51 protein-coding genes, 1 pseudogene and 1 riboswitch (1 of these 53 cut by a window edge) are annotated in these 53,162 nt (G+C 71.5%); of the genes and pseudogenes, 37 read left to right on the forward strand and 15 right to left on the reverse strand.

From position 1 onward, the window contains the following. Positions 1–267: the beginning of an NAD(P)-dependent oxidoreductase gene (locus ABZ848_RS16680; protein ID WP_360831814.1), read on the reverse strand. The gene continues 678 nt to the left of window position 1, outside the view; 267 of the gene's 945 nt are visible here — the first part of the coding sequence; it begins with the start codon at positions 265–267; the stop codon falls past the left edge of the window. Beyond that, on the reverse strand, positions 264–968 hold the full coding sequence (locus tag ABZ848_RS16685) for an SDR family NAD(P)-dependent oxidoreductase (protein WP_360831817.1): 705 nt from the start codon (positions 966–968) through the stop codon (positions 264–266). The genes ABZ848_RS16680 and ABZ848_RS16685 overlap by 4 nt, the downstream gene beginning before the upstream one ends. Before the next feature lie 172 nt (positions 969–1,140). Here ABZ848_RS16685 and ABZ848_RS16690 point away from each other — a divergent pair, with 172 nt between their 5' ends. The 18 genes from ABZ848_RS16690 to ABZ848_RS16775 all read left to right on the forward strand — a co-directional run bounded on the left by ABZ848_RS16690 (position 1,141) and on the right by ABZ848_RS16775 (position 21,429). Next, a complete protein-coding gene (locus tag ABZ848_RS16690; protein ID WP_360831820.1) occupies positions 1,141–2,025 on the forward strand; it encodes a LysR family transcriptional regulator in 885 nt (294 codons plus the stop codon). 242 nt (positions 2,026–2,267) lie between these two features. Next, positions 2,268–3,521 (forward strand): cytochrome P450, encoded by a 1,254-nt coding sequence (locus tag ABZ848_RS16695; protein ID WP_360831823.1) that lies wholly within the window; start codon positions 2,268–2,270, stop codon positions 3,519–3,521. Positions 3,522–3,720: 199 nt separating this feature from the next. Further along, positions 3,721–4,494: an SDR family oxidoreductase gene (locus ABZ848_RS16700; protein ID WP_360831825.1), complete on the forward strand. Its 774-nt coding sequence runs from the start codon at positions 3,721–3,723 to the stop codon at positions 4,492–4,494. A 93-nt stretch (positions 4,495–4,587) separates the two neighbouring features. Next, positions 4,588–5,442, forward strand: a complete 855-nt coding sequence (locus ABZ848_RS16705) for a MerR family transcriptional regulator (RefSeq protein ID WP_360831828.1) — start codon at positions 4,588–4,590, stop codon at positions 5,440–5,442. 65 nt (positions 5,443–5,507) lie between these two features. After that, on the forward strand, positions 5,508–6,278 hold the full coding sequence (locus ABZ848_RS16710; RefSeq protein ID WP_360831831.1) for a TetR/AcrR family transcriptional regulator: 771 nt from the start codon (positions 5,508–5,510) through the stop codon (positions 6,276–6,278). A gap of 788 nt (positions 6,279–7,066) precedes the next feature. After that, positions 7,067–7,309, forward strand: a complete 243-nt coding sequence (locus ABZ848_RS16715; protein ID WP_360831834.1) for an ABC transporter permease subunit — start codon at positions 7,067–7,069, stop codon at positions 7,307–7,309. Between the two features lie 115 nt (positions 7,310–7,424). After that, complete coding sequence (locus ABZ848_RS16720) at positions 7,425–9,242, forward strand: sigma-70 family RNA polymerase sigma factor (RefSeq protein WP_360831837.1); 1,818 nt, start codon at positions 7,425–7,427, stop codon at positions 9,240–9,242. Positions 9,243–9,555: 313 nt separating this feature from the next. Further along, the gene (locus tag ABZ848_RS16725; protein WP_360831840.1) at positions 9,556–10,806 is read left to right on the forward strand and encodes a Rieske 2Fe-2S domain-containing protein; all 1,251 of its coding nucleotides are present in this window, start codon (positions 9,556–9,558) and stop codon (positions 10,804–10,806) included. Continuing rightward, on the forward strand, positions 10,806–11,768 hold the full coding sequence (locus ABZ848_RS16730) for a PDR/VanB family oxidoreductase (RefSeq protein WP_360831843.1): 963 nt from the start codon (positions 10,806–10,808) through the stop codon (positions 11,766–11,768). Before ABZ848_RS16725 ends, ABZ848_RS16730 begins: the two co-directional genes overlap by 1 nt. Next, a complete protein-coding gene (locus tag ABZ848_RS16735) occupies positions 11,765–12,259 on the forward strand; it encodes a hypothetical protein (protein WP_360831846.1) in 495 nt (164 codons plus the stop codon). Before ABZ848_RS16730 ends, ABZ848_RS16735 begins: the two co-directional genes overlap by 4 nt. Continuing rightward, entirely contained in the window at positions 12,250–13,050 is an 801-nt protein-coding gene (locus tag ABZ848_RS16740; protein WP_360831848.1) for an alpha/beta fold hydrolase, read from the forward strand. The genes ABZ848_RS16735 and ABZ848_RS16740 overlap by 10 nt, the downstream gene beginning before the upstream one ends. Next, a complete protein-coding gene (locus tag ABZ848_RS16745) occupies positions 13,047–14,489 on the forward strand; it encodes an aldehyde dehydrogenase (RefSeq protein ID WP_360831850.1) in 1,443 nt (480 codons plus the stop codon). The genes ABZ848_RS16740 and ABZ848_RS16745 overlap by 4 nt, the downstream gene beginning before the upstream one ends. Positions 14,490–14,534: 45 nt before the next feature. After that, positions 14,535–15,638: an NDMA-dependent alcohol dehydrogenase gene (locus tag ABZ848_RS16750; protein WP_360831852.1), complete on the forward strand. Its 1,104-nt coding sequence runs from the start codon at positions 14,535–14,537 to the stop codon at positions 15,636–15,638. Positions 15,639–15,671: 33 nt separating this feature from the next. Then, on the forward strand, positions 15,672–16,463 hold the full coding sequence (locus ABZ848_RS16755; RefSeq protein ID WP_360831854.1) for a crotonase/enoyl-CoA hydratase family protein: 792 nt from the start codon (positions 15,672–15,674) through the stop codon (positions 16,461–16,463). Continuing rightward, the gene (locus ABZ848_RS16760; protein WP_360831857.1) at positions 16,460–18,445 is read left to right on the forward strand and encodes an acetoacetate--CoA ligase; all 1,986 of its coding nucleotides are present in this window, start codon (positions 16,460–16,462) and stop codon (positions 18,443–18,445) included. The genes ABZ848_RS16755 and ABZ848_RS16760 overlap by 4 nt, the downstream gene beginning before the upstream one ends. Then, positions 18,442–19,374, forward strand: coding sequence for a 3-hydroxyacyl-CoA dehydrogenase NAD-binding domain-containing protein (locus ABZ848_RS16765; RefSeq protein ID WP_360831860.1), 933 nt, complete (start codon positions 18,442–18,444; stop codon positions 19,372–19,374). Before ABZ848_RS16760 ends, ABZ848_RS16765 begins: the two co-directional genes overlap by 4 nt. 16 nt (positions 19,375–19,390) lie before the next feature. Continuing rightward, the gene (locus tag ABZ848_RS16770) at positions 19,391–20,287 is read left to right on the forward strand and encodes an amidohydrolase family protein (RefSeq protein WP_360831863.1); all 897 of its coding nucleotides are present in this window, start codon (positions 19,391–19,393) and stop codon (positions 20,285–20,287) included. Next, entirely contained in the window at positions 20,284–21,429 is a 1,146-nt protein-coding gene (locus ABZ848_RS16775) for an acyl-CoA dehydrogenase family protein (RefSeq protein ID WP_360831866.1), read from the forward strand. The genes ABZ848_RS16770 and ABZ848_RS16775 overlap by 4 nt, the downstream gene beginning before the upstream one ends. A gap of 15 nt (positions 21,430–21,444) precedes the next feature. Here ABZ848_RS16775 and ABZ848_RS16780 read toward each other — a convergent pair whose 3' ends face one another. Further along, the gene (locus ABZ848_RS16780) at positions 21,445–22,239 is read right to left on the reverse strand and encodes an IclR family transcriptional regulator (protein WP_360831869.1); all 795 of its coding nucleotides are present in this window, start codon (positions 22,237–22,239) and stop codon (positions 21,445–21,447) included. A gap of 193 nt (positions 22,240–22,432) precedes the next feature. On the opposite strand from ABZ848_RS16780, the gene ABZ848_RS16785 reads away from it, so the two are divergent. Continuing rightward, a complete protein-coding gene (locus ABZ848_RS16785; protein ID WP_360831872.1) occupies positions 22,433–22,774 on the forward strand; it encodes a hypothetical protein in 342 nt (113 codons plus the stop codon). A gap of 93 nt (positions 22,775–22,867) precedes the next feature. Then, entirely contained in the window at positions 22,868–23,812 is a 945-nt protein-coding gene (locus ABZ848_RS16790; protein ID WP_360831875.1) for an RNA polymerase sigma-70 factor, read from the forward strand. Between the two features lie 90 nt (positions 23,813–23,902). Here ABZ848_RS16790 and ABZ848_RS16795 read toward each other — a convergent pair whose 3' ends face one another. The 3 genes from ABZ848_RS16795 to ABZ848_RS16805 all read right to left on the reverse strand — a co-directional run bounded on the left by ABZ848_RS16795 (position 23,903) and on the right by ABZ848_RS16805 (position 27,434). Next, positions 23,903–24,649: an SDR family oxidoreductase gene (locus ABZ848_RS16795; RefSeq protein WP_360831877.1), complete on the reverse strand. Its 747-nt coding sequence runs from the start codon at positions 24,647–24,649 to the stop codon at positions 23,903–23,905. A 75-nt stretch (positions 24,650–24,724) separates the two neighbouring features. Further along, positions 24,725–26,425, reverse strand: coding sequence for an FAD-dependent oxidoreductase (locus tag ABZ848_RS16800; protein ID WP_360831966.1), 1,701 nt, complete (start codon positions 26,423–26,425; stop codon positions 24,725–24,727). Between the two features lie 100 nt (positions 26,426–26,525). Further along, entirely contained in the window at positions 26,526–27,434 is a 909-nt protein-coding gene (locus tag ABZ848_RS16805; protein WP_360831880.1) for an RNA polymerase sigma-70 factor, read from the reverse strand. 222 nt (positions 27,435–27,656) lie between these two features. Between ABZ848_RS16805 and ABZ848_RS16810 the strand changes: the two genes are divergently transcribed. Then, on the forward strand, positions 27,657–28,028 hold the full coding sequence (locus ABZ848_RS16810; RefSeq protein ID WP_360831968.1) for a cupin domain-containing protein: 372 nt from the start codon (positions 27,657–27,659) through the stop codon (positions 28,026–28,028). Positions 28,029–28,032: 4 nt separating this feature from the next. On the opposite strand, the gene ABZ848_RS16815 is transcribed toward ABZ848_RS16810, so the two are convergent. Then, positions 28,033–29,019 carry a glycoside hydrolase family 43 protein gene (locus ABZ848_RS16815; protein WP_360831971.1) on the reverse strand — a complete coding sequence of 329 codons (987 nt, stop codon included), beginning with the start codon at positions 29,017–29,019 and terminating at the stop codon, positions 28,033–28,035. A 107-nt stretch (positions 29,020–29,126) separates the two neighbouring features. Beyond that, complete coding sequence (locus ABZ848_RS16820; protein ID WP_360831883.1) at positions 29,127–30,047, reverse strand: alpha/beta hydrolase; 921 nt, start codon at positions 30,045–30,047, stop codon at positions 29,127–29,129. A gap of 207 nt (positions 30,048–30,254) precedes the next feature. Between ABZ848_RS16820 and ABZ848_RS16825 the strand changes: the two genes are divergently transcribed. Further along, entirely contained in the window at positions 30,255–31,121 is an 867-nt protein-coding gene (locus ABZ848_RS16825; protein ID WP_360831973.1) for a helix-turn-helix domain-containing protein, read from the forward strand. A 202-nt stretch (positions 31,122–31,323) separates the two neighbouring features. After that, positions 31,324–32,763, forward strand: a complete 1,440-nt coding sequence (locus ABZ848_RS16830) for an NAD-dependent succinate-semialdehyde dehydrogenase (protein WP_360831976.1) — start codon at positions 31,324–31,326, stop codon at positions 32,761–32,763. Between the two features lie 125 nt (positions 32,764–32,888). Here the strand turns inward: ABZ848_RS16830 and ABZ848_RS16835 are convergent, their stop codons facing one another. Further along, the gene (locus tag ABZ848_RS16835) at positions 32,889–34,157 is read right to left on the reverse strand and encodes a hypothetical protein (RefSeq protein WP_360831885.1); all 1,269 of its coding nucleotides are present in this window, start codon (positions 34,155–34,157) and stop codon (positions 32,889–32,891) included. A gap of 237 nt (positions 34,158–34,394) precedes the next feature. Between ABZ848_RS16835 and ABZ848_RS16840 the strand changes: the two genes are divergently transcribed. The 12 genes from ABZ848_RS16840 (at position 34,395) to ABZ848_RS16895 (ending at position 45,950) form a co-directional block, all read left to right on the forward strand. Beyond that, the gene (locus tag ABZ848_RS16840) at positions 34,395–34,505 is read left to right on the forward strand and encodes a putative leader peptide (protein WP_360831888.1); all 111 of its coding nucleotides are present in this window, start codon (positions 34,395–34,397) and stop codon (positions 34,503–34,505) included. A 132-nt stretch (positions 34,506–34,637) separates the two neighbouring features. After that, positions 34,638–35,534 (forward strand): glutathione S-transferase C-terminal domain-containing protein, encoded by an 897-nt coding sequence (locus ABZ848_RS16845; RefSeq protein ID WP_360831890.1) that lies wholly within the window; start codon positions 34,638–34,640, stop codon positions 35,532–35,534. Between the two features lie 66 nt (positions 35,535–35,600). Further along, a riboswitch (SAM riboswitch) is annotated at positions 35,601–35,709 on the forward strand. A gap of 334 nt (positions 35,710–36,043) precedes the next feature. Continuing rightward, positions 36,044–37,027 carry an amino acid ABC transporter permease gene (locus ABZ848_RS16850; RefSeq protein WP_360831892.1) on the forward strand — a complete coding sequence of 328 codons (984 nt, stop codon included), beginning with the start codon at positions 36,044–36,046 and terminating at the stop codon, positions 37,025–37,027. Next, on the forward strand, positions 37,024–37,809 hold the full coding sequence (locus tag ABZ848_RS16855; RefSeq protein WP_360831894.1) for an amino acid ABC transporter ATP-binding protein: 786 nt from the start codon (positions 37,024–37,026) through the stop codon (positions 37,807–37,809). Before ABZ848_RS16850 ends, ABZ848_RS16855 begins: the two co-directional genes overlap by 4 nt. 58 nt (positions 37,810–37,867) lie before the next feature. Beyond that, on the forward strand, positions 37,868–38,890 hold the full coding sequence (locus ABZ848_RS16860; RefSeq protein WP_360831897.1) for a transporter substrate-binding domain-containing protein: 1,023 nt from the start codon (positions 37,868–37,870) through the stop codon (positions 38,888–38,890). A gap of 68 nt (positions 38,891–38,958) precedes the next feature. Further along, positions 38,959–39,684: a GNAT family N-acetyltransferase gene (locus ABZ848_RS16865; RefSeq protein ID WP_360831898.1), complete on the forward strand. Its 726-nt coding sequence runs from the start codon at positions 38,959–38,961 to the stop codon at positions 39,682–39,684. Positions 39,685–39,742: 58 nt separating this feature from the next. Continuing rightward, positions 39,743–39,832 (forward strand): putative leader peptide, encoded by a 90-nt coding sequence (locus ABZ848_RS16870; protein ID WP_360831901.1) that lies wholly within the window; start codon positions 39,743–39,745, stop codon positions 39,830–39,832. Between the two features lie 111 nt (positions 39,833–39,943). Then, positions 39,944–41,158 (forward strand): LLM class flavin-dependent oxidoreductase, encoded by a 1,215-nt coding sequence (locus ABZ848_RS16875; RefSeq protein ID WP_360831904.1) that lies wholly within the window; start codon positions 39,944–39,946, stop codon positions 41,156–41,158. Between the two features lie 20 nt (positions 41,159–41,178). Then, positions 41,179–42,552 carry an NtaA/DmoA family FMN-dependent monooxygenase gene (locus ABZ848_RS16880; RefSeq protein ID WP_360831906.1) on the forward strand — a complete coding sequence of 458 codons (1,374 nt, stop codon included), beginning with the start codon at positions 41,179–41,181 and terminating at the stop codon, positions 42,550–42,552. Continuing rightward, a complete protein-coding gene (locus tag ABZ848_RS16885; RefSeq protein WP_360831909.1) occupies positions 42,549–43,631 on the forward strand; it encodes an LLM class flavin-dependent oxidoreductase in 1,083 nt (360 codons plus the stop codon). The genes ABZ848_RS16880 and ABZ848_RS16885 overlap by 4 nt, the downstream gene beginning before the upstream one ends. After that, a complete protein-coding gene (locus ABZ848_RS16890) occupies positions 43,624–44,748 on the forward strand; it encodes an MsnO8 family LLM class oxidoreductase (protein WP_360831911.1) in 1,125 nt (374 codons plus the stop codon). Before ABZ848_RS16885 ends, ABZ848_RS16890 begins: the two co-directional genes overlap by 8 nt. A gap of 224 nt (positions 44,749–44,972) precedes the next feature. Continuing rightward, positions 44,973–45,950 carry a cytochrome c oxidase assembly protein gene (locus ABZ848_RS16895; protein ID WP_360831914.1) on the forward strand — a complete coding sequence of 326 codons (978 nt, stop codon included), beginning with the start codon at positions 44,973–44,975 and terminating at the stop codon, positions 45,948–45,950. A 19-nt stretch (positions 45,951–45,969) separates the two neighbouring features. Here ABZ848_RS16895 and ABZ848_RS16900 read toward each other — a convergent pair whose 3' ends face one another. Then, positions 45,970–46,347: a hypothetical protein gene (locus tag ABZ848_RS16900; RefSeq protein WP_360831916.1), complete on the reverse strand. Its 378-nt coding sequence runs from the start codon at positions 46,345–46,347 to the stop codon at positions 45,970–45,972. Between the two features lie 66 nt (positions 46,348–46,413). On the opposite strand from ABZ848_RS16900, the pseudogene ABZ848_RS16905 reads away from it, so the two are divergent. Further along, positions 46,414–46,593, forward strand: a pseudogene (locus ABZ848_RS16905) (HTH domain-containing protein); the annotation flags it as partial. On the opposite strand, the gene ABZ848_RS16910 reads toward ABZ848_RS16905, so the two are convergent. Continuing rightward, positions 46,518–46,760 carry a hypothetical protein gene (locus ABZ848_RS16910; protein WP_360831978.1) on the reverse strand — a complete coding sequence of 81 codons (243 nt, stop codon included), beginning with the start codon at positions 46,758–46,760 and terminating at the stop codon, positions 46,518–46,520. The pseudogene ABZ848_RS16905 and the gene ABZ848_RS16910 overlap by 76 nt on opposite strands. A 210-nt stretch (positions 46,761–46,970) precedes the next feature. After that, on the reverse strand, positions 46,971–48,056 hold the full coding sequence (locus ABZ848_RS16915; protein WP_360831918.1) for a M12 family metallopeptidase: 1,086 nt from the start codon (positions 48,054–48,056) through the stop codon (positions 46,971–46,973). 95 nt (positions 48,057–48,151) lie between these two features. Here ABZ848_RS16915 and ABZ848_RS16920 point away from each other — a divergent pair, with 95 nt between their 5' ends. Next, positions 48,152–50,047: a LuxR C-terminal-related transcriptional regulator gene (locus ABZ848_RS16920; RefSeq protein WP_360831920.1), complete on the forward strand. Its 1,896-nt coding sequence runs from the start codon at positions 48,152–48,154 to the stop codon at positions 50,045–50,047. Between the two features lie 86 nt (positions 50,048–50,133). Here the strand turns inward: ABZ848_RS16920 and ABZ848_RS16925 are convergent, their stop codons facing one another. From ABZ848_RS16925 to ABZ848_RS16935, 3 genes are all read right to left on the reverse strand, one after another. Beyond that, positions 50,134–50,439, reverse strand: a complete 306-nt coding sequence (locus tag ABZ848_RS16925) for a hypothetical protein (RefSeq protein ID WP_360831922.1) — start codon at positions 50,437–50,439, stop codon at positions 50,134–50,136. Positions 50,440–50,642: 203 nt separating this feature from the next. Further along, positions 50,643–51,671: a hypothetical protein gene (locus ABZ848_RS16930; protein ID WP_360831924.1), complete on the reverse strand. Its 1,029-nt coding sequence runs from the start codon at positions 51,669–51,671 to the stop codon at positions 50,643–50,645. Between the two features lie 19 nt (positions 51,672–51,690). Next, positions 51,691–53,162: CHAT domain-containing protein (locus ABZ848_RS16935; protein ID WP_360831926.1), on the reverse strand; the 1,472-nt coding region annotated here is incomplete at its 5' end.

The raw sequence follows: 53,162 nt of genomic DNA on the forward strand, positions 1-53,162 counted from the left end.
GCCGGCGAGGAGGCCGTCGGACGCCTCGTACACCTCCCGCACGGCCTGGTCGTCGGAGAGCGAGACGATCACGATGCCGGCCGAAGCAGCGGCCTCTCGGGGGGAGTTGACGACCTGCGCGCCCGTCTCCGCCGCGACGTCCAGGGCCCGCTCGCGGGTCCGGTTGCTGACCGTCACGCCGTGCCCCGCCCTGCGCAGGCGTACCACCATGGGGCGGCTGAGACGACCGACGCCCACCACGGCCACACAGGGCAGGGCGCCGCTCATGCGAGGCCGCCGTTGAGGCTGAGGTTCACGCCGTTCGCCGAGGGGTTCTCCAGCAGGAACACGGAGCCGTCGACCATGTCCCGCATGGTGGGCAGAACTCCGGTCAGCGTGCGCTTGCGAGCGGCGTCCAACACCGGTTCGTTGCCCGCCCAGTAGGGGCTGTCGCCGACGACACCGGGATGGATGGCGTTGACGCGGACGGGGGCGGCCTCCTTCGACAGGGTCGCCACCAGGCCCATCACACCGGCGTTCACCGTGGTGACCGTGGTGGAACCCGGGTAGGGCATGTCCTTGGCCAGGCCACCGAACAACAGCACCGAGCCGGTGGGGGAGATGCGCGACCGCAGAGTGTGGACGACGGTCGTGTAGCCGACCAGCTTCGACACGGCCAACTCCGTTGCCCCCGCGATGTCGTAGTCCGCGAGCGTGTTCAGGTCGCGCCGCATGCCCGCGAGGACGATCGCATCCACGCGTTCGATGTCCGCCAGCGCCTGCTGGATCTCCTCGGGCCGGGACAGGTCGACCGCGATGCCGCGCACCTGCCCGCCGCCTTCCGCGGGGGTGATCTCCGCGGCCGCCTTCTCCGCCCGCGCGGCGTCGCGTCCGGCGATGACCACGAAGGCCCCGCGGCTCGCGTAGGTCGCGGCGAGTTCGCGGCCGATGCCGGCCGTTCCGCCGACGACAAGAATCTGATTCATCATGACAATTCCATTCGTCGTGACATGGTCGAAGCGGCAGACCGGTGACGACGCCTTCGTGGCGGCCGGCTCTCCTGCCGCTGTCAACAGTGGTGCGTACGTCCTATCGAGTCCAACGAAATGTATTGACAGGTATTATCGATTCTGGCGATAATTAGGGGTGGAATTACGGCAATTGAGATATTTCGTCACCGTCGCGGAGGAGTTGAGTTTCACCCGCGCCGCCTCCCGGCTCTTCGCGGCCCAGTCGACCGTCTCGGCAGCCGTCCGTGCTCTGGAGGAGGAACTCCAGGTCTCCCTCTTCGACCGCTCGACCAGGGCGGTGGCCCTCTCCGCGGCGGGAGAGGTGTTCCTGCCGGAGGCCAAGGCGGTCGTCGCGGCGGCGGAACGGGCCGCGGAAGTCGCGGGCGCGGCGGCGCAGCGGCTTCAGGGCAGCCTGCGGATCGGCACCATGACCCGCATGACCGCGCTCGACCTGCCTCGCCTCGTGGGGGCCTTCCGGCGGCGCCATCCGCTGGTCGACATCCGGATCCAGGTCTCCGGCAGTGGCAGCGGCGGCATCGCCGAGGACGTGCGGCGAGGGCGGCTCGACGTCGGCGTGGTCGCCCTCGGGTCCCGCGAGGCCCATGATCTGGATCTACGGCATTTCGCCACCGTTCCCTATGTGGTGCTCCTGCCCGCCGGGCATCCGCTGGCCCGGCGGGAAAACATCACCCTCCGGGACCTCGCGCACGAGAATTTCGTCGAAGGGCCGATCGGATTCGGCACCCGTACCGCGATGGACCGCGCTTTCGGGGAACTCGGTATCAGTCGCCGTATATCGGTCGAAATCGCTGACATAGCGACGGCCGTCGCTTATGTGCGAGCCGTGGACGGTGCGGCCGTCATTCCGCGCTACGAGTTCGGGGACATGGCCGGAGTTGTCTCCAGGCCGCTGTCCGGGGCCGCGCCCGTCCTCGTGCTGTCCTTCGCCGTGCGGGCGGGACGCACGCCGAGCCCGGCTGTCGCCGCGCTGCTCGATCTCAGCGCCAACTACACACGCGACGACGGGTTGTTCTGATCCGGGTCCGGGACGGGACCGCTGACGGCCGGCAAGGGGCAGAACGGCAGCGGCGCGGCGATCGGCTCGACCGCCGCTACCTGTCCGAAGCCTCGATTCGACCGGCCAGGCCATCGGCACAGTTTCGGCACTCCATGGCATCTAACGTCATTCGGCACCAGGTCTGGGCCGCGCATCCCTAACGGGGTCGGCGCGACCAACCAGCGATGACATCGCCACGCCCAGAGAGGCAGGAGTACGACATGACCTCGGCCGCCGGCCACGGTGACGAAGACCCGCAGGACTACCCCTTCGTGGGCGCCACCGCCCTCGAACCGCCCGCCCAGTGGGCCGGGTTGCGCGAGAAGTGCCCCGTGACGTGGGTACGCACCCCCGGCGGTGACGAGACCGCGCTGCTGACCCGCTACGCAGACGTCCGCAAGCTGTTCGCCGACCGCAGATTCCGCCGGAACCTGGCCGCGGAGGACACCGCCCGGCTGGGCGATTCCGAGGACGGCGGACTGTTCTACGACCCCGATCCCGGCGGAGAGGGCATATCGGAGGCCGACCACGGCCACAACGACCGATCCGATCACACCCGCTGGCGTGCCGTCCTCACCCGGGCCCTGACCGGTCGGCGGCTCGACGTACTGCGCCCCCGTATCGCCGCGAAGGCCGACCAGCTCATCGACGCCATGACCGCGCGCCCGGGACCCGCCGATCTGGTCAGTGCCCTCGCGAGGCCGCTGCCCCTGTGGGTGATCTGCGAGGCCCTCGCCATCCCGCACCGGGACCAGGAACAGATCCTGCGGTGGTCGACGGTCCTGCTCAGCCTCACTCGCTACTCGCAGAGCGAGATGGACCGGGCCGGGGGCGAGTTCTACGAGTACATGATCGCGCACATCGAGAGCAGGCGCGCCGACCCCGGCGACGACGTCATCAGCGAACTCACCGCGATCGTCGACGCGGACGACGGACGCTTCAACGAGCCCGAACTCGCGAGCGCGGGAATCGGTCTGCTCGTCGCCGGACACGAGACCACCTCCCAGATGATCGGCAAGATGACCGCGATGCTGCTCGCCGACCGCGACCGCTGGCGCGAACTGCTGGCCGACCCCGGGCTCGTACCCACCGCGGTGGAGGAAGCACTGCGTTTCGATGCCAACCACGGCTTCGCACTGCCGAGATACCTCTCCGCCGACATGGAGTTCGGCGGCACCACGGTCACCCGCGGTTGCACCGTCCTGGCCGAGATCGCCGCCGCCAACCGTGACGGGACCGTCTTCCCGAACCCGGACCGGATGGATCTGCGGCGCGCCCCCAACCCCCATCTCACCTTCGGATACGGTCCCCAGATCTGCGTGGGCCGTGAATTCGCCCGCACCGGACTGAGGACCGTTCTGGCCACCCTGCTCAAGAGGCTTCCGACGCTCGAACTCGCGGTACCGGCCCAGCAGTTGAAGCGTCGGTCAGGGATTCTGGTCGGCGGTCTGGAGGAGCTTCCGGTCCGCTGGTGACGGCCGGGGCTGCCGGAGCGGCGGCCGGCGCGCTGAGCTGAGTTGCCGGTGGGTGATCAGGCAGCGGGCGACGCGGCGGACCGGGTGGTGATCGTGGACGGTTCGCTCCTGCCGCTGCTGCAGTCGTTGGCACCCGCACGCGCCGGTTCAGCCACCGCCGACTTGAACCTCTCCCCGGGAGAGGGTCCAGGGTCGGGGCATGAACAGCGATGATCTCGACGGACGAGTCGCCGTGGTGGCGGGCGGCAGCAAGGGACTTGGGCTGGCGACCGCACACCGGCTCCGGGAGGCCGGGGCGCGGGTGCTCACCGTCGCCCGTACGGCCCCGGACAGACCCGGCTCCCTCTTCGTGAGGGCCGATCTGAGCATCCCCGCGGGCGTCGCGACCGCGGCCTCCGCGGTGGCCGAGCTTGTCGGCGTACCGGACATTCTGGTGCATGTCGTGGGCGGTTCCCGCGCCCCGGCCGGTGGACATGCGGCGCTCGACGACCAACTCTGGTCGCGGGAACTGGCGTTCAACCTCTTCCCGGCGGTCCGGCTCGACCGGCAGCTGGTCCCCGGGATGGTGGCCCGCGGGTCGGGTGCGGTCGTGCACGTGACGTCGATCCAGCGCCGTATGCCCCTGCACGACTCGACACTCGCGTACGCTGCGGCGAAGAGCGCACTGGCCGCCTACAGCAAGGGACTTGCCAACGAGGTCGCTCCGGCGGGGGTCCGCGTCAACTCGGTCGCGCCCGGCTTCATCCGCACCGACGGCGCCGAGCACCTCCTCGCCCGCCGGATGCGCGAGGGCCGCATCTCCCGTGAGACCGCCCTGGAGGACCTGATACGGGTGCTCGGCGGCATCCCGCTCGGGCGGCCCGCCGAGCCGGAGGAAGTGGCCGAGGTGATCGGCTTCCTGGTCTCGGACCGGGCCGGCGCGGTCACCGCCGCCGAGTACGTCGTCGACGGCGGTACCGTCCGCACGCTGTGAACCGCCGTCTCGTCGCGCGCTCTTCGACGACGAGGGCATACACGACGACGCTACCGCCGCAGCCGTCACAGCCTGAAAGGTGAGGAGGACCGCATGGGAGCACGGCTGACGATCGGGGAGTTCTCCCGGATCACGCATCTGAGCATCCGCACCCTGCGCCGGTACCACGAGCAGGGGCTTCTCGTCCCCGCCGAGGTCGACCCCGCCACGAACTACCGCTACTACACGCCCGCGCAGATCCGATCCGCGCTGACCATCAAGCGGTTCCGTGAACTCGACCTCCCGCTGGCGGACCTCCGGCGCTTCCTGGAGGCAGGGTCCGCCGGCAGGGACGAGGAGGGGCACAGTGCGGCGCAGCAGATCGTCGTATCCCACCTGCGTCGGCTCGAAGACCGACTCGGCCGTACGCAGCGGGCGGTCGAGGCGCTGCGGGAGATCCTCGACCCGCAGGCCGAGCGAGCCGTGAGCCTCGAAGTCCTCCCGGCACAAAGCGTGTTCGCCGTGACCGTCGACGTTCCGCCCGGGGCGGGGCCGAGTTGGTACGACGCCGCGATGCGCGACCTGGACGCGGCCGCCGTCGGCCGCCCGGTGCTCCCGCCGGGCGGCCGCTACCAGCACACGCTCTTCACCGAGGGCCACGGCCGCGCCACGGTCTACCTCCCCGCCGGAACACCGCTGCCCGCGCAAGCACCTGAAACCGTAAGGGAGTTGCGGCTGTCCCGGCGGACCGCCGCCGTCGCCACCCACCGGGGACCGCACGACGACCTCGACCTCACCTACGCCGCGATCGGCTCCTTCGCCGCCCAACACGGCCTGCGTGCCCGGGATCTCGTGGAGGAGACGTATCTCGTCGGTCCGCGCGACACCGAGCAGCCCGACCGCTGGCGCACCCTGGTCGCCTGGCTGATCACTCCCTCCGGCCAGGGTGACGCGAGTCGTGACCGGTGAACCTTTCGGCCCCTCCGAAGGGTGTCAGGAAAGGACGAGCGGCCGAACGAGGGAGTGAGCCCGCCATGTCACCGGCCCATCCGGGAGACGGTATTCGGCTGCGTGCCGACGCGGTACGCAACCATGCCCGCCTGCTGGACGCGGCGGCCCGGATCGTGCGGGAGGAGGGCGTTGCGCGCCTCACCATGGAAGCGGTCGCTGTGGCGGCGGGCGTCGGCAAGGGCACCGTGTTCCGCCGGTTCGGCGACCGCAAGGGGCTGATGGAAGCGCTGTTGCAGCGTTCGGAGGACGGGTTTCGGGCCACCTGCCTGCTGCCCGCGCCGCCCGATGCCGAGACGGCGCTCGAGCGACTGCGCGCGTTCGGCGTCGCCCTCGTCCGCCGCTACGCGGACGAGTACGAACTGCAACTGGCCGCCGAGCCACCCCCGCAGGAGCGCTACCGGTCCGCGACCCGTCGGCTGTACCAGGAGTGGGTCGTCGCCAACCTCCGTGCGATAGAACCCGATTGCGATGGCGTCCTGCTCGGCCGCGCGCTGCTGGGCTACCTGGAACCCGCGCTCATCTCGCACCTCACCCGGTCGCAGGGGCTCCCGCTCAAGCGGGTGGAGGACGGCTGGCTCGACCTGGTGACCCGCCTGCTCCGCCTCCCGGACTCTCTGGGGGCGCGGGGTGAGTGCGGGTGCGATACCGGCGTGGATTCTTCTTCCCGCACACGGGAGGACGGCCTTTCGCGTTCCCGTATGCGGGTCGCCGCTACCTGCTGTTCCGGTCCGGACGGAAGTCCAACGCCGGGCTGTTCATCGTCCCGGACGAGCAGGGCAAGCTCAACGTGCTGAAGAGCGCGGTGGACGCCGAGACCGCCACGGGCTCGTCCATCTCCGCCCAGGCGCAGAAGAACAAGGCGCAGTACGCCGCCGCGACCGAGTTCCTCACGTACTACTTCTCGGTCGGCACCGCCGACCTGATCGAGAAGACGGGAGCGCTCGCGCCGAACATCAAGGACTCCGCCAAGATCACGCGCAACACCTCGATCCCCGGAGCAGCAGCAGCTTCAACACCTTCATCCGGCAGACCCGCATCGAGATGCAGGACGGCCAGATCTCGGTCGACGGGGCCATCAAGAAGACCGAGGCCGAGTTCAAGAAGGACGCCGCCGTCTCCGCGGGCTGACCGGGTACAGGGTGAGGAAACATGAACGACCAGCAGCCGCGGCCCGCCGCGGGCGTGACCGAAGTCCGGGCGCGGGCGAACGGGCCGGCCATCCCGGCGCCACCCGCAGACAACCCATCGGGCGTGGCCGTGACGGCCGTTGCCCCGGCGGCGACACCCAGGAGGACCCACCGCTTCGACCGCCGGCGGCGGACGATGTTCCTGTTCATCCTTCCCGCCCTGGCCGTCTACCTCGTGGTGGTCAACGCGCCGTCCGTCCAGTCGCTCCAGCTCAGCTTCACGAACTGGGACGGCATCAGCGCGACGTACGACTACGTCGGACTCGGCAACTACGACGAGATCTTCACCAGCGGGCGGTTCTGGAACGCCGTCCGGAACACGCTGCTGCTCGGTCTCGGCTCGGCCTACCTGCCGGCTCTCCGGCTTCGCCAACTCCGCTCTGCAGGACGCGGGGTTGGGCAGCAACACCACCCTCATCTGTCTCGCCAACCTCCAGTCGGTGCCGCAGGAACGCGTCGAGGCCGCCCGCATCGACGGGGCGTCCCGGTTCCAGGTCTTCCGCTACGTCACCTGGCCGATGCTCGCCGGCGCGGTGACGGTGAAGGCGAGCCTCGCGCTGTTCCTGTCCGCGGCCTGCGCCTCCTGCGTGGTCGTCGTGAACACCGCGTACGGTTTCGGTGGGCGGGCGGAGGTCTGATGGCGGCCCGACCATGCGCGCAACGGCGGGCGTGAGGAAGTGATATCCGTGGGTCCTGTACCCGGTCTCCTAGACGTTCGGATGGTTCGTTCATTCCTGCGAGGGCGGAGGCTTCATGGTGGAGGACCACGGGCTGCGGTTGGTGGCCGCGGCCAGGCAAGGTGATCAGCGAGCGCTCGACGAGCTGATCGCCTCGTATCTGCCGCTGGTCTACAACATCGTCGGCCGTGCCCTGCAGGGGCACGCGGACGTGGACGACGTGGTCCAGGAGACGATGCTGAAGGTGGTCAACGGCATCTCGGGGCTGCGCGACCCGGCGGCGTTCCGCTCCTGGCTGGTGGCGATCGCGATGCGCGAGATACGCGACAGCAGGGGGCGCCGCGGGCGGCTCGTCGGTGACGGGGGTATCGACGAGGTGCAGGGAATCGCGGACCCGGGGGCCGACTTCGTCGACCTGACGATCCTGCGGCTGGGCCTGTCCGACCAGCGCCGTGAGACCGCGGAGGCGACGCGCTGGCTGGACGAGGCCGACCGGGACCTGCTCGCCCTGTGGTGGCTGGAGGCCGCGGGCCAGATCACCCGCGGTGAACTGGCGGACGCGCTGGAGCTGAACCCCGCGTACGCCGCCGTACGGGTGCAGCGGATGAAGGCGCAGCTGGAGACGGCCCGGACGGTGGTCCGCGCGGTGTGGGCCGCGCCGCGCTGCGGGAGCCTCGACACGGTGATCCGGGACTGGGACGGGCAACCGTCCTCGGTGTGGCGCAAGCGGCTGGCCCGGCATGTGCGCGAGTGCGCCGAATGCTCCGCGCGCCAGGGGGAGTTGATACCGGCCGAGAGCCTGCTCGCCGGCATCGCGCTGGTACCGCTGCCGATGGTCGGCATCTATGCCACGGCCCACGCGTGGTCGAGCCGGGGAGCCGACGAGGCGTCGCCCGGTCCTTCGCCGCGGCCGTCACGGCGCAAGCCGCGTGCCAGGCGGTCCCGTTGGGCGGCCTCGAAGCCGGTCGCCGCATCGGTGGTGCTCGCCACCGCGTGCGCGGCCGGTGCGATCGCGGTGGCCGGTCACGCGGACCCCGCGTCGCCCGGCACCGCGCAGACCGCGGACAAGGCCGCCGCCGGAGTGGTCACCACGCCGTCGGCCTCCTCGTCGGTCTCCGCCTCACCCTCACCGTCGATCTCGGCGTCCAGGAAGCCCAGCGCGGCGGCCACCACGCGGACGACGCCGAGCCCCTCCGCCTCGAAGACCAAGGCGTCGCCGGTCTACGGCCAGACCGTCGACACCGTCGACGCCGCCCCCGACGTCAACGCCAAGCCGGCGGCCCTTCCCAAGCGGCCCGACGGCACGTTCACCGTCACCGGCAAGTACTCCGAGCCCTTCAAGGGCTCCCTGGGCGGCCGGTACCTGCTGTTCTGGCCGCAGCAGTACGTCACCGTCACCGGCAAGGGCTATCTCTCCATCCGCTACGAGATCGGCTGGTTCAACCGCACCGGCGAGATGATCATGCCGAGCTGGACCGGTCTGAAGGGCAAGCTCTTCCACGTCGCGTCCGGAGGCGGGCGCCGGATGGACGACACCCACCCCGGCGAGACCGCCGACAGCACCTGGATGGGCAACAAGAAGGCCGGCTACGTCACCCTCCCCTCGGGCGCCCAGCAGATGTGGAACAACGAGTACTTCTACCTCGACGGCACCGTCACCCTGACGCTGAACCAGGGGTACGCCGACTACAACCTCTCCCTCACCCCGTACACCTGGGAGCAGGTCAACACGGACATCAACACGGCCCCCAACCCGGCCAAGGGCATCGTCCGCTACGGCCTGACCCGTGACACCGGCACCGACGCCGCGCCCGTCCCGCAGTACCTGACCCGCGCGACCCCCGCCAAGCCGTGGACCGTGCCCCAGCACTCCAAGGTGACCCCCACCTCCTGAGGAACCTCGTCCGCCACCCCCGTCACCTGCCGGAAACCCTCCCGACACATCCCGCTTCTCATTGAATGGAGTCGCCCTGGAAGGGCCTCCGCGGGCGGAGCCATAGTCATCCGCGAGCGGAGCCTCCGGAGTCTCCAGGGACCCCGACGCCACCGCTCGTGACCGACTACTCGGGCACGACGAAGTGCCGACGCGCCATGGCCGGCTCACACCCGGCCGGGCGTCGGCAGAGCGGACGACACCCGGCTCGGCGGCCGACGCCGACGCGTCCCGTCACCGGTTTCCGGTGGCGGCGGGAGATGGGATGGGTGGCATGACGGAAACGGTGACGGGCGGCAACGCCGTCGGCTCCATGACACTGAGTGGCACCGGCTACGACCAGAAGCCGGAGTCCACGCAGCTGGAGCTGGTCCAGGTCGGCAGGGGCACTCCCTATGGCGAGGTGCTGCGCCGCTACTGGCAGCCTGTCGCCCTGTCGAGCAGCGCCACGACCACGCCGACCCCGCTGCGGATCCTCGGCGAGGATCTCATCCTCTTCCGCACCCGCCGCGGCGTCCCCGCGCTGATGTCGCCGCGCTGCGCGCACCGCGGAGCCTCCCTGTTCTACGGGGGAGTCGAGGACGACGGCATCCGCTGCTGCTACCACGGCTGGGTCTTCGACCCCCAGGGGCACTGCCTGGAGCAGCCGTGCGAGCCGGACGGCGGGCGGCACCGGGAGCGGGTCCGCCAGCCCTGGTACCCCGTGCGGGAGTACCACGGCCTGATCTTCGCCTACATGGGACCGCCGGACGCCGTGCCGGACTTCGTCCACTGGGACGTGCTGGAGGAGCTCGACCCGGGCGAGACGGTCATCGCCGACGACAACAGCTTCAGCGGCGGCGGCCCGAAGGAGCTGGACTTCAACTGGCTCAACCACTACGAGAACGTCCTCGACCCGTTCCACGTGCCGATCCTGCACGCCCGGTTCAGCGGGGTCCAGTTCATCCCCGAGATGGGGATCCTCCCGGAGTGCCGCTTCTCGTACACCGACCAGGGCGTCGGCTGCTACTCGGTGCGCGAGCTCGACGACGGGCGGCGGCTGTACCGGCTGAGCGAGGCCGTCTTCCCCAACGTCCGGGTGATCGCCAGCCCCCGGATGACCTCGATGGGCCCCTCACGGCTGCTCGGCTGGGTCGTCCCGCGCGACGACACCCACTTCGTCATCTTCACGCTGGCCCGGGTCACCGACCCGGACGCCCTCGCCAAGGAGCGGACGCTCCAGGGCGGCAAACCGTGGGCCGAGCTCACCCCGGAGGAACACCAGCGCTATCCCGGCGACTACGAGGCGCAGAGCAGCCAGGGCGCTCTGCCCGTGCACTCCCGGGAGACCCTGACCACCACCGACCAGGGCATCACCATGATCCGCCGCCTGATGGCCAAGCAGATCCGGGCGGTGCGCGAGGGCCGCGACCCGATCGGTGTCTCGCACACCGGCAAGGACGTCACGGCCGAGGTGAAGGCGGGCGTGTGGTTCGACGACGCGCCCTGGCTGACCGACGAGGCCCGCCGGAACGGAGAGGTCTGATGGCGGCCTCGCCCGAACGCCGGGTGCTGGTGCGGTCCATGACCCTGGAGAGCGAGGGCGTCCTGTCCCTCGAACTCGTCGACCCGGCCGGTGCCGCCCTCCCCGACTGGCAGCCGGGCGCCCACGTCGATCTGCACATGGGCGGCCACGTCCGCCAGTACTCCCTCTGCGGCAGCCCGCGGGACACCCGCCGCTACCGGGTCGCGGTGCTCCACGAGAAGGACGGCCGCGGCGGCTCCGACTTCGTGCACACCGGGCTTCGGCCGGGTGACGTGATCGGCATGTCCGGCCCGCGCAACGCCTTCCCGCTGGTCGACAGTCCCCGGTACGTCTTCGTCGCCGGCGGGATCGGCATCACCCCGATCCTGCCCATGCTGGCGGAAGCCGGGGCCCGGGGTCGGTCCTGGCGGCTGCTGTACGGGGGCCGCCGTCGCGCCTCCATGGCCTTCCTGGGCGAACTCGAACCGTACGGCGCGCAGGTCGCCGTACGCCCCGAGGACGAGTACGGACTGCTGGACCTGGAGCGGGAGTTGGTGCCCGAGCCGGACACGGCCGTCTACTGCTGCGGCCCCGAGCCGCTGCTGCGCGCGGTGGAGGCGCGCTGCGCCGCCTGGCCGGCCAGCGCCCTCAGGGTCGAGCGGTTCGCGCCGCGCGAGCCGACCGCCGAGGAACGCGCCGAACGCGCCGCCCACGACGGCGACTTCACCGTCGTACTCGCGCGCAGCGAGCGGGAGTTCGAGGTGCCCGCGGGCTGCTCGATCCTGGAGATCCTCGAGAAGAACGACGTCTTCCCGCCGTCCTCCTGTCTGGAGGGCACCTGCGGCACCTGTGAGACCACCGTCCTGGAGGGTGTCGCCGACCACCGCGACAGCATCCTCGACGACGAGGAACGCTCGGCCGGCGAGACCATGATGATCTGCGTCTCCCGGTCCCGTTCCCCGAGGCTGGTGCTGGACCTGTGAACGGGACACCGGCGGCGCGCCCCGGACGCCCGGTGGCCGCGCTCGACGTGGACGGCGTCGTCGTACTGGAACATCCCGAAGTCCCGGTCGAGCGCCGGTCGGTCAGTGCCTACGGCCGGTGGCGGCGCGAGGTGCTCGTGCCGCGGGTGGCGGCGGCGCGGCTGGCCCGGCTGGCGGAGTTCTTCGACTGCGTCTGGGTCAGCGCCTGGTCGCACACCGCTCATCCGGCACTGCGCGAGGCCCTCGGCCTGCCCGAGCAGGAGTGGCCGTGGCTGGGCGCCCAGTTCGACAAGCTGCCCGCCATCCGTGACTTCGCGGCGGGACGGCCGTGGATATGGATCGACGACGGGATCGACGATCTCGGCGTCCGCCCCGACCCGCCGGACGGCCTCCTGGTCCGGGTCCGCCCGGGCCACGGCCTCGCCGACGTCGACCCGGAGGCCCTTTTCAAGAAGCTCGACCGCACACCCTTGGAGGAACGATGCTGGTAAGCGCGCGTGGCGTCCGGATCAACGTGCTCGAGCACGGATCGGGCGACCCGGTGATCCTTCTGCACGGGGTGGGGTGCACCGCCCAGACCCTGACGCCCCAGCTCGAAGCGCTGGCGCCGACCCGGCGAGCGCTGGCCGTGGACTTCCGCGGCCACGGGGCGTCCGACCGGACCTACGGCCGCATGTCCCTGCGGGACTACGCCGACGACGTGCTGGCGGTGATGTCGGAGCTCGGGATCGACAGAGCCGCCGTCGTCGGCGTCTCGATGGGCGGCATGGTCGCGCAGGCCATGGCGCTCTCGGCGCCCGACCGGGTCACCGCCCTGGTGCTCGCGGACACCTGTGCGCGAGCGGACGCCGAGATGGCGGCCGGTATGAAGGCCGTCGGCTCCCTCGCGGCGACGGAGGGCATGAAGACGGCGGCCGAGCACGTCAAACCCGTGACCTTCTGTGCCGCCGCCCTGGTGGAGAACCGGCCCTATGTCCAGGAGTTCGAGGAAGGGTTCCGTGCCAACGACCCGCTGACGTTCGGTGTCGCCATGGCCGCGCTGGCCGAGCTCGACTTCCTCGACGACCTTCCCCGCATCACGGTTCCCACGCTGGTGCTCGTCGGCGCCGAGGACGTCCTGACGCGGCTCGAGTACTCCGAGGCCATCGCCGCGGCCGTGCCGGGGGCGGAGCTGCGTGTCATCGAGAAGGCGGGCCACCTGTCGAACCTCGACCAGTCCGAGGTGTTCAACGACCACCTGATCCGGTTCCTGGACGGGACGCGCCAAGGGGAGACCGCATGACCGTGGAACACCGCGAGTTGTTCATCGGGGGCGAGTGGACCGCGCCGGCCACGACCGGCCGGATCACCCTCACCTCTCCCAGCACGGAAGAAGCGGTCGGCTCCGTCCCCGAGGCGGTGGAGGCCGACGTGGACGCGGCGGTCGCCGCAGCACGCCGCGCCTTCGACGACCCGCAGGGCTGGGCGAGTTGGGACAACGCCCGCCGCGCCGCCGCCCTGCGCAGCCTCGCCGACGAACTCGAACGGCGTACCGACGACATCGCCCGGCTCGTCAGCCTGCAGAACGGCATGCCGATCCAGCTCTCCCCCCTGCTGGAGGGAGGGTTCCCCGTCCGCATCTACCGGTGGTACGCGGACCTCGTCGAGCGGCAGGCGGTCGAGGAGGAGCGGCCCCGTGCCCGTGGCGGAGCGACCCTGGTGCGCCGGGAGCCCGTCGGTGTGGTCGGCGCCATCGTGCCGTGGAACTACCCGCAGGGCCTCGCGGCCTTCAAGCTGGCGCCCGCGCTCGCCGCCGGCTGCACCGTCGTACTGAAACCCTCACCGGAGACGCTCCTCGACACGTATCTGTTCGCCGAGGCGGTCGCCGCCTCCGGCCTGCCGGCGGGCGTCGTCAGCATCGTGCCCGGCGGCCGCGAGACCGGCGCGTACCTGGTGGCGCATCCGGACGTGGACAAGATCGCGTTCACCGGGTCCACGGCGGCCGGCCGCTCCATCGCCGAGACCTGCGGACGGCTGCTGCGCCCGGTCACCCTCGAACTGGGCGGCAAGTCGGCCGCGATCGTCCTCGACGACGCCGACCTGGACCTGGGGCGGATGGGCCGGGACCTGTTCGGGGCGACCTTCATGAACAACGGCCAGACCTGCCACCTCAGTACCCGCATCCTGGCTCCCGCCTCGCGTTACGCCGAAGTGGTCGACACCTTCGCCCAGTTGGCGTCCTCACTCACCGTCGGGGACGCCCTCGACCCGGCCACCCGGATCGGGCCGATGGTCACGGCGGCCCACCGCGACCGGGTCGAGGGCTATATCGCCAAGGGCCGGGCCGAGGGCGCCCGCCTGGTCACCGGCGGCGGGCGCCCCGGCCACCTGGAGCGCGGCTGGTTCGTCGAGCCGACCGTGTTCGCCGACGTCGACAACCGGTCCGCGATCGCCCAGGAGGAGATCTTCGGGCCCGTCCTCGCCGTCATCCCCTACACGGACGAGGACGACGCCGTACGGCTGGCCGACGACTCCCGCTACGGGCTCGCCGGTTCGGTCTGGACCGCCGACCCCGAGCGCGGCCGGGCGGTGGCCCGGCGGCTGCGCACCGGAACGGTCGGCGTCAACGGATACACCCCCGACATCGCCGCGCCCTTCGGCGGGGTCAAGGACAGCGGACTGGGCCGCGAGCTGGGGCCGGAGGGCCTGAGCGCCTACCAGAACCTCAAGTCCGTCTACTGATCCGCTCAGCGAGCCATTGATCCTTACCGCGAGGAGAACCCAGCCATGAAGACCAAAGCCGCGGTGGTGCTCGCACCGCAGAAACCGTTCGAGATCGTCGAGCTCGACCTCGACGGACCCAAGGCCGGCGAGGTGCTGATCCGCGTCGAGGCGGCCGGCCTGTGCCACTCCGACCTCCACATGCAGACCGGCGAACTGGCCCCGCGCTACCCCTGCGTCGGCGGCCACGAAGGCGCCGGCGTCGTCGAGGAGGTCGGCCCCGGCGTCACCAAGCTCAAGCCGGGCGACCACGTGGTGTGCAGCTTCATCCCCAGCTGCGGCCACTGCCGCTACTGCGCGACCGGCCGGCAGAACCTCTGCGTGCTGGGCGCGTCGACCTCGGGCGCCCTGCCCGACGGCACGTTCCGTTTCCACGACGGCGGCACCGACTTCGGCGGGATGTGCATGCTCGGCACCTTCAGCCAGTACACGACCGTCTCCGAGCACTCGGTCGTCAAGGTGGACCCCGGCATCCCCCTGGACGTCGCCGTCCTGGTCGGCTGCGGGGTGCCGACGGGCTGGGGCAGCGCCGTCTACGCGGGCGGCGTCCGCCCCGGTGACACCGTGGTGATCTACGGCATCGGCGGCATCGGCATCAACGCCGTGCAGGGCGCCCGCCACGCCGGAGCCCTGAACGTGGTCGTCGTGGACCCGGTGGCCGCCAAGCGGGACACCGCACTCGACCTCGGAGCCACGGCGGCGTTCTCGAACGCCGACGACGCGCGGGTGGCGATCGCCGATATCACCCGCGGGCAGATGGCCGACGTCGCCATCGTCACCGTCGGCGCGACCACCGTGATCTCGGCCGCCTTCGCCGCCATCGGCCGGGGCGCCACCATGGTCGTCATCGGCATGGGAGACGTCACCAAGGCGACCGTCCAGCTCTCCGGCACGCTGCTCACGCTGCAGGAGAAGACGATCAAGGGCTCGCTCTTCGGCTCCGTGAACCCCTCCCACGACATCCCCAAGATGCTCGACCTCTACCAGGCCGGCCGGCTGCGCCTGGACGAGCTCGTCACCGGCCGCTACCGCCTCGACGAGATCAACGAGGGCTATCGCGATCTCCAGGACGGCAAGAACATCCGCGGCATCGTCGTGCACGAGCACTGACAGGCGCCCCGTACTTTTCCTGATGGGACCAACATGAACGCATCGAGCTGGAATCTTCCTGCCTCACTGCGCGTGGAAGAGCGAGGCCCGGTGGCCGTCCTGACGCTCTCCCGGGCGCACAAGCGCAACGCCCTCGACGACGCGACCGTCCAGGGTATCGGCCGCTTCTTCGACGCCGTGCCCGAACGGGCCCGGGCGGTGGTGATCGCCGCCGAGGGCGACCACTTCTCCGCCGGGCTCGACCTCGGTGAGATGAGCGAGCAGGGCGCGGTCGTCGGCATCCACCACTCCCGTATGTGGCATGCGGTGTTCGCGAAGATCCAGGGCGGTGGCGTGCCCGTGATCGCGGTGCTCAAGGGCGCGGTCGTCGGCGGCGGCCTTGAGCTGGCCGCCGCGGCCCATCTCCGGGTCGCCGAGCGGTCGGCCTTCTTCGGCCTGCCGGAGGCCTCGCGCGGCCTGTTCGTGGGCGGCGGGGCGTCGGTGCGGGTCTCCCGGCTCGTGGGCGTGCAGCGGATGACCGACATGATGCTCACCGGCCGCGTCCTCGATGCCGAGGAGGGACTGCGGGACGGTCTGGTGGACTACCTCGTCGACGAGGGGCAAGGGCTCGACCGGGCACTGGAGCTGACCGAGCGGATGGCCGGCAACTCGCCGATGAGCACCTACGCGATCCTGCACGCCCTGCCGCGCATCGCCGAGGCCGACCCCGAGACGGGACTGCTCATGGAGTCGCTGATGGCCACCGTCGCGCAGAGCACCGAGGAGGCCAGAGAGCGCATGAACGACTTCCTGGCGGGCCGGGCCGCGAAGGTGGCGCAGCGATGAGCGAGATGACCCTCCCGGCCGTACCCGAGATACTCCACGAGCCGAACCCGCACGCCGTCGAGAAGGCCCGCGTGCAGGACTTCCTGCGCTGGCTGCACACGGAGCGCGGACAGGATCTCTCCTCGTGGGAGGAGCTCAGGCACTGGTCCGTGGACAGCCTGGAGGACTTCTGGCAGAGCGTCTGGGACTACTTCGGCGTACGGGCCCACACCCCGCCGACCGCCGTCCTCACCGACCGCGCCATGCCCGACGTCCGCTGGTTCCCCGGCGCCACGCTCAACTACGCCGAACACTGCGTCGGGCAGCCCGAGTCCGCCGACACCGTCGCGGTGATCGCCGTGTCGCAGACCCGTGACCGCACCGAGCTGACCTTCGCGGAACTCGCCGAGCGGGTGCGTCGCGCCCGTGCGGGGCTACGGCGTCTCGGCGTCACCCGGGGCGACCGGGTGGCGGCCTATCTGCCGAACGTCCCCGAGACGCTGGTCGCGTTCCTCGCCACCGCGAGCCTCGGCGCCGTCTGGTCCGCCTGCGCCCCGGAGTTCGGCGCGCGCAGCGTCATCGACCGCTTCGAGCAGATCGAGCCCAAGGTGCTGCTCACCGTCGCCGGATACACGTACGGCGAGAAGCGGATCGACAAGCGCGCGGAAGTCGCGGAGCTGCGTGCCGCGTTGCCCTCCGTGGAGCACGTCGTGCACGTGCCGTACGGCCCGCTCACGGTCGAGGACGCCGTCCCGTGGCCGGAACTCCTCGCCGACACCGACGAGACGCTCGCCTTCGAGCCGGTCCCGTTCGACCATCCGCTCTACGTGCTCTTCTCCTCCGGTACGACGGGCAAGCCCAAGGCCATCGTGCACGGCCACGGCGGCATCCTCCTCGAGCACCTGAAGAACCACGCCTTCCACTGGGACCTGGGCCCCGGCGACCGTCTGCTGTGGTTCACCACCACGGCCTGGATGATGTGGAACAAGCTGGTCTCGGCCCTGCTGGTGGGCAGCGGCCTGGTGATGATCGACGGCAACCCGCTCCACCCCGACCTGCGGTTCCAGTGGCAGCTGGCGTCGGAGACCGGCGCGACCCTCATGGGCGCGAGCCCCGGCTACCTGATGTCCTGCCGCAAGGAGGGCGTACGCCCCGACGAGGAGTTCGACCTGTCCTGTCTGCGCCAACTGGGCGTGGCCGGCAGCCCGTTCGCCGCCGAGGGCTTCCACTGGGTGTACGAGCAGTTCGGCGACCGGGTGCTGCTCAACGTCGGTTCCGGTGGCACGGACGTGTGCACCGGGCTGGTCCAGGGGTCCCCGCTCCAGCCGGTCCACGTCGGTGAGATGGCCGGCACCAGCCTGGGCGTCGACGCGAAGGCCTTCGACGAGCGGGGCGAGGTCGTCGTCGGTGAGCTGGGCGAGCTGGTGATCACCTCGCCGATGCCGTCGATGCCGGTGGGTTTCTGGGGCGACGAGGACGGCAGCCGCCTGAGGGCGGCCTACTTCGAGGACTTCCCGGGCGTCTTCCGCTTCGGCGACTGGTGCCGCTTCACCGAGGCGGGTTCGTGCGCCATCACCGGCCGCTCCGACGCGACCCTCAACCGGGGCGGAGTGCGCCTGGGCACCGGCGAGTTCTACCGCGTGCTGGAGGACGTGCCACTGGTGGCCGACTCCGTCGTCGTCCATCTCGAGGACTCGCAGGGCGGCATGGGCGAACTCCTCCTCTTCGTCGTGCCGGCCCCCGGCGTGGACGTCGACGACGAGGTGCGGGCACGCCTGGTCAAGGAGATCCGTACGGCCCTCTCGCCCCGCCATGTGCCGGACCTGATCGTGCCGGTGGCCGCCGTGCCCTACAGCAGGACCGGCAAGAAGCTGGAGGTGCCGGTCAAGAAGATCCTCCGCGGCGCCGCTCCCGACGAGGTCGCCTCACCGGGAGCCCTGATGGACCCGAGCGCCCTCGACTCCTTCGTCGCGTACGCCCGTACCCGCCGGGAGTCCCGGTGAGCCGCGTCGCGGTCGTCGGCACCGGCGTCATCGGCGCCGGCTGGGCGGCCCTCTTCCTCGCGTACGGCCATGACGTCGTGGCCCACGACCCGGGCGAGGGCGCGGAGGCGCGGCTGAGGGAGGCCGTGGCGCAGGCCTGGCCGGCTCTGGAGCGCCTGGGTTTGGCGGAGGGGGCGTCGCCGGAACGGCTCACGTTCGCCGGGGAGCTGGCGGACGCCGTCGCCGGGGCCGAGTTCGTGCAGGAGAGCGGCCCCGAGCGGATCGACCTGAAACAGAAGCTGTTCGCCGACCTCGACGCGGCCACGCCGTCCGGCACGGTCATCGCCAGCAGCTCCTCCGGACTGACGCCCAGCCGCCTGCAGGAGATGTGCGGCAACGCCCCCGAGCGGGTGCTCGTCGGCCACCCCTTCCACCCGTCCCATCTGATCCCGCTCGTCGAGGTCGTCCCGGGCGCCAGGACGACGGACGCGGCCGTACAGCGTGCGCTGGACTTCTACACGAGCCTCGGCAAACGCCCGATCCATGTACGCCAGGAGCTGCCCGGCCACGTCACGAACCGGCTCCAGGCCGCGCTGTGGCAGGAGGCATACTCCCTCGTCGAACGCGGGGTGGTCAGCGTCGCCGATGTGGACGCGGCGATCTCCCAAGGCCCGGGACTGCGCTGGGCGTTGCTCGGACCGCTGGTCAACCAGCATCTGTCGGGCGGCGCCGGGGGCATGGCCCACACCCTGGAGCACCTCGGCCCGCCCGCCGAGGAGTGGATGAAGGACCTCCGCCCCGCACCCCTGACCCCCGCCCTGGTCTCCCTCCTCGTGGACGGAGTCGACGACGAACTCGCCCACGTGGACCAGACGGAGATGGTCGCCCAGCGCGACGAACTGCTGGTGGCCCTGCTGCAACAGAAGCGCGGCCACCGCGCACTGCCCTAGAGAGCCGATGCCAACCATGACTGTCCACACCCCCCGCCTCGACCCCGACGCCCTCGTCGCCGTCGACTTCCACACCCACGTGGAGGCCGACGGACACGGCCACTTCTCCCTCGACCAGGAGCTGTTGGACGCCTCGGCGGCCTACTTCCGCGGCGACCACAACCGCACACCCACGGTCGGCGACCTCGCCGCGTACTACCGCGAACGCGACATGGCGGCCGTCGTCTTCACCGTCGACGCCGGCCGCGGGCTCGGCCACCCGCCGCTGTCCAGCGAGCACATCGCCGAACAGGCCGCCGAACACGCCGACGTACTCGTCCCGTTCGGATCGGTGGACCCCCAGCGCGGCGCGGACGCCTGCCGACAGGCGCGCCGCCTGGTCGAGGAGTACGGGGTCCGCGGCTTCAAGTTCCACCCCGGTCTCCAGGCGTTCTCGCCCGCCGACCCCGCGTACGCCCCGCTGTGGGCGACCCTGGAGGAGCTGGGCACCATCGCCCTCTTCCACACGGGGCAGACCGGGATCGGCGCCGGGCTGCCGGGCGGCCGGGGCATCAAGCTGCGCTACTCCGACCCGCTGCTGCTCGACGACATCGCAGCCGACCACCCCGCTCTGCGCATCGTGATGGCGCACCCCGCCGTGCCCTGGGTCGACACCCAGATCTCCATCGCCACGCACAAGGCCAACGTCTTCATCGACCTGTCGGGCTGGTCCCCCAAGTACTTCCCGCCCCAGCTCGTCAGGCAGCTGAACGGCCCCCTGCGGCACAAGGTCCTGTTCGGCTCCGACTTCCCGGTGATCACGCCGGACCGCTGGTTCGCGGACTTCGCCAAACTGGATGTGAAGGAAGAGGTCAAGCCGTTGATCCTCAAGGAGAACGCCCTGCGCCTGCTCGGTCTGGGCGGCACGGCATGAGCGCCCCGACCCACGGCCTGGGCGAGGACCACGCCGAACTGCGGGCGGTCGTACGGCAGTTGTGCGAGGAGCAGGTCGCGCCGCACGCGTCCGAGGTGGACGCGAACGGCGCCTTCCCCGAGGCGTCCCTGAAGGCGCTGGCCGAGGCCCGGATGCACTGCGTCACGCTCCCGGAGGCCTACGGCGGTGAAGGCGGCGACCATCTGGCGGGCGTCGTGGTGGCCGAGGAGGTCGCCCGCGCCTGCGCCACCACCCAGCAGGTCATGGGCGCCGACGAACTCTTCTCCCTCCCGCTGCTCCTCGGCGGGAGCGAGGAGCTCAGGCAGCGGTATCTGCCGCGCATCGCGTCGGGGGAGTGGCTGGGCGCGTTCGCGCTGTCCGAGCCCGACGCCGGCTCGGACGTCGCGGCGATCTCCACCCGGGCCACGGCGGCCGACGGCGGCTGGCTGCTCAGGGGCACCAAGCGGTGGATCACCAACGCGGGCCGGGCGGACGTCTACGTCGTGTTCGCCTCCGTGGATCCGGAACTGGGGGCCCGGGGACTCGGGGCCTTCGTCGTCGAGGCGACCGACGAAGGGCTGTCCTTCGGGGCTCCGGAGAAGAAGATGGGGCTGAAGGGCTCCCCGACCTGCGAGATCTACCTCGACGACGTCTTCGTGCCCGCCGACAGGCTGGTGGGCGAGCCCGGCCAGGGCATGAAGCTGGCCCTCGCCACCCTGGACCGCACCCGGGCGACCGTCGCCGCGCAGGCCGTCGGCATCGCCCAGGGCGCCCTGGACTGCGCGACCGCCTACCTGAAGGAACGCAGGCAGTTCGGGCGGCCCCTGGCGGAGTTCCAGGGCCTGCAGTTCATGGTGGCCGACATGGAGATGCAGGTCCGCGCCGCACGTCAGCTGACCTACGCGGCGGCCCGCGAACTCGACGCGCACGGCGGGGACATCACCACCGCCGGTGCCGTGGCCAAGTGCTTCGCCTCGGACACGGCCATGAAGGTGACGACCGACGCGGTCCAGCTCCTCGGCGGCTCCGGCTACGTCCGTGACTTCCCGGTCGAGCGGATGATGCGGGACGCCAAGGTCACCCAGATCTACGAGGGCACCAACCAGATCCAGCGCATCGTGATCGCCCGTTCGCTGCTGTGACCGGGATCCCGGGCATCAGTCGGTCATGTATCTGACCCTGCGCGGCTGCACGGGCTTCGGCGCCTGCAGGGCCCGGCCGATGCCCCGGGCGCCCGCGAGCAGCACGGGGATGTGCTCGCTGGGGACCGCCCCTTCGGAGGGGATGACCACTCCGAGCGACGCGACCACGCGACCGTCGGCGCCGCGGACCGGGACCGCGATGCCGAGGGCACGCGGATCGATGTAGCCGTCGCACACCAGCCAGCCCTCACGTCTAGCGCCGGCCCAGATCCGGCGCAGACTGTCGGCGTCGGCCGGCGTTCTGCCGGTGAAGCGGACCAGCGAGCCGGAGAGCACCTCCTCCTGCAGCGCCCGGTCGGCGTTGGCCAGCAGGACCAGGCCGCCCGAACCGGTGTGGGCGGGCATCCGCCTGCCCACGGCCAGCAGGATGCCGTCCAGGGCGTGCCGCGCCCTGAGCTGCTCCACGACCAGCACGTCCGTGCCGTCGAGCACCATCAACTGTGTGTGCTGACGGGTCGCCGCGTGGATGTCCTCCAGATACGGCATCGCCGCCTCACGGAGATCACGGGCACGCGCACCCAGCGACGCGAGCTCCCACAGGTGCATGCCGATCCGCACCTGGCCCGCTCCGGTCCGCTCCAGGAAGCCCACCTCGACGAGCTGATTGACGAGTCGGTGGGCGGTCGGGACGGGCACGTCGGCCTTGCGGCCGATCTCCGCGACGGTCAGCACGGGATGATCGTGGTCGAAGGCCTCCAGAACCCGTGCCGCCCGCGCGATCACGGACTCGTGAGCGTCCGAACGTGCCATTGAGTCCTCACCGGAAACCGCGAGCGCGACCGGGGACGTCCCAGGACTCCCCACTTGTGATGGATGCTTTCACGCCACATGCCCGCCGGGCCAGTGCCGGTCGGCCACCGTGCATGTCACATTCCACGGCCCTGGGCAGTCTTAAAGGCGTAGGTGGGGTTCTCGTTCGCATCGGGAGTATCGGGAGTACGCCATGGACGCACATGACGAGGCCGCCCGCGGTCTGATCGACATCGAGGGATTTCTGTACCGGAACGCTCATCTGGAGGCGGCGCGTCGGCGCGTGGCGGATTTCACCGCGCGGGCGCGGGAGCTCAGCCCGGAGCAGAAACTCGAAATAGAGCAGTGGTATCTCGACGAGCAGCAATACGTCGCCCGCATGGTCACCGATCACATCGCCGACAGCATCAGCACGGTGGAACGGCGACACCACGCCCGGATCCGCCAGTGGATGCGCGGAACCCTCACCGCGATGGTCCTCGTCACTCTGGCGATGGTCACATGCGTCGTCGTGATCCTCGCCTCGACGGGCTGAAGAAATTCTCCCGATTCCTGTCACAGAAGCGGTGCGGCCCCGGTCTGTGCAGCGGATGCGGCAGACGACGCGGAGCAACGGAGGCCGAAGCACATGCATCTCGAACCGTCCCCCACGGCAGGTGACAGCCTCGATCAGGCGGTTTCCGTCTTCGTCCGGCACCGCGGGCGACTCTTCGGCATCGCCTACCGCATGCTCGGCAGCGCGGCCGAGGCCGAGGACGTGGTCCAGGAGGTGTGGCTGCGCTGGCAGAAGGCCGACCGCTCGGCCGTGGCCAACCCGGTGGCGTACCTGTCGAGCGCCACGACCCGTCTCGCCATCAACGTCGCGCAGTCGGCGCGCGTACGCCGGGAGACCTACATCGGCCCGTGGCTGCCGGAGCCCGTCGACACCAGCTCTGACCCGGAGGTCGGCGCCCAGCGCGCCGAGGCCGTGGGACTGGCGCTGCTGCTGGTGCTGGAGCGGCTGACCCCGGTCGAGCGCGCCGCCTATGTGCTGCGCGAGGCGTTCGACTACGCCTACGCCGAGATCGCCGAGATCCTCGAACTCAGCCTCGTCAACGTGCGGAAGATCGTGAGCCGGGCCCGCCGCCACCTGCTGGACGAGCCGCGCGAGAGCGTCGACGCGACCGAGCACCGGCGCCTGCTGAGCGCCTTCGTCTCGGCGGCCCGGACGGGAGACGTGGCCTCGCTGGAGGCTCTGCTCGCCCCGGACGCGGTCAGCCTGTCCGACGGCAACGGCATGCGGGGCTGCGCCCGGGTGCCGGTGCTGGGCCGTGCCCGCGTCGCACACCTGGCGACGTATCGGCCGCTGTGGCGGGAGGCGGAGCCCAGGCTGGTCGATGCCAACGGTCGTACGGGCGTACTGGTTCACCGCGACGGCTGGCCCACCGTCCTGCTGACGATGACCGCCTCGAAGGACGGCATCCACCAGCTGATGTGGATCTTCAGCCCGAGCAAGATCGCCGCCTTCCGCCACTCGCGTTCCCGCTTCACGGCCGCCCCCGGCGGTTCCAGGACCGCAGCTTCTCCGGGTTGAGCACGACCCAGACCTGCACGCCCGTACAACCGGTGGCCCTCTCCCTCCCGAAGGGATCCGTGAGGAGAGGGCCACCCGGAGAGGACCGAACTACTTCTGCTGCGCCAGCCAGTCCGCGAACCTGGTCTCCCCGGTCTGCGCGTCCGGACCCGGCAGGAGCGTGTTCTCCTCCAGCGGGGCGCCCCAGTACGTCGCCTCCGGGTCCGTGACGATCTTGCGGGGGTCGTCCGTGGCGGAGAGCCCCATGCGGATGAACTCCTCCAGCTCGAAGGCCTCGGGGCCGCCCACCTCGACCGTGCCGTTCACCGGTGCGCCCACCGAAGCGCGTGCGACCGCCGCGGCCACGTCGTCGGAGACGATCGGCTGGATCCTGGCGTCGGGCAGGTGCACGGTGTCGCCCTGGGTGACCCCGTCCGCGAGCCCCTTCGCGAACTCGAAGAACTGGGTCGCGTGGACGATGGTGTAGGGCAGGCCGGACCCCTTGATCAGGTCCTCCTGGACCTGCTTGGCCCGGAAGTACCCGCTGCCCTGGAGCCGGTCGGTGCCTACGACGGACAGCGCCACGTGGTGCGCCACACCGGCCTCGGCCTCCGCCTTCAGCAGGTTGGTCGTGGAGGTGCGGAAGAACTCCATGACGTCCTCGTCGGCGAACGAGGGCGAGTTCGACACGTCGACCACGACCTGCGCGCCCTTCAGGACCTCGGCCAGACCCTCGCCCGTCAGCGTGTTGACGCCGGTGTTGGGCGAGGCCGCGACCGCCTCGTGCCCGTGCTCGCCGAGCCTCGCGACCACCTTCGTGCCGATGAGCCCGGTACCACCGATCACTACGACCTTCATGACGGAATTCCTTTCGGGTGTTTCTGATGCCTGCACAAGGAGAGACAGGGCAGGAATGCTGTTTGTGACACGGATTCACTCGACGAGTTTTCCCTCGGTCGAGATATCGTCCATCAGCACGGAAATCTCGCCGGGAACGGACGGAATGCTTTCACGGGTGACACCGGTTTCCGGAGACCACACGAGATTCACCTGAAGCGCGGGATCCGCGTCGGGAAAGTCGCTGCGGTTGTGGCAGCCCCGCGTCTCGCGCCGCTCCAGCGCCGATTCCAGCGTGGCCCGGGCCGCCAGCGCGGCCGACCTGAGGTCGAAGGCGTGCGCGAGGTCCTGGTGGCCGGCGATGTCCGGGTGGACGCCGACGTCCTCCATCCGCTTCTCGATCACCGCCAGCTCCGCGAGCCCGGCGCGCAGGCCCTCCTCGTCCCGTACGACTCCGGCGTGCTCGGTCATCGTGTTGCGGATGGCGCGTTGCAGCGCGCGCACGTTCTCCCGGCCGTCGGCCGCGAGCAGCTCGTCGACCTCGGCGCGGGCCGTCGCCTCGGCCGCCGCCGACCGCGGCTGCGCGCTGAGGGACCGCGAGTACGCAGCGGCGGCCTGCCCGGTGATCCGGCCGTAGACCAGCAGCTCGATCAGGCTGTTCCCGCCGAGCCGGTTGGCCCCGTGCAGCCCGCTGGAGGCCTCGCCGATCGCGTACAGGCCGCGTACGTCCGTGCTGTGGTCATCCGGGCGCACCCACACCCCGCCCATCGAGTAGTGCGCGGTGGGCGCGATCTCGATCGGGTCGCGGGTGACGTCCAGCATCTGGAGGTCCAGCAGCGTCTGGTAGACGCGCGGCAGCCGCGTCATGATCGTCTGCCGTGGCAGATGGGAGACGTCCAGCCACACCCCGCCCTTCGGGGTGCCCCGGCCCTCCTTGATCTCCGTGTACGAGGCCAGCGCCACGCGGTCGCGCGTGGACAGCTCCATGCGCTCGGGGTCGTAACGCGCCATGAAGCGCTCCCCGAGCGCGTTGCGCAGGATGCCGCCCTCACCCCGGGCGGCCTCGCTGACCAGCGTGCCGGCCGCGTTCTCCGGCTCGATGATCCCGGACGGGTGGAACTGCACCAGTTCCGCGTCGCGCAGCCGCGCCCCCGCCTCCACCGCCAGCCGGAAGGAGTCGCCCGTGTTCTCGTCGCGCCGCGAGGAGGTCCGCCGCCAGATCCGGGTGTGACCGCCCGCGGCCAGGATCACCGCGTCGGCGTGGATCAGGTACCGCTTCCCGCTGGCCAGGTCGAAGCCGTACGCGCCGAACACCGCGCCCTCGTGCACCAGCAGCCGGGTGATGTACACCCCCTCCAGCACCGGGATGCCGAGCTGCCCGGCCCGCCGCACGAGGGTGCGCTGGATCTCCAGGCCCGTGTAGTCCCCGGCGAACGCGGTCCGCCGGAACTTGTGCGCGCCGAAGAAGCGCTGCGAGATACGGCCGTCCTCCTCCCGCGCGAAGGCCATGCCGTAGCGCTCCAGGTCGTCGATGCCCCGGGCGGCGCCCCGGGTGACGATCTCCACGGTGCGCGGGTCGGCGAGGAGGTAGCTCTCCTTGAGGGTGTCGGCGGCGTGCTGCTGCCAGCTGTCCTCGGGGTCCATGGTGGCCAGCGCCGCGTTGATGCCGCCGGCCGCGAGCGCCGTGTGGGCGTCCTCCTTGGGCCTCTTGCCGACCGCCAGGACGTCGATCCCGGCCTCGGCCAGCTCGATCGCCGCCCGCAGACCGGCTCCGCCGGTGCCGATGACCAGCACCATGGTCGCGAGACGTTGTTCTGTGATGGCCACGGTCCACTCCGATCGCCTGGGTCTTCCACCAGTACGACCGGGCAGCCCACCGATCTGTGACGCCCCGAGCTCAGCCCTCCGGCGGCGCGTCCAGCGAGGCGACGTAGGGCGCCAGTTTCTCCGGATTCATGATCCACAGGAGCCGCTCGATGCCGTGCTCCGAGGCCTCGACGCTGAGCAGCGCCACGGCCTGCCCGCCGTCCAGCACGAGCGCGGCCGGCCCGCCGTTCGCCTCCACCCACCGGACGGCCTTGCCGGGCCAGAAGCGCGGGGCGAAAGCGGCCAGGTACCTGGACACGTGCGGGCGTCCGACGACCGGGATTCGCGACGCGCCGCGGATTCCGCCGCCGTCGGTGTAGCTGACCACGTCCTCGGTGAGCACGTCCTCCAGCACGGTCAGGTCACCGCCCTGCGCCGCGGCCAGGAACACCTCCATCAGCCGCCGGTGCGCATCGGGGCGGACGGGCTGCCGGCGGTCCGACGAGAGGTGCCTGCGCGCGCGGCTCACCAGCTGGCGCGTGTTGGCCTCGCTCGTCTCCAGCATCTCCGCGATCTGCCGGTACGGGTAGTCGAAGGCCTCCCGCAGCACGTACGCGGCCCGCTCCACCGGGTTCAGTTTCTCCAGCAGGAAGAGCAGCGCCAGGTCGAGTGCCTCGGCCCGCTCCGCGCCCAGCTGCGGGTCCGCCCGCGTGTCGACCGGCTCCGGGATCCAGGGACCGACGTACGACTCGCGCCGCACGCGGGCGGACTGGGCGACATTGATCGCCAGCCGGGCGGTGACCGTGGCGAGGAAGGCGGTCGGCTCGCGCACGGCGTCGCGGTCGGCGTGCTGCCACCGCAGCCACGCCTCCTGCACCACGTCCTCGGCCTCCGCCGTGCTGCCGAGCACGCGGTACGCGATACCGAAGAGCTGGGGCCGCGCCGCGATGAACGCCTTCGTCCCGTCGTCGGGGGAGGCCGTGTCGGCAACGGTCGCCATGCATCCCCCTCGGGTCGGAAGTCCACGATACGACGAGCGCTGACGACCGACGCCGGCCGACGGTCGTGTCACAGACGCGCCCGGTCCCCTGTCACCTCTGCAGACGGCCATGACAGCCATGGCGCGGTGGACTTGATGGAGGTGCGGCACGTGTCGGACAAGGACTCGGCGCAAGGGACCGGCGTACGGACACGGTCCGAGGGCTGGAAGACGGCGGTGAGGATGCTCCAGGACGCCTCCCCGCTCGTCGTCCCCGAAGGGGCCTCGGCGATGACCATCCTCGTCGAGTGGGAGCCGGGGGACCCGGGAAGCCCGCCGCACCGCCATCCGGGGCCCGCGTTCGGTTACGTCGTGGAGGGCGCGGTCCGCTTCGAACTCGAGGGCGAGCCGGAGCGCGTGATCGAGGCCGGCGGCACTTTCTGGGAGCCGGGCGGTGACGTGATCCACTACCAGGACGGCAACGCGCTGGCCGACGCACGGACCCGCTTCGTCGTGACCATGCTGTGCGCACCGGGCAGGCCGATGCTCGAACTCGTCGACGAGGACGAACTGGCGAAGCGGGTCCACCTGCGCGCCCCGCGACCCACCGCCTGACCGGTCAGCCGCCGCCGTCGAGGTCGTCGCGGCGGCGGAGCACCCGCAGCTCATGGCCGTCGAGCCGCATCTCGTACAGCTTGCCGCGGGCGTTCTCGAAGGGGCGGTGGAGGATCAGCATCAGGTCGCCGTCGAAGGTGCGGAACAGCATGCCGTGGCCGCTGTCGTCCCGGACCAGCGGCCGCCGCTGTTCCCAAGGCCCCCTGATGTCACCGGACTTGGAGACCGCGTAGGTCTGCACATAGCCGCCGCTGATCGAACCGTCCTTGCCCGCCAGGTTCTTCTCGTACGTCGACCACAGCATGAGGAGGGACCCGTCTGGGGTGTCGTACAGCTGGGGCCCGTCGGTGATGTACGGGGCGAGCTGGTGCGGTACGCCCGCCGGGATCTGCTCGGTGAGCCAGGGCGCGTCGGAGCCCTTGAAGAGGAGGACCGGGTCGCCGGTCGTGCCGGTCAGGTCGGGGGCGAGCCGGATCGCCTCCATGGTTCCGTCGATCGTCTGCAGCCACTCGTGCGCGTACACCATCCAGGGCTGTCCGGCGCGGTCGACGTACAGCGTGCCGTCGAGGGTCATGAGGTGCCCGGGCGGGGTGGGCCGGGCCGGGTCCACGGCGGTGAACGGGCCGAGCAGGGAGTCGGACACGGCGGTGACCGTGCCGCGCATGTGGTTCGGCAGCTGGAACGGCGTGCCCCAGCGGCCGGCCGGCGGCACCGGGAGCGGCCTGTCCTCGGCGTGCAGGGTGGTGAACAGGTAGTACCTGCCACGCCACTTGTGCACCTCCGGCGCCCAACCGCCTTCGCCCGCCCAGATTCCCGGCTGGTCGGCGGCCAGGAACACCACGAGGGGCCGCGCCCACTCGCGCAGGTCCCGGCTGCGGTAGACCATCGTGCCGACGCCCTCCACGCCCGACACGGACGGCTCGTTGGACGTGTAGAGGTGGTAGGTGCGGGTCTCCTCGTCGGCCACGACGAAGGGATCGTGCAGCGGCATCCCGGGGAGCCGTATCGGCTCGGTCTCGGTCACGGCCGCAGAATACGGGGCCGAAATCCCGGACCCGTTCGGCCCCGTCGCCCGCACCCGCCTCGCCGCGCGGCCGGTCACTTGTCGAGGCCGGCGCTGAAGAAGTCGACGAGCCGGTCGACGGCGGGGTCGATGTACTCGCGCTTGTCGTACAGGTCGACATGGCTCGCGCCCTTGATCCAGTGGATCTCCGCCGGGCCGGTGGCGCGCCGGTGGGCCTCCAGGCCCATCCACGCGGTGACGGCGTGCTCGCCGAGGATCTGCAGGACCGGGCGCGGGCCGATCAGCGGAACGGCGTGGAAGACGTCGCTGGACGCCATCCTGTCGATGCTCTCCCAGGCGAGGAACTTCGCCGAGCGCTCGTGGAAGCCACGGGGACCGCAGTAGTACTCCCAGCCCTCCACGCCGTGCTCGCCGCCGAGCGCCCCGGCCTCCTCGGCGGTCGCCGGGAACATGGTCATCACCCCCGGGTCCTCGCCGTTCGCGGCCTCGGTGCGGGCCCGGGCGGAGGCGTCCAGCAGGGAGCGGAACACGGCCGGGTCCTGGGTGCCGTCGGCGCCGTGGCGGAACTGGCGGGCGGGTTCGGCGGTGCACACCGTCGCCACGGCCCGGACCCGGGGGTCGCCGCCGGTCGCGGCGAGCGAATAGCCGCCGGAGGCGCAGATGCCCAGCAGGCCGATCCGGTCGGCGTCCACCTCGGGCCGGGTGGTGAGGAAGGAGACGGCGGCCTTGAAGTCCTCCACACGCTGAGCCGGGTCCTCCAGACCGCGCGGCAGACCGCCGGACTCACCCTGGTGGGCGGCGTCGAAGGCCAGGGTCACGAACCCCCGCTCGGCCATCAGCCGTGCGTACGTGCCGGACGTCTGCTCCTTCACCCCCGTACCGGGATGACCGACCACCAGCGCCGGAAGCGGACCCGAGGCCGGAGAGTCGGGGGTGTACAGGTGCCCGGCGAGCGGAATGCCGGCGCTGTCGAACGTGACGATGGTCCTGGCCATGAGAACAACTCCCTGGAGACGGAAACGGCGTGAAGCGAGAGCACCGGCGGCGGACTCGAAGCCCGCACCCCACCGGGCACACCTCAACGTTCCGACACCCTCGGCAAGGGCGGGAGAGCCAGGTTTCTGCCTGGGAAAGGACTTGCCCCCTCAGACGTACGCCGTGGTCGTCGCCGTGGCGGGACACTGGAGGGCATGACTTCGGGCATGACTTCGGACTCCGACCCGCGTGCGCTGGGCGCCTTCCTCAAGGCCCGCCGGGCCCAGCTGACCCCGCGGGAGTGCGGCCTTCCCGAGACGGACTCCACCCGCAAGGTCGCCGGACTGCGCCGCGAGGAGGTCGCCCGCATCGCCGCCATCAGCGTCGACTACTACACCCGGCTCGAACAGGGCCGCGTCCGCGCCTCCGCACCCGTGCTGATCACCCTGGCCCGGGCCCTGCGCCTCGACGACGACCAGCAGCGGTACCTCTACGAACTCGCCGGCCGGTCCGACGCCCGGCCGCGCCGCCGCAGGCCCGCGGAGCGCCTGCGCCCGGCCATGCGCCGGCTGCTCGACCAGCTCTCCGAGACCCCCGCACTCGTCCTCGGCAAACGCCTCGACATCCTCGCCTGGAACCCCACCGCCACAGCCCTGTACACCGACTTCGCCGCCCTCCCGTCGGACCGGCGCAACTACCTCCGGCTGCTGTTCACCGACCCGACGGTCCGGCAACTGCACCGGGACTGGGCCGCGGACGCCCGGGACGCCGTCGCCGCGCTGCGCATGGAGGCCGCGGGCGACCCCGACGATCCCGACCTCGCGCGGCTCGTCGGCGAACTCTCGCTCCAGGACCCCGACTTCCGCACCTGGTGGGCCGAACACCGCGTCAACAGTGCCAGTTACGGCACCAAGCACTACCGCCACCACCTGGTCGGCGACCTCACCCTCGACTGCGACACCTGGAGCAGCCCGGACGGCTCCGGACAGCGCCTGATGGTCCTGACCGCCGAGCCCGGCAGCCCTTCGTACGACGCCCTGCGCTTCCTCACCTCGTGGACCACCCGGCAGCCGGACACCGACCCGACGCGCTGACGGTCCGGGCCCGGCGAAAGACCTCAGCGCGGGCGCAGTACGTCCGACACCGCCAGTGCCATGTGCAGTTCAGGCGCTGGTGGACGGTCTCCCGGGAGAGGTCGCCGCGGCGGGCGGTGGTGGTCTTGCCGGACGTGGGCCTCGCCTGGGCGGCCGCGGTGGAGAACAGTACTTCCGGGGAAGGAGAACCGGCATGACATCCCTGAGTGGCGTACCGAAGCAACTGTTCATCGGCGGCACCTGGCAGGACGCGGCGGACGGCACCACCATGCCCGTCGACGACCCGGCGACCGGCGAGATCCTCTGCCATGTCGCCGACGCGGGCCCCAAGGACGCCCGGCTCGCGGAGGACGCGGCCGTCGCGGCACAGCCGGAGTGGGCCCGTACGGCGCCGCGTGCGCGCAGCGAGATCCTGCGCCGCGCCTACGAGATCCTTCTCGCCCGCACCGACGAACTCGCCCTCCTGATGACGTCCGAGATGGGCAAGCCGCTGGCCGAGGCGCGGGGTGAAGTGGCGTACGCCGCCGAGTTCTTCCGCTGGTTCTCGGAGGAGGCCGTGCGCATCGACGGGGACTTCGGCATCCTCCCCGACGGCCGCAACCGCATGCTGCTCTCCCGCCGCCCGGTGGGCCCCTGTCTTCTCGTCACGCCCTGGAACTTCCCCCTCGCGATGGGCACCCGCAAGATCGGCCCGGCGATCGCGGCGGGCTGCACGATGATCCTGAAACCCGCCCCGCAGACCCCGCTCTCCGTGCTTGCCCTGGCCGCGATCCTCCAGGAGGCGGGTCTGCCGGACGGTGTCCTGAACGTCGTCACCACCTCCCGCGCCGGCGACGTCTGCGAACCGCTCCTGCGCGGCGGCCGTATCCGCAAGCTCTCCTTCACCGGCTCCACGGCCGTCGGCCGCCTCCTGCTCGCCCAGTGCGCCGACACGGTCGTACGGACCTCCATGGAACTCGGCGGCAACGCGCCCTTCATCGTCTTCGACGACGCCGACCTGGACGTGGCCGTGGACGGCGCGATGACCGCCAAGATGCGCAACATGGGGGAGGCGTGCACGGCCGCCAACCGCTTCTTCGTCCACCGCTCGGTGGCGGAGGAGTTCGCGGGGCGGCTGGCCGAGCGGATGGGCGCGCTCGTCGTCGGCCCGGGCACACGGGACGGCGTCGACGTCGGCCCCCTGATCGACACGGCGGGCCGCGCGAAGGTGGAACAACTGGTCGAGGACGCGGTGGGCCGGGGCGCCCGCGTCCTGGTCGGCGGCCGCACGCCCGAGGGCCCCGGCTGCTTCTATCCGCCGACGGTCCTGACGGACGTGTCCCCGGACAGCGACCTGATGGGCACCGAGATCTTCGGCCCCGTGGCCGCGATCCTCACCTTCGAGGAGGAGGACGAGGTACTGGCCCGCGCCAACGACACCCCCTGGGGTCTGGTCGGTTACCTGTTCACCCAGAACCTGGACCGGGCCCTGCGGGTCAGCGAGCGCATGGAGGTGGGAATGGTGGGCCTGAACACGGGCCTGGTCTCCAACCCCGCGGCTCCCTTCGGCGGTGTCAAGCAGTCGGGGCTGGGGAGGGAGGGCGGCCGGCTCGGGATCGACGAGTTCCTGGAGTACCAGTACCTGGCGATTCCGGTCAGGTGACGCGGCACGGTCGCGCGGTGTACGACGCGGCGACGCCGGCCCTGCGGGTCAGCACCAGCTGACGGACCGCGGGCCGGCCGGGATCCGGGTCCCCGGCCGGCCCGTTCCTTCCCGTGGGGGAAGACCTATCGGCGGCCCGCGCGACGGCGGCGCCCGACCAGGACCGCGCCCGTGCCGACACCGACGGCCACGACGGCCGCGCCCGCGATCGGCAGGGTCGAGCCGGAACCGGTGCTCGCCAGGTCGCCGTCCGTGGTGGCGCCCGTACTGCCGGAGGCCGATGAGCCGCTCGTCGTGGAGCCGCCGGTCGAACCGGAGCCGCCCGTGGACGACCCGCCGGAGGCCGAGGAGCCGTCACCGCCGGTCGACCCGCTGCCGCCCGTCGACCCGCCGCCGGTCACGTCGAGCGTGATGTCGGCCGTGTCGTTCGCCTTGTCGGTGTCGAAGGGCCGGGACGGACCGGCGAGCGACACGGAGCCCCCGGCACCGTCGGTCCCCGACACCGCCTTGTCGATCCGCAACTTGAAGGTGTACGTCTCCCCGTCGCCCTCGTCCTCCCAGGACTGGCTCGTGCCGCACTCGTAGCTTCCGGCCTCCACCTTGTCGCAGAAGCCGTCCGCCTTCGTCACCGTCGTACCGGACGGCACTTTGATGCGGACCTTGGTCACCGAGACCCCGCCGTCCCGCAGCACCCACGCAGGCCCCGCGTTCGTGAACTTCACCGTGAGCGGCACCGTGTCCCCGACCGCGCCCTTCAGCTCCGCCCCCGTCACCCGGAAGTCGGCCGTGTTGTCCGCCGTCACCTTCACGTCGGCCGCGTCCCAGTCGGGGTGCGAGCCGTCGCGCGGCCCGGCCGGAGTGGCGTCGGGCTGCTCAACGAGCTTGACCGCGGGGCCCGTTCCGCGCACCGGCGCGCTCGCGTTCTCGTCGGGGGAGGGCTCGCCGGTCTCCACCGTCACGCGCAACCGGTCGTACAGCGCACGGTCGAGCGCCCTGAGCGCCAGCGGCTGCTCGGGCGCGTAGACGGCCCCGGGCTCCACGGTCTGGTCGAACTCGCAGATCGCCTCGGACTTGCTCGGTGCCTCGTCGTAGGAAGGCACCTCGTAGCGAAGGCAGTTGGCGGGCAGCTCGGTGTGGCTCAGGCCGCGCGTGACGGAGTACGTCAGCCAGACCTTGTCCGCCGCCGCGGTGCCCGTGTTGGTGAAGGCGACCGGCACCTCGAAACCGTTGCCCGGCCTCACCCCGTCGACCGCGGGGATCTTCGCCAGGGTCACCTCGGCCGTGGAGGCGTCGTCGGCGGCGGCCGGCACGGCGCCCAGGGCCAGTACGGCGACGGCACCGAGCGCGCCGGCGGTCTGGCGGAGCGGACGGAGGCCGGAAGAGCTCTGGAGCATGGGGGGTCCTCGGAGGTGAAGCGTCGGCGTCGGGCGGACTAACTGCTGGGGAACGCGAGTTCCGCAACAACAGACAAGCCCTGACGCGGAATGGTTGCACCGGGGAAGGAAGTGGCGGCTGTGGTCCGAGAGGCGGCTGTCCATGCGGCTGTCCGCGATGCGGGACGGCCCTCTTGACGCCGTCCCCACCTCGATCGACACTCCCAGAGAGGAATCCTAGTGAATAGGTAGGGAAACATGAGGCGCCTTGAGTCGGTCACCGTCCCAGTGAGCCGTTCGCCTCTTCTGACCTCCCGCCGTCACATCGATCTGCAGCGTGTCTGCAGCGCGATCGACCTCCAGGGCTGAGCCGCGCCCATCCCGAGCCGACGGACGCCTTACGAGGGTGTCGTCCCGTCCGGCCCGCACGGGTGAGCCCTGCTCCCTCGCCCGACGTCGCTACCGCCGCGCGTACGTCCGCGCCCGCTCCCGGGGAGAGTCATGACCGTCACACCACTGGCCGCCCACGCAGCCGACCGGCCCGCGCCCGCCTTCCGCGGCCGCATCGGCCGGGACGCGCGCAGCGGCCACTACGCCGTGCCGGGCCGCTACCGGCTCCATCTGTCGACCGCGTGTCCCGACGGCCTGCGCATCGCCGTCACCCACGCCCTGCTCGGCCTGGACACCATCTGTCCGGCGACCCTCCTGCCCGCCGTCCCCGACTGTGCCGAGGGCGGCCACTCCGTCCTCCGTCCGCTGTACGAGGCCACCGCCCACCGGTACGCCGGGCCGGCCGTCGGACCGGTGCTCAGCGACGACTGGTCCGGCCGGATCGTCAGCACGCACACGCCGGACATCATGCGCGACCTGGCCCGGCGCTTCGGCGGCGAGCGGCTCTCGCTGTACCCGTGCGGGGCGGAGTCGGAGATCGAGGCCGTGGAGCGGATGTGCGCGGAGGGGATCGAGGAGGCGGCACAGCGGGCCGGGTCGGCCGGCGGGGAGCCAGTGGTATGTGACATGGCACTGGGCACACTGCTGGAAACCCTCGGCGCCCTCGACCGCTGGCTCGACGGCCGCACCTACATGATCCGCGACGAAATCACCGCCGCGGACGTCGAGTTGTGGGTCGCGCTGGTCCAGCTCGACACCGTGCACCGCAACCACCTCGACGCCGCCGCGGTGCAGCGCATCGCCGACCACCCCGCCCTGTGGGCCTACGCCCGCCGGCTCACCGCCCACCCGGCCTTCGGCGGGCACCTCGACCTGCCCGGCATCGAGCGCCGCCACCACGCCCGCTGCCAGGGCCTGGAGGCCGCCGGAGCCGCCGTCCAGATCCTGGACTGGGCCACCCACGCTGCGGACGGCAAAGGCGCCGGACCGCAGGTCGACCGGCCCTGAGCCTGTCCATCAAGTGGACGACCATTGACATACGTTCGGGCGATTGGCTTCACTGCGACCCAGAACGGTCATGAGTGTCAGCGACAAGCCCTGGCTTGCTGACCGGCAACCCTCGCACGCGGTGGGGTGCCCCAGGTGACGACCGGACCGGATGACGTTTCGGTAAGCGCGAGTGGCCCCAGGGGCCGGAAGAGCACGGTGACGGACATGTACGCAGCCTCCAGGACGGCCACGCGCCGCGCCGAGGGCTGCGTACGGCCGTACGCGAAGGTGCTCGTCGCGGACCGGAGCGTCGATCTGCTCCGGGTGAGCAGCGCACTGTGTACCGCACCGGGCCGTGCCCGCTGTCGGGGCTGACGTCTCCTCCCAGCCCCCGCGTTCCTGACGAACACCGCGCCCGCGGTGTGCCGTTGTCCGCCCAGCTCCCGGTGCCCGTGCGTCGCGTCCTGCACTCGTAGTACGCCGACTTCGCCGTGTCCGGGGGTCGACCGACCTTGCCGGAGCCCTCCATGACCGAACCCCCAGGCACCGCCGTGTCCCTGACCGAGGCACCGCCGCCCACCGACGTACCGTCAAAGCCCCTTGCCGCACAGCGAGTTCTGCCGTTGCGGCGGCCCGGGCGGTGGATCGCCACCGCCGTCGTCCTGGTCCTGGCGGCCCAGTTCGTGCACGGCCTGGCGACCAACCCCTTCTACCAGTGGGACCGCTTCGGCTACTGGTTCCTGCGCCCGACCATCCTCGACGGCCTGCTCATCACCCTGGAAGTCACCGCCTACAGCGCGGTGTTGGGCCTTCTCGGCGGCATCCTGCTCGCCCTGGCCCGGCTCTCCAGGAGCCCGGTGCTGCGGGCGGTCAGCTGGACCTATGTGTGGGCGCTGCGCTCCATCCCGCTCATCGTCGTCCTGCTCTTCCTCTACAACTTCTCGGCCCTGTACAAGACGTTGAGCGTCGGCGTGCCCTTCGGACCGGCCTTCTTCTCCTTCGACGAGTCGAAGCTCGCCACCGACATGGTCATCGCCGTGATCGGCCTCAGCCTCAACGAGGCGGCCTACGCGGCCGAGGTGGTCCGCGGCGGCATCCTCTCCGTCGACCAGGGCCAGCACGAGGCGGCCGCCGCCCTCGGCCTGCCCAAGGGCTACCAGTTCCGGAAGATCGTCTTTCCGCAGGCGCTGCGGTCGATCACCCCGAACTACGTCAACCAGCTGATCGGCCTGATCAAGAGCAGCTCACTGGTCTTCTACGTCTCGCTGCTCGACCTGTTCGGCGTCGCCCAGTCCATGGGCGCCACCTACCCCGGCGACGTCGTACCGCTGCTCCTCGTCGTGACCGTCTGGTACCTGATCCTCACCAGCGTCGTCTCCGTCGTCCAGTTCTACGTCGAGCGGTACTACGCCCGGGGCGCCACGCGCTCCCTGCCGCCGACCCCGCTCCAGAAGCTGCGGGCCGTCCTGGCCGACCTGCGCGCCCGCATCCGCCGGGAGGCCGCCGTATGACCGCCACCACGCTCGACACCGGAGCCGCCACCGTCGAGGTGCGTGACGTGCACAAGTGGTACGGCGCCCACCGCGTCCTCAACGGAGTCGACCTGACCGTCCGCCCCGGCGAGGTCACCGTGATCCTCGGCCCGTCCGGCTCCGGCAAGTCCACCCTGCTGCGGGTCATCAACCACCTGGAGAAGCCCGAGATCGGCCATGTCAGCCTCAACGGCGAGCTGATCGGCGTACGCCGGCAGGGGGAGCGGCTGAAGGAGCTGAGCGAGCGGGCCATCCTGGCGCAGCGCGGCCGGATCGGGTTCGTCTTCCAGAACTTCAACCTCTTCCCGCACCTGACCGTCCTCGACAACGTGGCCGCCGCCCCCGTCGCCACCGGGAAGCTGACCAAGCCCGAGGCCCTGGAGCTCGCCCGCGAACTCCTCGGCCGGGTCGGCCTCGCCGACAAGGCCACCGCCTATCCACGGCAGCTGTCGGGCGGCCAGCAGCAGCGCGTGGCCATCGCCCGGGCCCTCGCCCTGCGCCCCGGCGTCATCCTCTTCGACGAGCCGACCTCGGCCCTCGACCCCGAGCTCGTCGGTGAAGTCCTGTCCGTCATCAAGGACTTGGCGACCAGCGGCACCACCCTCGTCATCGTCACCCACGAGATCGGCTTCGCCCGCGAGATCGCCGACCGGGTCGTCTTCATCGACGACGGCCGCATCGTCGAGCAGGGCCCGCCCTCCGAGGTCCTCGACAAGCCACAGCACGAGCGGACCAGGGACTTCCTCAGCAAGGTCCTCTGACCGACCGTCAACTTCCTTTCCCCGCACCACCGTTTCTCTCATCTCCTAAGGAACAGCCATGCCCACCCACATCTCCCGACGCAGCCTGATACGCGGCATCACCGCGGCGACCGCCGTCGCCACCCTCGCCACCGGGCTCGCCGCCTGCGGTGGGGACAGCGACGCCGCGACCAAGACGTCCGACGCCACCGGCACGGTCACCGTCGGTCTCGTCTCCAACGGCGCCGCCAAGGAGACCACCCTCAAGGTCTCCGAGGTCAAGTCCATCAGCGCCCAGCTGCCCGCCGCGATCAGAAAGAGCGGCAAGCTGGTCATCGGCTCCGGCACCCTGCCCTCCGGCTCCCCGCCGCTCGGTTTCATCGGCAGCGACCAGAAGACGCTGACCGGCTCCGAGTCCGACCTGGCCCGCCTGGTCGCCGCCGTGTTCGGCCTCAAGCCCGAGGTCAAGCGGTTCACCTGGGAGAACCTCTTCGTCGGCATCGACAGCGGCAAGGTGGACGTCGGCTTCTCGAACATCACCGACACCGAGGAGCGCAAGCAGAAGTACGAGTTCGCCTCCTACCGCAAGGACGACCTCGCCTTCGAGACGCTCAAGAGCTCCAAGTTCAGCTTCGACGGCGACTACGAGGCCCTCGCCGGCAAGACGATCTCGGTCGGCGCCGGCACCAACCAGGAGCGCATCCTGCTGGAGTGGAAGTCCAAGCTGGAGAAGGAGGGCAAGAAGCTCACCGTCAAGTACTTCCAGGACAGCCCGAGCATCTACCTGGCCCTCAACAGCGGCAAGATCGACGCCTACCTGGGCCCCAGCCCCAACCTCTCCTACCACGTCACCCAGACCGCGAGCACGCCCAACCCGACGAAGATCGCGGGCCAGTACTCCGGCGCGGGTGCCGACCTCCAGGGCCTGATCGCCGCGACCGCGAAGAAGGGAAGCGGCCTCGCCAAGCCCCTGTCCGAGGCGATCAACTACCTGATCGAGCACGGCCAGTACGCCCAGTGGCTCAAGGCCTGGAACCTCTCCAACGACGCCGTCGCCAAGTCGGAGATCAACCCGCCCGGCCTGCCCCTCGACAACTCCTGACCCGCCGTCACGCGCCGGGGCTCCGCCGCCGACCCGCGGCGGAGCCCCACCCTGGAGACCGTCACACCATGTCCACCGTCAGCATCGAAGCCACCGCCGCCCACATCCTCGACAACCCCGCCTGGGCCGCGCTCACCGGCCCGCACGCCCACTTCGCCGAGCGCGTGGGCCGCGCCGCCCGCTACCCGGCCGACGTGGCCCCCTTCCACGCCGTCGCCGACCTCGGCGACCCGCGCGCCTGGGCCGACCTGGCCACCCTCGTCGGCCCCGGCGGCACCGCCTCCGTCCGGGGCGTGACCGAGCCGCCCCCGGGCTGGGAGGTCGTCCGCACCGGCCACGGCGTCCAGCTCGTCGACACCGCCCTGCGCGCCGAGCCCGACCCCGAGGCCGTACGCCTCGGCCTCGACGACGTACCCGAGATCCTCGACCTGATCGCCCGCACCGAACCCGGCCCCTATCTGCCGCGCACCGTGGAGATGGGCACCTACCTCGGCATCCGCCACCACGGCCGCCTCGTGGCCCTGGCCGGCGAACGCCTCCACCCACCCGGCTGGACCGAGATCAGCGCCGTCTGCACCGACCCGGCGTATCGCGGCCGAGGCCTGGCCACCCGCCTGGTCCGCGCGGTCGCGGCCGGCATCAAGGAACGCGGCGAGCACCCCTTCCTGCACGCCGCGGCCGGCAACGCGAACGCGATCCGCCTGTACGAGTCGATCGGCTTCACCCTGCGCCGCCGTTCGGTCTTCGCGCTCGTACGACGAACAGGTGCCGCAGGCCTGGAAGAAACGGCATAGCCGTGCCGTTGTCCCTGTCGAAGGCGACTGTTCGCGCGAACCGGCGGAGGTGCGAGAGATGACACGTGTCCTCGGCCGCCGCGTCCGCCTGCACTCCCGGCCCCACATCGACCTTCTGCGCGTGGCCGGCGCGCTCTGTTGTTCCTGACCCTCCCCCAGCCTTCGGCCGGGGGACCCCCATTCGCTGCGCTCCCAGCCGCCGTACGCCCTGTTCCGCAGCCGGCGTGATCTCGTACGGACCTCCAGGAAAGGCACCCTCGTGTCCTCAACCCCCGCTTCCCGTCTGCACCTCGCCGTCGCCCTGGACGGCACCGGCTGGCACCCCGCCTCCTGGCGCGAGCAAGTGGCCCGGCCACGCGACCTGTTCACCGCCGGATACTGGGCCGACCAGGTCGCCGAGGCCGAGCACGGCCTGCTCGACTTCGTGACCTTCGAGGACGGGCTCGGCCTCCAGTCCTCGCACTACGGCGAGCTGGACGGCCGCACCGACCAGGTACGCGGCCGCCTGGACGCCGTACTGATCGCGTCCCGCATCGCGCCCCTCACCCGGCACATCGGCCTGGTCCCGACCGTGATCGCCACCCACACGGAGCCGTTCCACATCTCCAAGGCGATCGCCACCCTCGACTACGTCAGCACCGGCCGCGCCGGTCTGCGCGTGCAGATCAGCGCCCGCCCGCACGAGGCCGACCACTTCGGCCGCCGCACCTTCCCGCCGCTCGACCTGGCCGAACTCCGGAGCCCGGCCGGGCAGGAGCGGCTCACCGAGCACTTCGACGAGGCCGCCGACTACGTCGAGGTCGTGCGCCGGCTCTGGGACAGCTGGGAGGACGACGCGGAGATCCGGGACGTCGCCACCGGCCGCTTCATCGACCGCGACAAGCTGCACTACATCGACTTCGAGGGCAGGCACTTCAGCGTCAAGGGCCCCTCCATCACCCCGCGCCCGCCGCAGGGCCAGCCGCTCGTCACCTCCCTCGGCCACCAGACCGTCCCGTACCGGCTGATCGCCCGCCAGACCGACGTCGGGTACGTGACCCCGCACGACGCCGGCCAGGCCCGCGCGATCGTCGCCGAGATCCGCGCCGAGCAGGAGGCCGCCGGGCGCGCCGGTGAACTCCTGCACGTCTTCGGTGACTTGGTGGTCTTCCTCGACGACGACCAGGCCGCGGTAGAGGACCGACGCGCACGCCTCGACTCCCTCGCGGGGGAGCCGTACACGAGCGATGCCCGCGTCTTCGCCGGAACGCCCGCCCAACTGGCCGACCTGCTCCAGGAGTTGGCGGCCGAGGGCCTGAGCGGCTTCCGGCTGCGGCCCGCCGTCTCCGGCCACGACCTCCCGGCGATCTCCCGCGGCCTGGTCCCCGAGCTCCAGCGCCGCGGCGCCTTCCGCACCGCATACGAAGCCGACACCCTGCGCGGTCTGCTGGGCCTGCCCCGCCCCGCCAACCGCTACGCCCCCACCGCCGCCTGAGCCGGAAGGACCGCACCGACATGAGCAAGCCGCTGAAGCAGATCCATCTGGCCGCGCACTTCCCGGGCGTCAACAACACCACCGTGTGGAGCGACCCGCAGGCCGGCAGCCACATCGAGTTCAGCTCCTTCGTGCACTTCGCGCGGACCGCCGAACGCGCCAAGTTCGACTTCCTGTTCCTCGCCGAGGGACTCAGGCTGCGCGAACAGGGCGGCAAGATCTACGACTTGGACGTCGTCGGCCGCCCCGACACCTTCACCATCCTCGCCGCGCTGGCCGCCGTCACCGAGCACCTCGGCCTGACCGGCACCATCAACTCCACCTTCAACGAGCCCTACGAGGTGGCCCGCCAGTTCGCCAGCCTCGACCACCTCTCCGGCGGCCGCTCCGCCTGGAACGTCGTCACCTCCTGGGACGCCTTCACCGGCGAGAACTTCCGCCGCGGCGGCTTCCTCCCGCAGGACGAGCGCTACTCCCGCGCCAAGGAGTTCCTCGCCACCACCCAGGAGCTCTTCGACTCCTGGCGCGGCGACGAGATCGTGGCCGACCAGGCCACGGGCGTCTTCCTGAGCGACGCGAAGGCCGGCGCCTTCGTCCACCAGGGCCAACACTTCGACATCCAGGGCCAGTTCAACGTCCCGCGCTCCCCGCAGGGCCGCCCGGTGATCTTCCAGGCCGGCGACTCCGACGAGGGCCGCGAGTTCGCCGCCTCGTCCGCCGACGCCATCTTCAGCCGGTACGCCGCCCTGGAGGAGGGGCAGGCGTTCTACACGGACGTCAAGAACCGCCTCGCCAAGTACGGCCGCGGACACGACCAGTTGCTGATCCTCCCCGCCGCGAGCTTCGCCCTCGGCGACACCGACGCCGAGGCCGAGGAACTCGCCCGCGAGGTGCGCCGCCAGCAGGTCAGCGGGGCCACCGCGATCAAGCACCTGGAGTTCGTCTGGAACCGGGACCTGTCCTCGTACGACCCCGAAGGCCCGCTTCCCGACGTCGACCCGGACGTCAGCGAGAACCACATCTCCAAGGGCCGCGCCCAAGTCCGTATGTACCGCGACCCGTTGGCCACCGCCCGCGAGTGGCGCGAGCTGGCCGCCGCCAACAACTGGTCCATCCGCGACCTGGTCATCAACACCGGCAACCGCCAGACCTTCGTCGGCTCCCCGCAGACCGTCGCGAAGACCATCAACGAGTACGTCCAGGCCGACGCCAGCGACGGCTTCATCCTCGTCCCGCACATCACGCCCGGCGGCCTCGACGTCTTCGCCGACAAGGTCGTCCCGCTCCTCCAGGAACAGGGCGTCTTCCGCACCGAGTACGAGGGCCCGACCCTCCGCCACCACCTCGGCCTCGCCCACCCCGACGAGGAGTCCGAGCAGCGGGTGGCCTCGTGAAGTTCCTCGCGATCACCCTGATCGTGCACCGGCCGGACCCGGTCACGGGGGTACGGAAGTCCACCCACGAGCGGTTCCGCGAGGTCCTCGAAAACGCCGTGCTCGCCGAGGAGTTGGGCTTCGACGGCTTCGGCGTGGGGGAGCGGCACGAGCGCCCGTTCATCTCCTCGTCCCCGACCGTCGTGCTCAGCCATGTCGCAGCCCTGACCAGGCGGATACGGCTCTTCACCGCCGTCACCACCCTCAGCCTCCTGGACCCGGTCCGCGCCTACGAGGACTACGCCACGCTCGACCACCTCTCGAACGGCCGCCTCGATCTGATCATCGGCAAGGGCAACGGCGCCGCCCAGCGTGACCTGTTCCACGTCATGCCCGAGGACCAGTGGGACCGCAACGCCGAGAGCTACGAGGTGTTCCGGCAGCTCTGGCGCCAGGACAAGGTCACCGCGGACACCCGCTTCCGCCCCCCGCTGACCGAGGCGGAGGTGTGGCCGCGGCCGTACCAGCGGCCGGTCCGGGTCTGGCACGGCAGCGCCACCAGCAAGGAGTCGGTCGACCTGGCCGCCCGCTACGGCGACCCGCTGTTCTCGGCGAACGTCACCAACCCCATTGAGCCGTATGCCGAGTTGATCCGGTACTACCGCGAGCGCTGGGAGTTCTACGGCCACGACCCGGCCGACATCGCAGTCGGCGCCGGCACGGCGGGCATCCACATCGCGCCCACCACCCAGGAGGCGCTGGCCGCGTACCGTCCGACCTTCGACGCGAACCTGGCCTTCTTCAAACAGGCGGGCCTGCCGGTCGTCTTCGAGACGCTGGAGGACTTCGTGGAGCGCAGCTCGGCGCTGATCGGCAGCCCGCAGCAGGTCATCGACAAGGTCCACCGCTACCACGAGCAGTTCGGCCACACGGTGGTCCACCTGCACGCGGACGCGGGCGGCCTCACCGACGCCCAGCACCGCGACTCCCTCGAACTCTTCCAGTCGGCGGTCGCCCCGGTCCTGCGCAAGGACATCCCGGACCCGCCCTTCGACTGGGGCCCGGTGCGGCCGGCCGAGGAGGCGGCGGCCCATGTCTGACATCCCCCTCGGCGTCCTCGACCTGGTCCCGATCTCCTCCGGCTCCACGGCCGCCGACGCCCTGCGCAACTCCATCGACCTGGCCCGGCTGACGGAGCGTTTCGGCTACGCCCGTTACTGGTTCGCGGAGCACCACCTCAACCCCGGCGTCGCGGGTACGTCCCCCGCGGTCGTCCTGGCCCTCACGGCCTCGGCGACCTCCACCATCCGCCTCGGCTCGGGCGCCGTGCAGCTGGGCCACCGCACCGCCCTGTCCACGGTCGAGGAGTTCGGCCTGCTGGACGCCCTGCACCCCGGCCGCTTCGACCTGGGCCTGGGCCGCTCGGGCGGCCGCCCGCCGGGCGAGAAGGCACCCGGCCCGACAGCCACCCCGGTCGTCGACGGCCGGGCCCCGAACGGCCTGCTCATCCCGCCCCGCTTCTCCTTCGCCCACCTCCTCGGCTCACCCCGCGTCGCCCTGCAACGCAAGCTGCTCCTCCTCCCCGGCGCCGAGTCCCAGGACTACGCCGAGCAGATCGACGACCTGCTCGCCCTGCTGGCCGGCACCTACCGCTCGCCGGAGGGCGTGGAGGCGCACGTCGTGCCGGGCGAGGGAGCGGACGTACAGGTGTGGATCCTCGGGAGCAGCGGCGGCGAAAGCGCACAGGTCGCCGGGGCGAGGGGCCTGCGGTTCGCGGCGAACTACCACGTCAGCCCCGCCACGGTCCTCGAAGCGGTGGACGCCTACCGCGCGTACTTCGAGCCGGCCGACGACGTGGACAAGCCGTACGTCAGTGTCTCCGCGGACGTCGTGGTCGCCGAGGACGACGAGACGGCCCGCGAACTCGCCTCCGGCCACGGCCCATGGGTGCGCAGCATCCGCACAGCCGAGGGCGCGATCGAGTTCCCGACCCCGCAGCAGGCGCGCGCCCACACCTGGACCGAGGAGGACCGCGCACTGGTCCAGGACCGGCTCGACACCCAGTTCGTCGGTTCCCCGGCCAGGGTCGCGGACCGGCTGCAACAGCTCCAGGAGGCCACGGGCGCGGACGAGCTCCTCATCACGACCATCACCCACGACCACGCGGATCGGGTGCGGTCGTACGAACTCCTGGCGGAGGAGTGGAAGCGACGGTGACGACCGGGGTGAACGGCACGCGCGCGTGGCCGTCGGCTTCGGACGTCCGCGCTCTCGGTCTCGGTAAGGGTTCGGCATGAGAACGGTGTGACCGGGCGCGATCCCCGGGTACAGCGGCGTCCGGCCGGTCACGTGCGGCGTAAAGTGCCTGGCCGTGGCGGGGCCGGGTCGGTGAAGTCCTCGGTGCCCGGCCGTCCGGAACGGTGTGGTGGAGGGAGTGCGTGATGTCGAGTCCGCCGGAGTTCACGGTGGAGCGACTGTTCTCCTCCTGGCAGCCGGACGTGCCCGCGCTGCGGCTGGTCGCCCTGCTCGGTGCGCTGTACGGCTGGGGCGTGCTGCGGCTGAGGCGCCGGGGCGAGCGCTGGCCCGTGCCCCGCACTGCCGCCTTCGCCCTGCTCGGCCTCGGCGCGATCGTCGTGGCCACCATGTCCGCACTCGCCGTCTACGACCACGTCCTGTTCTGGCCGGCCGCGGTGCAGAACATCCTGCTCGACCTGATCGCACCGCTGGGCCTGGCCCTGGGAGACCCCCTGCGCCTGGCCGCCCGCGCCCTGCCGGAGCGAGCGGCCGAGCGCGTGCAGCGGGCGATGACCGGCCGCCTGGTCCGCCTGCTCACCTTCCCCCTCGTCAGCACGGCCCTGGTCCTCGCAACCGAACTGACGATCTACTTCACGCCGTACTTCGGGACCGCCCTGCGCGTGGGCTGGCTGCACGAGCTGATGTATCTGCATCTGCTGCTCGCCGGAAGCCTGTTCGTGGTGCCGGTGCTCACCCGCGAGGAGACACTGCCGCGCTGGTGCACCCACCCCGTCCGGGCGGCGCTCGTGTTCCTCGACGGCATCATCGACGCCGTACCCGGCATCGTCGTCATGACCCACGGCACCCTGATCGCCGGCGCCTGGTACCTGCACCACCACCCCGCCTGGTCGACCGACGTCCGCCACGACCAGCAGCTCGGCGGCGGCGCGATGATCGGCATCGCGGAACTGGTGGCGCTGCCCTTCCTCCTCGCGATCCTGGCCCAGTGGGCCCGCACGGAGCGCGCGGAGACGGCCGCACTGGACCGCCGTCTGGCCGAGGAACTGGTCCCGGCGGCCCCCACGGAAGGCTCCGCCGAGTCGCCGGATCTCGTACGGCCGTGGTGGGAGACGGAGAACAGCGAGGTGGCCCAGCGCATCAGACAACAACGCCCGACGGGGTGAGCCGGCCCCGCAGGGCCTGTCACTCCGCCCAGTCCAGCTGATGCTCGGGCGTGCCCACGGCCCGCCCGTACGCCTGCACCTCGGCCCGCCCCGCCGCGTCCCCGCGCCGATACCGGAACACCTTCCCGGCGAAGACGACGACACGTTCCTCCCCGGCGACGAAGTCGGCGTACCACCCGTTCGCCGGCTCAAGCGCCTCGGCCAACGCCTGCGCCAGCCCGTCGACATCGTCCCCGTCGGCCTCCCACTCCACGAGCGTCCAGTACGACGGCTGCTCCGCGGTGGCACTGCCCGAGACGTCGACCCGCCCGACCTTGCGCAGCCGCAGCCGCAGCCCTCCGGCCCCGAACTCGGCGCCGGGGCGCAGGCTTTCACCGATGACGTATCCACTGATCATGAGCTGACCCTACGCACCAATGGCTGACATCCTGTGTCAGTCATACGGTGAGGAAGTGATCGCCCGATGCGAGCGGACCGGCTGCTGTCGTTGCTGCTGTGCCTGCAGTCCCGTGGGCAGCTGACGGCTCGTCAACTGGCCGACGAGCTGGAGGTGTCGGTCCGTACCGTCTACCGGGACCTGGAGGCGCTGGGGGCGGCCGGGGTGCCGGTCGTGGCGAGCGGCGGCCCCGGTGGGGGCTGCCGGCTGCACCCGGCGACGATCCACTGCACCTCCGTGGCGCCCGCGCCCAGCGACTGCCGCAGCGCCGGTACGGCGATGTTGAGGACCGACTGGTCGAGCAGTGTGGTGGCCCCGGCCGCGAGGCAGACCATCAGTACGCGCCGAGCCGCGCGATCCTCTCCGGGGAGCATGGCGTCATGTTCACACCGTCCGAACGCTCATGTCCCCGCGCCCGCCTGGCTGTTCGCAGGACGGAAACACGCCGTTCGCAACGCGCTGTCAGCCGCCCGGCTCCGACATGGGTCTGGAGCACATCTCCCTCCCCCGAAGGTGATGTGCTCCAGACCTTCCCCCGGCGCCGGACTGTGGTCCAGCCGACCGCGTGGGGCGGTCGTGTGCCGTCACCAGCACATGACCGCTGTTTCCCCCGGACCCCACGCGGAGTACAGACGTGCGCGGACGTAGTAGCGGCGGCCCTTGACGAGCCTGGCTTTCATGGTGGCGTTGTGCGGATGCCCCGCGTCGTCCCGGCCGGCGAGGTAGCGCGGCTCGCCGTCCCGCTCCTCGAAGACCACCAGGACGGTGTCGCTCGCGCCGAAGGTCCCGATGGTGTACTCACGGGTCTCCGGCGGGTCGACGACGAAGTCGGCCTGCTCGCCCGGGCCGAGACCCAGCGGCACGGACCGGAAGGGGACGAGCCCCGGCGGCCGCGGCAGGTCGACCGGCGGATACCAGCGCAGCACGAACTCCTTGTCGGCCGGCGACAGCGTGCCCGGCGGGTTCAGACCGCCGCGGAACTGCTCCGGCTCCAGGACGAGCCCGCCCGGAAACGCGTACTCCATGATCGACTGCGGGTCCCAGACGGAACCGTTGACCTCGTCCTCGTCCAGCTTGCGCAGGATGTTGAAGAAGGTCGTGTCCCGGCTCCAGAAGTTCGGCGGGCCCGCCAGGTCGGCGTACACGGCCTCGTCGTCCCAGTGGATGCCGGCGAACGGGCTCTGGTGCTCGTGCAGCATCCCGAGCACGTGCCCGATCTCGTGCAGGGCCGTCCCGCGTTCGCCCGGCGCGGTCAGGTCCCAGCCGAAGTTCATGGTGCGTTCGTGCTGCCCGTACCGGAGCGCGTCCCGGCCCACCGCGGACCAGGAACCGTCGCCGAGCTGGAAGCCGATCCGCAGTTCGGCCTCCGAGCGGTCGCCGACCTCGGCGAACCTGACGCCGATCCCGAGGTCCTGCCACTCCTGGAAGCACTCGCGCACCACGTCGCGCTGCTCCTTGGCACCGACCCACGACACCCGCCGCAGCGCACCCGTCCCCGGTACGGGGATGACCGACGCGTCCGTCTCACGGTCCAGGAAGTGGTAGTGCAGCACCGTGCCGTTGACCCACATCCGGTTTCCCGAGATGAGCGCACCGAGCCGGTCGGCGGTCAGCCCCGGTGTGAAAGCGGGGGCCGACTGCTGCGCGAGGCTGCAGTAGCGTCCGGTCATGCGGACAGACTGCCGTGAGCAGGGTCACAGGCGCCTGAGTCGGGGTCTACTCAAGTCACCCTGTATCAGGAGTGAGTACTCGCACTCATACTCCCGTGACGACCTTCGAACGCGACGCGAAGACCCTGGAACTGCCCTGGCCGTTCACCGGACGTGAGGACGAGCTCGAGCTGATCCGCCGGTCCCTGACCGCCGGGCACCACGGCATCGTGGTCACCGGCCCGGTCGGCTGCGGCAAGACCCGGCTCGCCACGGAGGCGGTCCGCGGCGGCGACCGCGCCCGCGCGGCCGGCACGCCGGAGACCCGTCACATCCCCTTCGCCGCGTTCACCCACCTGCTGCCCGAGACGGTCTCCCTGCACCGCGCGGTCCAACTCCTCTCGGGCGTACGGCTGCTGCTGATCGACGACGCCCAGCTGCTCGACGACGCGTCGGCTGCCCTCGTCCACCAGCTCGCGGTGCACGGCCGTACCCGCCTGGTCGTCGTGGCGGCCGACGGCGCCGCCGTCCCCGGCGCGGTCTCCCGCCTCTGGACCGGGGAACTCCTCCCGCGCCTGGCCCTGGAACCGCTGCCGCGCGAGGACACGGAACAACTGCTCACCACCGCTCTCGGCGGCCCTGTCGAGCCCCTCACCCTGAACCGCCTGCTCCACCTCTCGCGCGGCGATCTGCGCCTGCTGCGCGACCTGGTGGACGCGGTGCGCGAGCGCGGGCTGCTCACCCGGGACCGGGACACGGACGCGTGGGCCTGGCGCGACCCGGTCCCCATGGCCCCGGCGATCCGCGAACGCGCCGCCGAGGCCCTGGACCGCCCCCACCGCGAGGAGCGGACGACCCTGGAACGCCTCGCCTTCGCGGAGCCCCTGCCGCTGGACATGGACGCCCTGGGGGACCTGCACACCCTCGAGAACCTTGAGGCCGACGACCTGATCCGCATCGACGACGACGGCTCCGTCCGCCTCGCCCACCCCCTGCACGGCCCGGTGCTGCGGGCCGCGGCCGGCCGGCTGAGGGCGCGGCGGCTGGCGCGCACGCCGGACCAGCACAGGGCGGCGCTCGCGGCGGAGGCGGCCGTACTGACCGCGCGGATCGAACAGACCGACGTACGTGCGCTGCCGGCTCCCGCGGGGGAGTGGCCGGCGCGTGAGGGGGCACCGCTGCCGGCCGGATACGCGGCCGCACGTGCCCGCTACTCGCGGCTTCGGGGGGAGCTGCGGGAGGCGGCGGCCTGGGCGAGGGAGGGCTTGCGGCACGCGCCGGGGGACGCGCCCTGCCGCACCGAACTCGCCCTGGCCGCCGCACAGTCGGGGGACACGGCGACTGTGGAGGGGGTTGTGGCGGGGGAGGCGCGCTCCGGTGCCGGTGCGGGTGCGGGTGCTGCGGGCGCGGTCGATGTGGCGTCGGCGCTTCCCGGTGAGGTCGCCGTCTGGCTCGCTGTCGTGCGCGGGGACGTGGAGGGGGCGATCCTGGAGGCGTTCGAGGGGGCGGGGACGTACGCGCTCTATGACGCCGTACGTCTCGGGGCGCCCGAGAAGGTGGCCGAACTCCTGCCCGCCGGGGGCGTTTTCGCCCGGCACGCCGACGCGCTGGCCCGGTCGGACGGTCCGGCGCTGGACCGGGCGGCCGAGGCGCTGGAGGAGCAGGGCTTCCTGCTCTTCGCCGCGGAGGCGCACGCACAGGCGGTACGGGCGCACCGCGACCCGCACGCCGCCCGCACGTCACGCACGCGTGCCGTGGCCCTCGCCCGCCGCTGCCAGGGCGCCCGCACCCCGGCCCTCGCCGGCCTGGTCCTCGGCGAACTCACCGCCCGCCAGCGCCAGATCGTGACGCTGGCCGCCGCGGGCCTGAGCAACCGGCAGATCGCCGAGCGGCTGACCCTCTCCATCCGCACGGTCGGCAACCACCTCTACAGCGCGTACGCCCGCCTCGGCGCGAGCGACCGCGCGGCCCTCCCGTGGCTCATGGAACCCCCGACGGCCCAACCGGCCTGAGCCACCCAAGAACCGGCGGTCTGACCCCCAGTATTCGGGGGAGGGGTCAGGCCGCCGACCCGCGCCGTGCGTCCGCCGACCACCGCTCAGGCGTACGACCAGCGCCAGGCGTTGGAGCGGTACACGCACTTGATGGTGGAGCCGCCGGCGGTCGTCGTCACGGCACCGTGATCGCTGTTACGGCAGTACTGTCCCGCCGAATAGCAGTTCCCCGAGCTGGACACGATGGAGCAGGTACCGGCGCTGTCCGCACTGCCGCTGTCCGCACCGGCGGCCTGAGCCGCAGCCGTCCTGGTGACGGTGACCGTCGGAGCCGTCCTGGTGACGGTGACCGTCGGAGCTGGCTCGACCTTGACCTTCACGGTCTTGGTGACCGTCGGCCCCGGCTGCACCTTGGCCTAGACGGGCTGCTTCCCACCGTCCCCCGGAGCGGCTATGAGCCCGCCCGCGAGAAGCAGCCCCGCACCACCGAGCCGCACCCGCTTGCACTTGCGGAGCGGGCGGATGTCGGGCGGGCGGGGAGAGTGTGTGCGATAGGTGATCAGTTTGTGACTGTCGCCTGTGTGACTACTTCGGCCGCCCCTCCCGACGCCCCCTACTCGTCGTTCGCCGCGTAGGGATGCACATACCGCCCCGCATCGAAGGGCGTGAACCAGTCCTCCGCCTTCGACTCCGGGTCCGTGTCCTCGTACGGGTACAGGCCGTCCGCGAAGGTTTCCAGGGCCGTGGCGACCTCCTCCGTCAGGAGGCCGTACAGGTCCGTCGTGACCTCGGCCTGGGACAGCAGGAAGCGCATGAGGAGTTCCTCCGCGACGCAGCTCAGGCCGCCGAAGTGCGGCTGGGTGAGGCGGCCCGTCATGGTCACCGCCGTGGCCGTGAGGCGGCGGGCGAAAAGGGCCGTGTAGTGCACCGCGAACTGCGGCGGCAGGTCGTCGAGGATCATGAACGCCGCGTCGCTGTCGGCGACCGTGGGCCCGTCCTCCTCCAGCCCGGCCAGATCCGTGAAGAGCCCGTCGACGAGGAGGTCGATGGAGTGGACGACCGCCCCCGCCGCCACCTCGGCCGCCTCCCGGCCGACGGCTCCATCGGCCTCCGAGCAGCCGAAGGCCTCCAACGGGAACGCCTTCAGCGCCGGTGCCAGCGAGCGCAGCCGGTCACGCATCGCCTCGACCTCCGAGTGGTCCAGGCGGTGCGGCACGACCGGCGGTGCCCCCGCCCGATGCCGCCGCGCCCGCTCCGCGAGGTCGGCAGGCGGCGCGTCCGGACCGTCCGCCGCGTCCAGGCTCTCCTGCAGCAGGTCGGGATGGAGATCCACCTCGCACCGGGCGATCTCCCACTCGCCCAGCAACTCGCTGCGCTCCAGCAGCTCCGCCACCACCTCACCGGCCGCCTCCTCGGCGAACTCCAGCGCGGGCGCGTCCACGAAGAGCTTCAGGATCGCTCCACCGGGATGGACGGCGATGAGGTCGTCCGTGAGGCCGACCTCCATCCCGTCGGGCCCCTCGATCGCCTCGACCGAGTCGAGGCCCTTGCGCAGCAGGAAGGCGACGCCCTCCCGCTGCAGCCCGTCGAGCTCCGGGGAGCCCTCCGGGAGTTGCACGTCCACAGTCACCGCGTATGTCACACGATCATGGTGCCCCGGCTCAGGCCGCCCCGAACGCCGTGAACGCCCACCCCGTCGCCTGGTGCAGCGCGTCGCCCGGCAGAGCCGTCCGCGCGTCGCGCAGCGCCTCGGCCAGCGAGAGACCCGCGCTCAGCCCCTTGTGCAGCGCCAGCATCAGCGGGACCACGGCATGGTCGTTGACCGGCGCGCTGCTCGCCACCACCCCCGCCGTACCCAGCGGCAGCAGCGCGGTGACCAGGCCGAGCAGCTCGTCCGCGCCGACCGACGCGAGCCGGGCGGTGTCGCAGCTGGACAGGATGATCCGGTAGGGGCTGCGGTCAAGGCGCTCGAAGTCGTGCACGATCAACGGCCCGTCGGCCATCCGGAGCGAGGAGAACAGCGGGCTGTCGGCCCGGAACGTGCCGTGCGCGGCGATGTGCGCCAGCGTGGCCCCGTCGATCTCCTCCAGCACCCGCGGCACGCCCGCGTCCTCGTGCTCCAGCAGCGTCGGCACGGCGGGCCCGCCGTACAGCCCGGCCAGCTCCGGCACCTCCGCACCGCCGGTCGCCAGCCCCGGACCGCGCACCAGCACATGCCGGTTTCCGGGCGGCGGCTCGGTCTCCCGCGCCCGCAGCCAACTGCTCGCCGACGGCGACACGCTGAGCACCCGGTCCCGCAGCGACGGCAGCAGCGCCCACGGCACGCGGTGCAGCCGCCCGGGCGGTACGACGACCACGGGCCCCGAGCCCAGATGCGCGGCGGCCGGTCCCAGCAGCAACTCCTCCAGCCGCCGCCCCATCGCCTCCACCAGCGGCAGCCGCGCCTCCGCCCCGGGGTGCGCCAGCCGCCGCAGCCCGGCCTGCACGTGCTCCGCCTCGACCTCGGCGTCCGCGAGCAGCCCCGCCTCGAACCGCCGCACCCGTCCGCCCGCGCACAGCAGCACCTGCACCCGCCCGTCCAGCACGGCGAGCTCCACCAGCCGCACCTCGCCGAGGCTCGCCAGCAGCCGGCCCACGTCGAAGCGGTCCTCGGCGCCGGGCGCGCCACCCTGGATGTGCAGGGTGCGGGAGCGGATCTCCCGCTCCAGGCGCCGCTGTTCACGCTCCAGGGCGGGGATCGGCCGGCCGTCGCTGCGGGCCTCGGCCGCGCGGGCCGCGATCTCCCGGAACGCGGTGAGACTGCCGAGCAGGGCCGGGTCGGCCGGCGGCCGGGTCGGCGGCGCGGACAGCACGGTGGCCCGCCAGCGCTCGCTCCACATCAGCAGCCGCCGCGGCTCGCCGGAGTCCAGACTGGACTGCTGGGCCAGCGCCGCGAGCTCCGCGCCCCGCGCGGTCGCACGCGCCCGCAACTCCGAGGCGCCCAGCGTCATCCGGTGGTCGTCGAGCACGTCGAGCCCGCGCCGGCACGCCTCCAGCACCCCCCGCCCGGAACCGGCGGCCCGGGCCCGCAGCGCCTGCGCGGCCCAGCCCGTCATCCGCGCCAGCGGCGGCCCGCTGCGCCGGCTGCGCGCGG

It is taken from the genome of Streptomyces sp. NPDC047081, assembly GCF_040643775.1.
Lineage (GTDB): Bacteria > Actinomycetota > Actinomycetes > Streptomycetales > Streptomycetaceae > Streptomyces.

Coding starts and splice junctions, on each gene's coding strand:
- ABZ848_RS16795 (WP_360831877.1), bottom strand. CDS start 24,649: ATGAAGGTCGTAGTGATCGGTGGTACCGGGCTCATCGGCACGAAGGTG.
- ABZ848_RS16825 (WP_360831973.1), top strand. CDS start 30,255: ATGACTTCGGACTCCGACCCGCGTGCGCTGGGCGCCTTCCTCAAGGCC.
- ABZ848_RS16910 (WP_360831978.1), bottom strand. CDS start 46,760: ATGCTCCCCGGAGAGGATCGCGCGGCTCGGCGCGTACTGATGGTCTGC.
- ABZ848_RS16705 (WP_360831828.1), top strand. CDS start 4,588: ATGGGAGCACGGCTGACGATCGGGGAGTTCTCCCGGATCACGCATCTG.
- ABZ848_RS16685 (WP_360831817.1), bottom strand. CDS start 968: ATGATGAATCAGATTCTTGTCGTCGGCGGAACGGCCGGCATCGGCCGC.
- ABZ848_RS16775 (WP_360831866.1), top strand. CDS start 20,284: ATGAGCGCCCCGACCCACGGCCTGGGCGAGGACCACGCCGAACTGCGG.
- ABZ848_RS16845 (WP_360831890.1), top strand. CDS start 34,638: ATGACCGTCACACCACTGGCCGCCCACGCAGCCGACCGGCCCGCGCCC.
- ABZ848_RS16710 (WP_360831831.1), top strand. CDS start 5,508: ATGTCACCGGCCCATCCGGGAGACGGTATTCGGCTGCGTGCCGACGCG.
- ABZ848_RS16720 (WP_360831837.1), top strand. CDS start 7,425: ATGGTGGAGGACCACGGGCTGCGGTTGGTGGCCGCGGCCAGGCAAGGT.
- ABZ848_RS16700 (WP_360831825.1), top strand. CDS start 3,721: ATGAACAGCGATGATCTCGACGGACGAGTCGCCGTGGTGGCGGGCGGC.
- ABZ848_RS16810 (WP_360831968.1), top strand. CDS start 27,657: ATGCTCCAGGACGCCTCCCCGCTCGTCGTCCCCGAAGGGGCCTCGGCG.
- ABZ848_RS16805 (WP_360831880.1), bottom strand. CDS start 27,434: ATGGCGACCGTTGCCGACACGGCCTCCCCCGACGACGGGACGAAGGCG.
- ABZ848_RS16855 (WP_360831894.1), top strand. CDS start 37,024: ATGACCGCCACCACGCTCGACACCGGAGCCGCCACCGTCGAGGTGCGT.
- ABZ848_RS16890 (WP_360831911.1), top strand. CDS start 43,624: ATGTCTGACATCCCCCTCGGCGTCCTCGACCTGGTCCCGATCTCCTCC.
- ABZ848_RS16785 (WP_360831872.1), top strand. CDS start 22,433: ATGGACGCACATGACGAGGCCGCCCGCGGTCTGATCGACATCGAGGGA.
- ABZ848_RS16770 (WP_360831863.1), top strand. CDS start 19,391: ATGACTGTCCACACCCCCCGCCTCGACCCCGACGCCCTCGTCGCCGTC.
- ABZ848_RS16750 (WP_360831852.1), top strand. CDS start 14,535: ATGAAGACCAAAGCCGCGGTGGTGCTCGCACCGCAGAAACCGTTCGAG.
- ABZ848_RS16895 (WP_360831914.1), top strand. CDS start 44,973: ATGTCGAGTCCGCCGGAGTTCACGGTGGAGCGACTGTTCTCCTCCTGG.
- ABZ848_RS16835 (WP_360831885.1), bottom strand. CDS start 34,157: ATGCTCCAGAGCTCTTCCGGCCTCCGTCCGCTCCGCCAGACCGCCGGC.
- ABZ848_RS16900 (WP_360831916.1), bottom strand. CDS start 46,347: ATGATCAGTGGATACGTCATCGGTGAAAGCCTGCGCCCCGGCGCCGAG.
- ABZ848_RS16730 (WP_360831843.1), top strand. CDS start 10,806: ATGGCGGCCTCGCCCGAACGCCGGGTGCTGGTGCGGTCCATGACCCTG.
- ABZ848_RS16815 (WP_360831971.1), bottom strand. CDS start 29,019: ATGCCGCTGCACGATCCCTTCGTCGTGGCCGACGAGGAGACCCGCACC.
- ABZ848_RS16860 (WP_360831897.1), top strand. CDS start 37,868: ATGCCCACCCACATCTCCCGACGCAGCCTGATACGCGGCATCACCGCG.
- ABZ848_RS16865 (WP_360831898.1), top strand. CDS start 38,959: ATGTCCACCGTCAGCATCGAAGCCACCGCCGCCCACATCCTCGACAAC.
- ABZ848_RS16850 (WP_360831892.1), top strand. CDS start 36,044: ATGACCGAACCCCCAGGCACCGCCGTGTCCCTGACCGAGGCACCGCCG.
- ABZ848_RS16870 (WP_360831901.1), top strand. CDS start 39,743: ATGACACGTGTCCTCGGCCGCCGCGTCCGCCTGCACTCCCGGCCCCAC.
- ABZ848_RS16725 (WP_360831840.1), top strand. CDS start 9,556: ATGACGGAAACGGTGACGGGCGGCAACGCCGTCGGCTCCATGACACTG.
- ABZ848_RS16780 (WP_360831869.1), bottom strand. CDS start 22,239: ATGGCACGTTCGGACGCTCACGAGTCCGTGATCGCGCGGGCGGCACGG.
- ABZ848_RS16915 (WP_360831918.1), bottom strand. CDS start 48,056: ATGACCGGACGCTACTGCAGCCTCGCGCAGCAGTCGGCCCCCGCTTTC.
- ABZ848_RS16760 (WP_360831857.1), top strand. CDS start 16,460: ATGAGCGAGATGACCCTCCCGGCCGTACCCGAGATACTCCACGAGCCG.
- ABZ848_RS16880 (WP_360831906.1), top strand. CDS start 41,179: ATGAGCAAGCCGCTGAAGCAGATCCATCTGGCCGCGCACTTCCCGGGC.
- ABZ848_RS16840 (WP_360831888.1), top strand. CDS start 34,395: ATGAGGCGCCTTGAGTCGGTCACCGTCCCAGTGAGCCGTTCGCCTCTT.
- ABZ848_RS16790 (WP_360831875.1), top strand. CDS start 22,868: ATGCATCTCGAACCGTCCCCCACGGCAGGTGACAGCCTCGATCAGGCG.
- ABZ848_RS16740 (WP_360831848.1), top strand. CDS start 12,250: ATGCTGGTAAGCGCGCGTGGCGTCCGGATCAACGTGCTCGAGCACGGA.
- ABZ848_RS16800 (WP_360831966.1), bottom strand. CDS start 26,425: ATGGTGCTGGTCATCGGCACCGGCGGAGCCGGTCTGCGGGCGGCGATC.
- ABZ848_RS16820 (WP_360831883.1), bottom strand. CDS start 30,047: ATGGCCAGGACCATCGTCACGTTCGACAGCGCCGGCATTCCGCTCGCC.
- ABZ848_RS16755 (WP_360831854.1), top strand. CDS start 15,672: ATGAACGCATCGAGCTGGAATCTTCCTGCCTCACTGCGCGTGGAAGAG.
- ABZ848_RS16745 (WP_360831850.1), top strand. CDS start 13,047: ATGACCGTGGAACACCGCGAGTTGTTCATCGGGGGCGAGTGGACCGCG.
- ABZ848_RS16695 (WP_360831823.1), top strand. CDS start 2,268: ATGACCTCGGCCGCCGGCCACGGTGACGAAGACCCGCAGGACTACCCC.